The sequence below is a fragment of the Stenotrophomonas sp. FR010 genome, assembly GCF_047520755.2.
GTDB classification, from domain to species: Bacteria; Pseudomonadota; Gammaproteobacteria; order Xanthomonadales; family Xanthomonadaceae; genus Stenotrophomonas; species Stenotrophomonas sepilia.
The window spans coordinates 1-41,183 of record NZ_JAXBQT020000032.1; the positions used below are offsets into that span (position 1 = coordinate 1).

A 41,183-nucleotide genomic window follows, 5' to 3' on the forward strand; every position below is an offset into this window, starting at 1 on the left:
CACGCCTTCCGCATCGACACGGTGGGCGATCTGCTGCCCTCGCAGATTTCCGGCGGGCAGCGCCAGCGCACCGCACTGGCGCGGGCGCTGGTGACGCAACCGCAGGCGCTGCTGCTGGATGAACCGTTCTCCGCGCTGGATCATGACCTGCGCCAGCACCTGCGTCATGAACTGCGGGCAGTGCTGGCCCGGACGGGCATCCCGCTGCTCTTGATCAGTCACGACCCTCAGGACATCCGCTTCTTCGGGCAGCAGGTAGTGCATATGGATTCGGGCCGGGTGGTACACGGAAAAGAACTCAGTACACATACGGACAGTAATGTCCAGATAGTCCAGCCGGCAGCCCAGGCTTACCCACCCTTGCCACCTCGCAATCTCTCGGTAGAGGTCTTTATATCCAACGCGTCGACGTGCCTCCCCTGTCCGTCAATGCTCATGCAGGGTTTGGGGAGGGGTGTCGAGACGAACAGTGAATCCGGCTCCCCCAAGTGCACCTTACTCCTGCAACAGGTGCTTCCCAAGTGGCTCAACTGACATGATCATTCCGTCAACAAGCGAAAGCTCTCCCCAGGCTACGGGCCTGCACACCTGTCTGGACATCGTAGGAAGGGTGCAGCCATGTCGCTGACCACAAGCCCCTTCAGTGGCGCGGGGCGTTACGGCAGTCCCATTGACGAGCATGAGGTCGACATGAGGAACGTACGCCAGGACGTCGAAATGAGGATGCGGCGCCAACCGACGATGTGGGACATTGCCTTTGCGGTCAAAGGCACGATTCTTCCGAGGATCGCGAGGCATCTGATGCTGATCGCGTTGATCAGCATCATCGCCATTCTTGCGTCGCTTGAGCACCCGGGTATCTTCGCCCGGTTCGGCTCCGTTCCGTTCACGCTGATTGGCATCGCGCTGTCGGTGTTCATGAGCTTCCGCAACAATGCCTGCTATTCCCGATGGTGGGAAGCAAGGCATCTATGGGGAGAACTGATCATCGCCTGTAGATCGCTGGCACGGCAGACGGCGGCCCTAGCCCCTGAGGATCGAACGCAGATCATTCATGGCCTCTGTGGATTCACGGCAGGCCTGACGGCCAGGCTGCGGAGAAACAGCGAGGCCGACGCAATCAGCCTTTGGTGCAATATCGGAGCCGCCGCAAAGGGTCCCAATCCAACAAATGCGGTCCTTGAAAGTATCGGAAATCGATGCCTGCAACTCGTCATGAGCGGCAAGATCGACTCGATCCAGTACTCTGTCCTTGACGGCCAACTCAGCACGCTAGCTCGTATCCAAGGGGGCTGCGAGCGCATCCTCAATACCCCGGTGCCGTTCTCATACTCATTGCTCCTGCACCGCACCGCCATCGTGTTCTGCACCATGCTGCCGTTCGCACTGGCTGGGTCACTCGGCTGGTGGACGCTATTGCCAGTGTTGATAGTGGCCTACACGTTTTTTGGTCTTGATGCACTCGGGCACCAGCTGGAAGAACCCTTCAGTCTTGCACCCAACGCGCTCCCACTGTATTCGCTGCGGCAGATAGTTGAGCGCGAGATGATGTCGATCCTGGAGCTCGCCAACACCGACGCCGGCAGCGGAAGCGGTGGCGAGGAACTTGCCAGCGAGCGGGCAGAACGGTCACTGAGATGAGGCGACGAAAGTGGCAGGCCCCGGGGCACGTCTCCGATTGAAATCACACAGCGTTTAACGCAGCACATACAGAACCGAGGGAAATATGACGCCCAAGAGCGCCATTCATGCAGCCGAAGAGCACGCCGGTGGCGATGTCGCTTGGCCGGATCTTTCAGATTCGTCAATCCTGATCGTTGACGACGAGCCGGGTATGCGCAGTTTTCTGGTGCGCGCCCTGCGGCCAAGATGCAAGGCTGTGGAAGCGGCTGCAGACACTGAAGAAGCAGAGAAGCATCTGGCCGAGCGCCACTTCGACATAGTCGTTGTCGACAACGTGATGCCTGGGAAGAGTGGCATCGTCTGGCTGGAGGAGCAGCGTCGGGAGGGTACGTCGGCTGACTTCATTCTGATCACCGCCTACGCGGACCTGGACTCGGCCATCGGTGCGATCCGCGCAGGCGCCGCTGACTTCCTACTCAAGCCATTCCGAACCAGCCAGCTGCTGGCGGCCTTGTCCCGCTGTCTGGAGCGCGGTCGGCTGCAGCGCGAAAATGCTGTTCTACGCCACGAACTGCATGGATCGGGCGCGCCTTCACCACTGCGCGACAAGCTCACCGGCAGCTCGCGAGTGATCCAAGCCACTCGCGACCTGATCGCAAAAGTGGCGCCCTTGCCCAGCAGTGTTTTGTTCACTGGAGAGTCCGGCGTGGGCAAGGAGGTGGCGGCACGATCGTTGCATTCGCTCTCCACGCGCGCCTCCAACCCCTTTATTCCTATCAACTGCGCAGCGATCCCGGCCGAGCTGATCGACAGTGAACTGTTCGGCCATCTGAAGGGGGCGTTCAACTGGGCGCAAGCATCACGCCAAGGCTTGGTGTCATATGCTCAAGGCGGGACGCTGTTCTTCGATGAGGTCGCCGACCTGCCACTGGCGTTCCAAGGCAAGCTTCTGCGCATGCTCGAGGATAGGCGGATACGCCCGGTCGGCGCAGAGCGCGAGACTCCCATCGACGTCCGTTTCGTCTTCGCGACCAATAAGAATCTGGTCGCGGCAGTGAAGGACGGCACCTTCCGGTCCGATCTCTTCTATCGGATCAATGTCCTGGAGGTGCAGATACCGCGCCTGCACGACCGGGGGACGGACGTACTGGAACTGGCGGCTGGATTCATGCGCGAACTGGGGCTGCAGCTTGGTTTACATCCCATTCCGTTCGATGAACGAACCCGTGCCTATCTCCAGCACTACTCTTGGCCGGGCAATGTCCGCGAACTGCACAACTACGTGGAGCGCAGCCTGATCCTGGGCCATTTCCCGTCGCATCTTGAACGGCTCGAATCTCTGTCTGATCCGCGCAGTCGACTTCTGTCCGAGGTCGAGCGTCGGCACATCCTGGCGGTACTACGCGAAACGGGTGGAGATCGCGAACAGGCAGCCGGCATTCTGGGGATCTCGCGGAAGACCATCGACCGCAAATGTTCCAGCTGGAACGTATCAGCTTAGGGAACCGCAATGAAACGAGTGCGCTCCGTCCGCCATCGCCTGCTGCTGATCGCGATCCTTCCGATGGTCGTGATCCTGCCAATGATCGTTGGCGTGCTCATCTATAAGTGGGACAAGCGTTTCGATGAACTGCTGTCCTCCAAGGTCGGCAGTGATCTGAAAATTGCTGGGCAGTACATGAACCAGTTGCTGATCAACGACCGTGCATCACTTGCTGCCATCGCTGACTCGGAGAGCTTTCATAGCGCAGTTGGTGGTGACAGGGACGCTCTCAGTACATTGCTTGCATCGAAAGCCCGTCCAGGTGCATTGGACTTCATCGCGCTGCTTGATCGAGATGGCCATCTCCTGGCCAGCAGCGAACCGTCATCGCAGAAGGCCGTGTTGCTCAAGTGGCCAGTGATTGAGAAGGCCTTCAACGGCGTCTCCGACGTGCAGGTAGGCGTAGTGCAAGAGGATGACCTGCGAGCACTCTCGCCCCAGTTGGCGGCGCGTGCGGAGATCGTCCGTCTGCCAGAGCCAGGAGAGCAGGCGCCGCCGAGCACATATGAACGGCGCGCACTGATGATCCAGGCTGCCACTCCAGTGAACTTGCCCGGCCAGCAGCCAGGAGTGCTGGTCGCGGGCACGCTGCTGAACCACAACACGCACTTCATCGACCAGATCACGGACTTGATCTATCGCGACATCGGCATGCGCACCGGAAGTGCCGGTATCGCGTCCCTTTTCCTTGGCGATACCCGCATCAGCACGAATGCCAAGCTGCCCGGCGGGCGCCCAGCGTCCGGCACAAGAGCGTCAGCGGAAGTAGCCGCAGCGGTTCTTGGTCAAGGCAGGACGTGGTTGGCAAAGGCCTTCGTGGTCAATGACTGGTATGTCTCAGGCTATATGCCGATTCGGGACGGTGAGGGTGTGCCGGTCGGCATGCTCTTCGTTGGGTTTTCGGACGAGCCATTCGCTACCGCGCGACGGAACGCCATCGGAATGATCGTCCTCGGTTGCCTGCTGGTTGCGGCAATTACCGTCCCTCTGTTTCTGTATATCGCTCGTGGCGTGTTTCGTCCGCTGGAAAAGATGGACGCAGCCATTGCGCGGGTCAACGCCGGCGATCGCAACGCCCGCGCAGGCGCGCGTGGTTCCAACGACGAGATCGGGCGACTGGCATCGCAGCTGGACCAGATGCTCAACCAGCTGCAGGACAACGAGCGGCAGCTGGTGGCCTGGAACGAGGAGCTCAACACGCGGGTAGAGGAGCGGACGGCGGGACTGCTGCTTGCCAACCGTCAGTTGGAGGAAGCAACGCAGCACCTGATAGTGAAAGAGAAGTTGGCAACTATTGGCGAGATCGCCGCAGGTGTCGCACATGAGATCAACAATCCGCTCGCAGTGATGCAGGGAAATCTGGAGCTCCTGCGTGAAGCCGTGCTCCAGGATTTCGGACCAGGCGGCAAGGAGGAGTTTGACCTCATCGAGGATCAGATCCAGCGTATCAGTACGATCGTGTCCAAGCTGCTTCAGTTCTCAAAACCTAGCGAGCACGCAGCGGAATACGAGCTGTTGGAACCTTCATCCCTGCTGCTGGAAACGCTACCGCTGGTACAGCACCTGACCAAACGCCAGCCCGTCATGATCGAGAAGAGGTTTCATTCCACCCGACTCATCAGGGCCAACAGAGGGGAAATCCAGCAGATCCTGGTGAACATCATGATCAATGCACTCCATGCCATGCCGGGCGGGGGTGTCCTGGGACTAGCCACCGAGGACACGGATGACATCCACGGTGCACCTGGAGTGGCGCTGCGGATCTCCGACACCGGCGGCGGCATCCCGCAGGACATCCTGGAGCGGGTCTTCGAGCCCTTCTTCACGACCAAGCACCATCAGGGCACCGGGCTCGGCCTTCCGATCAGCCAAATGTTGGCGTCGCGGCATAGAGGAAACCTCTCTGTGGCGAGTACGGGGCCAGCCGGGACCGTCGTTGAACTGTGGATGCCAGAGGCGGCCGAGGACCGTCCCAGCGCGTTGAATTCCTCAAATGACATGAACGAATGGAGGTTGGAGTGAGCAGTCCATACGAAACACTTGGTGTTGCCAGTGACGCCACGACGGATCAGATCAAGAAGGCGTACCGGAGGCTGGCCAGGAAGCTGCATCCCGACCTGAACCCAGGCGACAAGGCCGCGGAAGAAAAGTTCAAGGATGTCGCCAATGCTTACAGGCTGCTCATCGATCCGGAGAAGCGGGCGCTGTTTGACCAGGGGGCGATCGACGAAACCGGAGCGGAGCGACCGCGCCGCGAGTACTACCGCGACTATGCCCAGGCCGATGCCGGCTATGGCGACGGCGGCTTTGGTGGCTACGCGGACTTTGCCGAAGCCGGTGATCCCTTCGCCGAGTTCTTCCGCCGCACGTCGAATGCCCGTGCAAACCGCCGTGGCCAGGACCTCCGCTATCACCTCGAAATCAGCCTGGCGCGCGCCATCGAGGGAGGCGCTGAGCGCGTGGTCCTGGGTGATGGCGGCACCTTGGATGTGAACATTCCACCGGGCGTCACCCAGGGGCAAACACTCCGCCTTCGAGGCAAGGGCGCAAAGGGTGCTGGTACGGGGGGAGACGGCGATGCCTTCATAGAGCTGGAGATTGCACCAGACCCACGCTTCCTTGCCGAGGGCGACTCGCTCACGATTGATGTGCCCATTTCCTTGAAGGAAGCCGTGTTGGGCGCACGCATTACCGTGCCGACGCCAACCGGTCACGCCGAGGTGGGCGTGCCGGCTGGCTCAGATGGCAACACCCGGCTTCGACTGAAAGGGCAGGGCATGCCGCTGCGTTCCGGTGGCCGAGGCGATGAGTTCGTCCGATTGAAGATTGTTCTACAGAAGCCTATGGACGCGGAGCTGGCCCAGTTCGTGAAGACCTGGGAGTCGGGCGCGTCCTTCAATCCGCGGGAAGGAGGTGCAGCATGAGCGCATTGAATGAGGTTGTTAGTGTTCAGGATATCCTCGACCAGGCCGGCGTCGAGGAGGCTGTGCTGAGCCATTGGGTCCAGCTGGAGTGGATCTCTCCACAGCAGGGTGAGGATGGGCTGGTCTACACGCGTGTAGATCTCAGTAGAGCACTTTTGGTTCGCGACCTTGTATTTGAAATGGAGGTCAATGAGGCAGGGGTGGACGTTGCGCTTCAACTGATCGAGCAGGTGCATGGATTGCGGCGGGTGCTGCTGGCCATGCGTGATCGGTGACCCACTCCAGGAGCGTTCAATGAGCTACGCGACGCCGCAATCCCCCGAACCGCAACCGATCGACGCACCACTGTCGATCGCTGCATCCTTCCTTGTTCTTACCATTGAGCGGGACGCCTCGTCCCTATCTGCCGTTCGAGCGGTCCTGGGCAGCCTGGACGATCTGATCAAGAACGTGCTCGTCAGAGATGTGACCGGCACCTTTACCTGCAACGTCGGGATTGGCGCGAACGTATGGGGCCCGCTCCTCGGCACGGCGCCACCTGCTGAGCTACGTCCGTTCAAGGAGATCCGAGGCGCAGCGCATGCGGCAGTCTCCACGCCAGGCGATCTCCTGTTTCATATCCGCGCCAAGTCAATGGATCTGATTGTCGCGTTCCAGGAGATGCTCTTCGAGGGCTTGGAAGGGGCAGTTGCAGGGCAGGACGAAGTCAGTGGATTCAGATACTTCGACGGTCGCGATCTGCTGGAGTTTGTCGATGGCACTGCCAATCCAGTTGGTTTGGCGCTCCCCGAGGCGACCATCGTCGGAAGCGAAGATCCCGCGCACGCGGGGGGAAGCTACGTTGTCACACAGAAGTACCTTCACGATCTCAAGGCCTGGAAGGGACTTAGTACTGAAGTCCAAGAGCAGATCATCGGTCGCAGAAAATTTACGAACACCGAGCTTCCAGACGCACCAGAGGCAGATCAGAAGTCGCACAAGACGCTGTGTACCATTACAAGGGATGGGATCGAACACGACATTCTGCGGGACAATATGCCTTTTGCAAGGTCGTCACATGCCGAGTACGGGACCTACTTCATTGGCTATTCAAGACATCTCTGGGTAGTCGAGCAGATGCTTGAGCGAATGTTCATCGGCAACCCGCCGCCGCTTCACGACCGAATTCTTGATTTCTCAAGAGCCGTGACTGGCAACGTCTTCTTTGTTCCGTCCAGAAGCGCACTCGCGGAAATGGCAGGTTGATATGCAGACTACTGTCGACGCTTTAGTGGATCCGTCATCTGTCGTAGGCGCAGTGGCGATTGGGGCGCTCATCGCACTTCTCGCCGTGATCAGTGCCGCACTTCTCAGGAGATCAGCTCGTCGTATCGGCGCACGGCTTACGGATGGGACCACGCTCCAGTTTGCAAGCGTACTGGGACAGTGGTTGATCTACCTGCTGGCCGTCGGTCTCTATGCGCACCTAATCCCTGAGCTCAGGACCCTCGGGTCGACGATGCTTGCGGGGGCGGGCATCCTTTCAGTTGTAGTTGGTCTGGCGGCGCAGGACACCCTCGGTAACCTGATTGCAGGATTCTCGCTTCTCATATCAAAGGCGATGCGCGTGGGTGATACCGTCCGCGTGTATGCTCCCAATGGGGTCATCGAAGCCCGGGTGGAGGGCATCTCTCTGGGTTTCACAACCCTTCGGGATGCGCAAGGGAACGAGGTCGTAATTCCAAATGGTGTCGCCATGGCCAGCGCCATTGTTCGAGTTGCGCATCCAGACTCTACGAAACAAAGTGAATGAATGAGGCGCCAGCTGATGGACTATCACAGCAATCGCGGTGCAATGACGCTGGAAAATGACCAGCAGGCCTCGCCGAATCTCCGCCAGGTCGCTGGCTGGACATCAAATGGAGCCAGAATGTGATCAAGCTTTCACATGCCAGGGCAAGTTTCTATCTGGCCGCCGGAGCAGGGGTTCTCGCCTGGGGCTGGGCAGTTCACTCTGCGCCGTATCTGGCCCTGGTGGTAGGCGTGGATGTTTTCTTTGTTGCCTATCTGGCAAGGACACTGGCTTCCGTCCCCACCTACGACGCAGAACGGCTCCGGCTGAACGCAGGCCACCGGGATGAGCCCCTGTGGATGGTGTTCATCATTACATTGGCAGCGGCAGCTCTGGCGGTGGGGCTGGTCATCTCCGTAAGCGGGAAGCAACACAAGCCTCTGGAACTGGGGCTGACCCTGGCGTCACTGCCTCTCGCCTGGGCCACCATCCACGCAATGATGGCTTGGCACTACGCGCACATGTATTGGAGAAAAGCAGATAAGAACTGCGTGGATGAAGGTGAGCGGGATGGCTACCACGCGGGATTGCTTTTCCCCGGGAACAAGCCGCCTGGGGCACGCGATTTTCTGTATTTCGCGTTCATCATCGGAGTCGCTGCACAGACGGCTGATGTCTCCATCTCTTCGTCGAAGATTCGCGCCGTAAGCCTGCTGCATTCGCTCGTGGCCTTCGCCTTCAATACCGTGCTACTTGCTGCAGTCGTGAATGTTGTGGTGACGCTGGCGTAACTTGATCGTCCGGCACCTCTAGAGAACGGGCGACATCATGCCGATGGCATTCTGAAGAAGCCGCGTATGGAAAGGCCAAGCCTCCACCGTCTCCAGAGCGATCTGCTCAGACACACGTACGTAGCCTTCCTGTCGATTCCTGATAGCCGACGTTGCCAGTGGATCCATGATGAGGAGGTTGTTTTCGAAGTTGAGTTGCAGGCTACGACGATCCAGATTGGCGGATCCAACCAATGAGAATTGCCCATCTGCTGTCAGTGATTTGGTGTGAAGTAGCCCAAGCGGATACTCGAAGATGGATACTCCTGCCTGAAGCAAGTCACGGTAGGTACTGCGGCATGCGTAAGCCACCAACAGTGAGTTGTTGCGTTTCGGAAACACCATCGTGGTTCTTACGCCCCTGCGCGGCGCAGCGCATAGTGCCCGTAGGAGGGCCTCGTCTGGAACGAAGTAGGGGGTGGTGATCAGCAGTTCGCGCCGTGCGGCGTACACCGCGCCGACAAATGAATTCGACATGGCATCGCCAACCGTTGACGGACCGCAGCCATACATCTGGGCCACCGCACCTTGGGCAAAGAGGGCCGGCAAAGGGCGCTGAGACGGTAGCGACTCCAACTCCTCGCCGGTCTCAGCCATCCAGGTGCTCAGAAACAGCCACTGTGCCTGTCTCACCACAGGGCCTTCGCATCGAAGGAAGATATCCACCCAGGGAGCGTACTTTGCAAGCACCCTGAACTCAGGGTCCGCGCAGTTCTGGCTGCCACAGAAGGCAATGGCATTGTCGATGACGACCAGCTTACGGTGATTGCGCAGGTCAAGTCGCCCCAGCGCCAGATGTCCTATACGAGGGATGTCGTCCAGCGTTGCAAGCAGGCGAACTCCGGCCTCCCGCAACTGTTGCCAGCGTGGGCTGTGGATGAATGACCGTGATCCCAAAGAATCGACCATTACCCGGCATGCCACGCCTCGGAGAGCTGCTGCGGCAACGGCATCGGCAACTCTGCCGCCATTGCCATCGTCCAACCAGATGTAGAAGCTGATATGTACGTGATCACGCGACCCGGCAATATCGGAGATCAGTCTTTCGATGGCTGCATCGGAGTCGAGCATCGGCTCGTTCGGTGAGGCGAAAGACGAGCCCAGCAAGTCGATCCTGTTGCCGCCGACCGGCCCCAGTCCATTGGTGGCCGTGCAGAGATTGGACAGTAACTGAGCGTCAGGAGGCAGCAGTGGAGCCTGGGGTATCGGGATGGTTCCAAGCATGCGTTCGGCCCGATGAAGGCGTGATATCCGACCGCGGCCAATGCTGGTTTCGCCCAGTAGGAGGTAGGCGATTGTACCCAGTGCAGGAAGGGAAAGAACGACCGCCACCCAAGCGATCCTTGAAGCCGGAGTACGGTCACGCCGGGTGATCGCGCGTGCCAGAACCGCGACCTGGACGATCAGCAAGAACCAGAAGATCGTGACTCCAAGTGGCTGCTGAAGCCATCGCAGGGACTCTGGCATGGAGGTTCCTCAGGATTCTGACGCACTGAGTCTAAGAGCAATGCCTATCGCCCGTCACGCAGTGGCAGGACATGCTTTTGCCCCTCTCCGAGACACTTTGAGCGGTCTACGGCCAAGGGTACATCAGGGTGTCGCCGTCTACCTCGGACTGATGATTGACATGGATATCGATTAGTGATCGTTATCGAGGGTAGGGCCGGTTGTTTCCGGCCCGAGGGGTTCACTTTCACTTGCTGGACGACGTCGAAGCAACCGCTCGGCTATTTCTCGGATAGACTCTCGCCCCAATGATTGGCTGCAAGATCCACGATCACGCCGGGAACACTCGTATCCCTTCCCGGGCGTCCTGCCATCGCGATGACGCGTGTCTGGAATGACGTGGATAGGGGGCAAGTGACGTAATAAGCAGTGTCGCCGCCCGGATCGGCCCCCACGAGCCGATGGTAGGTCGAAACAAGTAGCTGTGGTTCGTCGCCATTCTGGGAGGCCTGCCAGACCCGGCTCGGATTGTCCGTCTGCCCCCATGCATGAACCTGCAAATTTGCGAGGGACATCTCCGCACGGTTTGAAACAAGCGCGCTTAAGAGCCTCTTCGTTGACACTCCTGAGTCGGTCACTACGATGCCCTTGAGAAGAATGCCGGAACTAACCCGAGCGGCGAAATCTTCAAGTATCTGCCGTGCGTACGTCGCCATCATGGCATCACTGGCATCCACGAGGCGGACACGATCCGCACCGGCCCCGTCTCGTAGCTTGATGGCGACGGAGCGCATGTGGCCGTCGGATGTCGCCTGCTGGATGCTGTACTCGGCGATCAATGGCATCCATGCCGTATCAGTCCGGCGCTCATAGTGACTGCCAAAGGCGATGAAGATGCCGTTTGGAAATGTGCGCGACCAGACCTGTGCGGCAGATTCAATGGAAGCCAACGATAGACCGACAACCAGACACGTATGCCGTATCGTCGTTTCCAGCATGGAAATCGACCGTAGTGTGGTCACAACTAACCTCGGACGGTTATCTAGCAGCAGCTTGTGCAATTCCTCTCTGGAGTCGGCACGCACAACGTCCAATGCTTCACCATCGTTTGGCGCCTGCCGGACCGACTGGATCAATTGCTCTGCCAAGACTAGCCTGTCCACAATTACGATCTGCGGGATTGAACCGAGCTCGCTCGATTCACGGCAACGCGCCAAGTATCCAATCATGGACGATATGACGCCGGATCCCATGGGCTGCTGAATCAATCCGGCGATGCCACCCGTAGTTCGCTTACGCAGTGTGGCGTCGAAGGCAGCTTCGATCAGGTCAAGTTGGTAGGCGCGCAAGCGATCGCGGTAGTATGAGGACAGAGAGCCGAGTTGCTCTGTAAGAGATTGCAGCTCAGTGTCGCTGATGCCGGTGGGCTTGCCTTCGACTAGGCGCTGCTTGATCTGCTCTGCCTCCGCGGTCACCCGTGACGCCGTCATTTGCAGCTGGGCTTCAGGGGGGGCGACACGCAGACGTTCGTCGAGGCTGCTATCAGCAGCGACTGTTGCATGGAGGACGGTGAGGACTTCGTCGAGCGTCTTCTTGATGTCGAGAAACTGCCCTAGGAATTCAGTTTCAGGCGAGACCGATTGTAGGTGCGTGAGTGCCTGGTCTACATCCTCGCTTAGCAAGGGCTCCGCATCCACGTCAAAGAGCAACGTGACGACCCAGAATGCAGCGCTCCGTGCACCTTCAATGGCATGTAGTGCCGGTACGGTGCCATTTCCACCGTGGTACAAATCATTGCGCAGGCTATGGTAGTAGATCATCTCGTCGCGCTGGACCATCATCGGGGAGCCCTTCGTATTGGCGAAGCGCTCGATGAACTCAAGCTTGGTGTGGAAGTTTCGCTTCCAGTGGGTCACTTCATCTTGACGATAGATAAGTCCGCCTCGCTGGGCGGGATTTAGATCCAGAAATGTCACCACAGCCATCTCGATGGCATTGTCGAAGCTGATAAGCGCTATACGCCGATCGAAGTCACGCGAGCCTTGGCGATGCTCCTCCCCGTGGCGGAGCAGATCAACGGGGCCGTGGACCCAAGGTTTGATTGACAATGTGAGCATCCTTCCGGCGAACTTCTTAGCTCCATGGTATGAAGGCAAAGCATGGTTGACAATGTGTCGCGACGGGATGTGACGAATCCCCACGCTGGGACCCCGTCCTAACTGCATTCCAATTCGTTTTTGGCGTCATGGCCGAGGGTGCCGACATCTGGCGATGCTTGCTGTTTATCGGGGGTAGGGGGGGGGGCTCATCTTCCGGCCGGTATTGAACAGATGCTTTGAGACCGATGCCCTGCTCTACATCGCCCCCGAAAATCACACATCCACCTTCGACGACGCGACCAGTTTGGTGACTAGGGCTACGGCGGCTGGTAAATGGTGCAGTAGTGGCGTAGCCGGGAAGGGGATATGCCAATTGTCAGGCACAGCCACGATCCTGCCCTCCGCGATGTGCTCAGCTGCCACCGGCCCGCCACTTGGATCGAGTCTTTCGCAAGCATGGATTGGGCGGTCGAGGCGACACTGGATCTGCATGCTGCGGTGTCAAGGGGGGTGGGGGGCAGCGGGCTTCCTGAGCTCTAGATGCCTTTGGAGGTGGCCATGCAGAGTGCGGCTTTTGCCTCGCCGAACTGGTGCAGTCGAAGCCCCGCAACATTTGGGCAGTAGCTGGCGAACTGATCACAACCAACGCCAGTAGATTCTCCCCCATTGCCGATCACGTAGTCCGCATGCAAACATGCGCCGGGGAGACAAGGATGGCCACGGTGGAGAAACGGGAAGGCCTTGATTTCGGTCGACATCACCGGTATGCAATGTGCTGGTTTCGCTCGCTTTGGCTCCGGTTCGCGTCATGTGCCCGGCCCAGAATTCCACTTTGCGACCAGCGCACGCGCAGCCGCCTCGCGCCATTCTCACAAGAGCCCGTATCTATGATCATCACTTCATAGCCGGCAATGGCTGCATTCCGTTTCAATCGGTCCGATCGCATTTCCATCTCGACTCCAAGGAAAGAAAATGACGTACACGGCAGTGCAGATGCAGTCACTCTTGGTTGGCCTGTCCCGTCAGTTGGCGGCATTGTACGGACGGGAGTTGAAACAGGCCGGAATAGAGATTTCGGCTCTCGGCAACAGTTCGCCCGATGAAGAGGTCGCTCTGCGCATCAATGAAGCCTATGCACGGGCAAGTGCACAGGCCATCGAGCTGGTCCGCATGTTCGGGCAGATCCCCGATCTCGCCGGCGATCCGGCCTGGCAATCGCTGCAAGCGACCTATCTTGATAGCTTCGAGAACATCGTGGAGCGCATCCACGATGATGGACGCCTGCACGTCGACAAGCTTAGTGATGTGCTTGGCATTCTTGAGCAGGCGACGGCAATCAAACTCCCTGGAACAGCCGGCACCATTGGCGAGATGGTCGGTATTACAGGAGGGGCAATCCAGACCGCGTTGGACGTCGGCGACCTCATCATTGCTGCGCGCGATGGCGACTACAGCACGATGGCGACCGTGCTCACCATGGGAGTCGTCGGTACCTTGATCGATGCGACCTTGGACCGCTTTCCGTATCTCGGCCCACTTTTGACTGCGACAGGCATAGTCGGGCTGGTGGAGGACGCATTCGAGGAATCTGCATCGGCCGGCTTCCAGCGGATATTCGGCGACAGTGAAATGCGCTATATGGTCGAGCGCTGCTATGAACTCTATGGGCAGGGCTTCCAGCAGTTCGACGGAACTGAGCTTGCAGCGCTGATCGGCACCGCTGGGAACGACCAGGTGTTTGGGATCTCCGGGAGATCAAATATCGTCGGCGGCGGCGGTGGTAACGACGGACTGTATGGCGACGCCCTCGCAGACGTCCTGGGTGGTGGTGCCGGCAATGACATACTGGATGGGCACGGGGGCGACGATGTGCTGGAGGGCGGGGACCACAACGATGAACTGTGGGGTGGCACCGGCAATGACCGACTGTACGGCGGCAATGGGATGGACACCTATGAGTTCAAGGATGAGGATTTTGCCGAAGGCGCCACCCGCGACATCATCGTAGATGACGATGGGCAGGGCGTCATCCTGTTCAATGGCGCGGCGTTCGGTACCGATCTCGGCAGTGGCGCGGTGCACAGATATGGTGCGCAGGGCTTCTATTGGAGAACCGCAGATGACAAGTTCAACCTGCTGCTTGGTGCGCTCAACCAAGATGGAACGCGATCGCTGATTATCGTGCACCGTGCAACCAACAGCCGCATAGTGGTGGAAAAGTGGGTCGACGGACATCTAGGGATCACTCTGCCCACCTACAATCAGCCCGGAACTCCAGAGAACCCGATCGCGGAAACCAATGGCGATGACCTTGTAGGCCGCGATGGCGATTCAAATAGCGTCGCCAGCGGTGATGACAATATCCGGAGCCTGGAGGGAAATGACGGTATCGATGGCGGCTACGGCGATGACTACATCGACGGGGGCGGTGGTGACGATCTGCTGCTAGGCGGGCCGGGCGAGAATCACATTACCGCCGGCAGTGGAAACGACATCATCCTGAACGGCTCGTTCGTAATGAACTGGCGCACCGCCGAAGAGATGGGGATGTCACTAGAGTACTTCCAAAGCCAGTATGCCGGGCAACCTGTCCATGCGTACGGCAATGGATGGGTGGCTAAGTACAAAAACGGCCAGGCCCTCGACCCGAGTGACAGACTTGGCCGGCTGGGGGGCCTGGAAATCTACGCTTGGGGATTTAGCGGCACAGGCATCTGGGGATGGCTTGACGCGAACCAGCATCGCAATGGTAGAGATGTCATTGATGCTGGCGCGGGTGCCGACACCGTGGCCTCAGGCGAAGGAGACGACGTAATCGATGGTGGATCGGGGAGTGATGTACTGATTGGTGGTCATGATGCGGATCTCATCAACGGTGGCGATGATGACGACCTCATCCTTGGCGATGTCCTAACCGCCATAAATCCCAGTTTGATGTACGTGCTGGGCGACGTCTCGAACCTCGCGAATATCGCGGGGGCCGACATCATCGATGGTGGTGCAGGCAACGACCTCATCTATGGGCAGGGTGGTGCCGACATCTTGAGTGGCGGCGACGGCAATGACGAGTTGTGGGGAGATCGACTCAACGACAATCTGGACGATCCAGTGTATTCGCCTGGACCTACCGGCAATGATGAACTCGACGGCGGAGCGGGCCAGGACCTCCTGATAGGCAACGAGGGGAACGACACGCTGTCTGGTGGGGCCGGAAACGACGATCTGTTCGGGGATGATTGGTTCACGCCTGAAGCCCTCCATGGAAACGACTTTCTGGATGGCGGGGAGGGCGATGATCGCCTCCAGGGCAATGGTGGCAATGACCAACTCCACGGCGGCGAGGGCGACGACGCCTTGTTCGGTGGAAGTGGCAATGACGACCTCAACGGCGGAAGGGGTGTCGACCAGTTGCGCGGCGATACTGGCGACGACAGGCTGTCCGGCGGCGAAGATGATGACCGGCTATTCGGCGATGACGGGAACGACACCTTGTCGGGCGACGCTGGCAACGACGAACTGTCTGGCGGCATGGGCAATGATCTGCTCAACGGTGGCGACGGCAGCGATGTGATGAGCGGTGACGCCGGTGATGACGTACTCAACGGCGGAAGGGGAGATGACCGCCTCAAGGGTGGGGAAGGCAATGATCGACTCTACGGAGACGACGGCTGGGACTATCTCGACGGGGGTAGCGGTAATGACACACTGGATGGAGGTGCCGGCGGTGATACGCTGCAGGGCGGCGAGGGCAATGACACGCTGATCGGCGGGGACGGTGGCGACGGATTGATCGGTGATGATGGCGCGGACATCCTGCTGGGCGGTTACGGATGGGATTATCTCGACGGCGGCACGGGCGATGATGTCCTTCGCGGTGATGCGGGAGGCGATCAGTTGGTGGGTGGAGAGGGTGACGATACCCTCGAGGGTGGTGCAGGCGACGATACTCTTCAGGGCGGCACTGGACTGGATACGTATCGGTTCGAAGTTGGCGCGGGCCATGACGTCATCGATGACCGTGATGCGGACAGCGTCATCCACCTGGCTTCGGATATCGACTTCGATCAGGTAGCTGTAAGGCGCAGTGGTGATGACCTGGTCATCAGCATGCTTGCCAATACCGAGTGGTCCCTGACGTTGCGTAGCTACATGCAGGCGGAAGAGGGCAGTGCGCCCTCCATCTACTTCCACGACGGCCGCGTGTTGACTCAGCAATGGATCCGCGAAGCCCTGATCCAACCCACTTCTGGCGATGACGTCCTTATTGGGTACGAAACTCCGGATTCGCTGGCGGGAGGCGAGGGCGACGATTCACTGTCCGGCCAAGATGGGGCTGACGTTCTCGATGGTGGGGCGGGCAACGATTGGCTCAGCGGCGGGAGAGATGACGACATCCTACGCGGCGGAGACGGCGATGACTTCCTCTTCGGTGATGAAGGTAGCAACGCACTGTACGGCGGCGACGGCAATGACACACTAGACGCACGTAACGGCGTTGCGCTGATGGATGGTGGTGCAGGCGAGGACAACTTGAGTGGCAGCGATGGAGACGATATCTACCTGTTCCAGCGTGGCAACCAGGTGGATTGGGTGCGCTATGCCTCCCAAGACGGTACGGACACCCTGCGGCTCGGCCCTGATATCGCATTGTCCGATCTGGAGTTTGCCCTTCGTACCAACATGTTTAACGGGCTGTCCCTCAGCATCCGCATAAAGGGTACCGAGGATGTCTTCATTATCTATACGGCGCTCGGCAATACCGAGGCGTCCGTAACTAGCTCGGGCGAGATAGATCGGGTCGAATTTGCCGATGGCAGCGTCATGCTTGCCGATGAATTCTACGCCCATGTAATCGCAAACGCCGTCCTGACCGGCGAGCCTGATCAGTCGCGCGTGGGAACCGCTGCCGCCGAGGTGATGATCGGTGGCGACAACGGTGAGTTTATCTATGGCATGGGGGGGGATGACACCATTACTGGTGGTTCTGCCGGGGATAACATTCGTGGAGGCCTGGGGGACGACGTCGTACATGGCGGGGCGGGTAACGACATGCTGCGCGGTGGGGAAGGCGCTGACCGGCTGCATGGCGGAATTGGTGACGACACGCTCATAGGCGGCTTCGGTGACGATAGTTTCCACTTCAATGCAGGCGATGGTCACGATTCGATCATGGATGCATTGCCCTATGATTCATCTTATGACCAATTCGGAAGCGGATTCGACCGCCTATTTCTGGGCGAAGGCTTGAACCCGGCCGACGTAGTCGTCACCCGCAGGGACGAAACTGGACTGACCATGCATTTCGCAGGTCGCCCTGATGACCTCGTCACCTTGGATAATCAGCTTTCTTTCGGAGAGCTTAGTGGCGGCGCAGTCGATGAAGTTGTTTTCGCCGATGGGACCACTTGGACGACACAGGATTTGCTTGCAAGAGTAGACGCAGCACCTGCCGTCAATCGCACGCTTGCGCCGGCCGCGGCAGTGGCGGGCCGCATTTTCAGCTACACATTCCCCGCCGATCTGTTCAGTGATAATGGATCGCTAACTTGGGAGACCCGTAATCAGCCGGAATGGATGCAGTTCGACGCGGCGACGCGCACGTTGAGCGGCCAAGCGCCAAGCGACTGGAGTTCTACTTACGGGGTCTACATCGTCGCCACGGACGCATTCGGGCAGCAGGCCGTCGCGAGCATCACGATTGTGGGGGCTGCATCGCTGATCAATGGCACATCCTCTAGCGAAGATCTCACCGGAACCTGGAACTCCGATGTGATCTACGGCTACGAAGGAAATGATCGCATCGATGCCGGAGGCGGGGCCGATTTTATGTACGGCGGCAAGGGTAACGACAGCTACAGTGTCGACCACGCCAGCGATCAGGTTATCGAGCTTGCCGGAGAGGGTGTCGACAGCGTGTTCTCCACTGTGACCTTCACGCTGGGTGACAACGTTGAGAATCTGACATTGAGCGGCACCAATGCGATCGACGCGACCGGCACTTCGGCTGCAAACATCCTTCGTGGTAACGAGAAGGGCAATCATATTTGGGGGTTGGGCGGCGGGGATGTGCTTGAGGGCGGTTCAGGGGACGATTTCCTATATGGTGGCGAAGGCAACGACGAGCTCACTGGAGGTGCCGGTCGCGATCACCTCGAAGGCGGCTCAGGCGATGATGTGTACAACCTCGGCGCAGACGATGACGTTATCGTTGAGCTGGCCGGAGAGGGTATTGACCTGGTGCGAACCTCTGTCTCCGGGTACACATTGGGCGCACACCTGGAGAATCTGCAGGTGAGCGGTTGGGGGGACGGAAGCGGTAATGCGCTGGACAACGTGATAACCGGAGATTACGGCAACAACCTTCTGTGGGGTATGGATGGTGATGACGTGCTGGATGGCCAGGGAGGCCGGGACGGCCTAACAGGGGGGCGAGGCAACGACACGTACGTGGTAGACGATCCCGGCGATTGGATCGTTGAACTGGCCGGCGAGGGTATCGACACCGTAAAGGCTTCTACGGACTATACGTTGAGCGAGGGCCTGGAGAACCTCAGCTTCCTCTACTCCCATGGATTTACCGGCAACGGTAATGCGGCAGACAACGTAATGACCGGTAACTCTGGCGGGAATACGCTCAATGGCCTCGGGGGCAACGACACCCTGGACGGTGGCGGGGGCTGGGACCGGCTGGTCGGTGGCGATGGCAGCGACACCTATCTCATGGGATCGGGCTATGGCACCGACACCATCGTGGAAACTCAAAGTCAGGCTGGCGACCATGACGTCGCGCGCTTCAGCGGGATATCGCATGATCGATTGTGGCTCACGCGTGCGAACGGATCCAACGATCTGTCGATCAAGGTTTTGGGCGGACAGGAATCCCTCATCATCGAGAACTGGTTCTTGGGCGACCAATATCGAGTCGAAACGATCGAAGCTGATGGCATGCTTCTGCATTCCTCTGAGGTGCAGGCGTTGTTCTCGGCCATGCAGCAGTTGGGCAAGTCTAACGGGGACATCCTCACCGCAGCCGAGCGTCAGGTGCTGCAGCCGGCGCTCGAGGCGGCGTGGCAGTCCAGCGCCGGCACGACAGCGGTACTTGGGGTGGAGCATGGGGAGCTGAACAGCCTGGTCTCCGCAATGAGCAGCTTTGGCATGGAGGCCTCGGCCCTTCCTCTCCTCGATGGAGTCTCCAGTGTGCCCTTGCTGATACAGGGAGGCGCCATCGGTCGGTCAACTGCACCTGCCATGGAGATCCTGTAGTCGTACATCACGTTGTTCGATCGCACGCGGCGGTGCAAATCGAGAGGGGGCACCAATTTCTTCTTTTGGCACGTGCCGAAGCTTCCGGCCAAGGGGCGCGTCTCACAGATTGCCCCCTCTTGACAGAGGACTTTGGTGACCCCAATCTCCGCGTCGGGGTTGCGCACAATGGAAGCTGCGCAGGGGATTCTATGTCAGAGGGAGACGCGGCACTTTCGGTGTCGGAGGTAGTGCGTGCGCAGGATCGACAGGATCTGGCGTTGCGTGGTCTGGTACTGCTTGCTCAATTTCATGGCATTGCGGCCGACGCCAGTCAGCTGGCACACGACGCTGGGCTGGGCAATGCCCCCATGGACGAAACTACCCTGGTCCTGGCGGCCCGCAAGCTGGGCTTCAAGGCGCGGATGGTGTCAACGCCCTGCGCGCGCCTGGCGCTGGCCAACCTGCCTGCGCTTGCACTAGGTGAGGACGGTGATGCGTTCATCATTGCCCGCATCAATGGCGATCAGGTGCTGATCCACGATCTGGCCCAGAAGCGCCCGCAGAGCATTGACATGGCAGCGCTCCGGCAACGCTACCGCGGACGCCTGCTGCAGGTCGCATCGCGGGCTTCTGTTCTCGGCGAGCTGGCCCGGTTTGATTTCAGCTGGTTCATTCCGGCGGTGATCAAATATCGGAAAATGCTGCTGGAAGTCTTCATCGTCTCGTTCTTCATCCAGTTATTTGCACTGGTCACGCCTCTGTTCTACCAAGTGGTGATGGACAAGGTCCTGGTGCATCGCGGCCTGACAACGCTGGATGTGATCGCGATCGGGCTGGTGTCGATCGCGATTTTCGACGTCGTACTCAGCGGGCTGCGTACCTATGTGTTCGCCCATACCACCAGCAAGATCGACGTCGAGCTCGGTGCCCGGCTGTTCCGGCATGTACTGGCGTTGCCGCTCGCGTACTTCGAATCCCGACGTGTGGGCGACACCATTGCCCGCGTGCGCGAACTGGAGAACATCCGTAACTTCCTGACCGGGCAGGCGTTGACGTCGGTCCTCGACCTGTTGTTCACCGTGGTGTTCCTGGCCGTGATGTTCTACTACAGCGGCTGGCTGACCCTTATCGTCCTGGTCTCGCTACCGCTCTATGCGCTTGTTTCGGCGGGCATCACCCCCGTGCTGCGCAAGCGCTTGGATGAGAAGTTCGCACGCGGCGCGGACAACCAGTCCTTCCTGGTCGAAACCATCAGTGGCATCGGCACGGTCAAGGCCAATGCGGTCGATCCCCGGGTGACACGCACCTGGGACAGCCAGCTGGCGGGATATGTGAATGCCGGATTCGGCGTCACCAAGATCGCGACCGTCGGCCAGCAGAGCGTGCAGCTCGTGCAGAAGCTGGTCAGTGTTGCCATCCTGTTCTGGGGGGCAAAGCTGGTCATTGATGGCCAGCTGTCACTGGGCCAGCTGATCGCCTTCAACATGTTGTCTGGACAGGTCGCCGCGCCGATCATCCGCCTGGCCCAGCTGTGGCAGGACTTCCAGCAGGTGGGCATTTCTGTCCAGCGTCTCGGCGATATCCTCAACACCCGCACGGAACTGCCCGGCAGCCGGATGGCACTACCGTCCATCCGTGGCGACATCACCTTCGAGCAGGTCGGATTCCGCTATCGCCCGGATACCCCGGAGGTTCTTGCCGGCATCGATTTGCACGTGCCGGCCGGGCAGGTCATTGGCATCGTCGGGCGTTCGGGGTCCGGCAAGAGCACGCTGACCAAGCTGGTGCAGCGCCTGTACACGCCAGAGCGCGGACGGGTGCTGGTGGATGGGCATGATCTGGCCCTGGCCGATCCTGCCTGGCTGCGGAGGCAGCTGGGCGTGGTACTTCAGGAGAACTTCCTGTTCAACCGCAGCGTGCGTGAGAACATCGCACTCAGTGATCCGGGCATGCCGCTTGAACAGGTGATCAAGGCGGCGACCCTTGCCGGCGCCCACGAGTTCATCTCGGCACTGCCCGAGGGTTATGACACCAAAGTGGGGGAGCATGGCGCGGGCCTGTCGGGTGGCCAGCGGCAGCGCGTAGCGATCGCCCGTGCGCTGATCACCGATCCCCGAATCCTGATCCTGGATGAGGCCACCAGTGCTCTGGACTACGAGTCGGAGCACGCGGTGATGTCCAACATGCGCGAGATCTGCAGGGGCCGAACGGTCATCATCATCGCGCATCGCCTTTCCACCGTGCGCAGGGCCAACCGCATCGTCGTCGTGGACCGCGGTCGCATCGTCGAGAGCGGAACGCACGATGAGCTGCTGGCCCTGCCAGATGGGCACTATGCGCAGCTGCATCGCCTGCAGCAGGGGGCGGCATGAAGCACATCCGTGATGCGGTGGGCGTCTTTGCGGCGCGTTACCTTGCCGTGTTCCGTAGCGCTTGGCGGGCCCGCCACGAGATGGATCCGCCTGCGCGCGAGGCAGACGAGCGCGCCTTCCTGCCTGCGCATCTGGAGCTGATTGAGACCCCGGCGTCGCCTACGGCACGGTGGACGCTGCGCATCATCATCGCGTTGTTCTGCGTGGCGGTGCTGTGGGCCAGTTTCGGCAAGCTCGATATCGTTGCTGTGGCGCCCGGGAAAACCGTCGTGGACTCAAGGACCAAGGTGGTGCAGCCGGCAGAAACCAGCGTGGTGCGCCGGATTCTGGTGCGTGACGGGCAGGCGGTGAAAGCAGGGCAGGTGCTGATTGAACTCGATGCCACCGCCACCTCCGCCGACGTAGCCAAGGCGGACGATGCATTGTTGAACGCGCGCATGGCCTCCCTACGTCTGCGCGCCCTCGCCGAGGCCTTGGAAGATGGCACAGCGCCGGTATTCCATGTTGATCCGGACCTGCCGGCAGGCCGGGTGCAGGCCGAGCAGGCGCTGGCGCGAAGCCAGTACGAGGCGCTGCAGGCCAAGCGCCACAACCTGCAGGCCTTGATCGCACAGCGCCGCGCGGAACTGGAAACCACGCAGGCCTCGGTGAAGCCGCTGGAGGAGTCGGCACGAATCTCCCGCCTGCGCGCAGACGATTACCGTAGCCTGCTGGAAGGCAACTATGTGGGGCGCCACGACTACCTGCTACGGGAGCAGGAGCGCATCGCGGGTGAGCGTGATCTCGCCGCGCAGCGCAATCGCGTGGAGGAGATCCGGTCGGCCCAGCGAGCCGCCGAAGAAGAACTGAGGGTGCTGGTGGCCGACTTCCGCCAACAGACCCTGGACGGACTGCGTGAGGCCCAGGAGCAGATCGGGCAGATGGCGCCTGAAGTATCGCGAACAGGGCAGCGCGACCACCAGATGACCCTGCGTGCGCCTGTCGATGGAACTGTACAGCAGCTGGTGGTGCACACAGTGGGTGGTGTGGTTACTCCGGCGCAGCCCCTGTTGGCCGTCGTCCCCAGCGAGGAATCACTGGAGGTCGAAGCTACCATCCTCAACAAGGATATCGGCTTTGTGCGCACCGGCCAGGCGGTAACCGTGAAGGTGGAAAGCTTCCCGTATACCCGCTACGGCTACCTCACAGGGAAAGTAGTGAGCGTCTCTCACGATGCCATGCAGGACGAGAACCTCGGCCTGGTCTTCCCGGTACGGGTGAAACTCGACAAGGCCACCCTGCAGATCGACGGGGTGCGCGTGCGCATGACCGCAGGCATGAGCCTGAGTGCCGAGATCAAGACCGGGAAACGGCGGGTCATCGACTACCTGTTGAGTCCGTTGCGCCAGCATGCAGGTGAGGCGATGCGCGAGCGTTGAGCTCCCTATCATCTGTGGCGGGTGTCGGTACCACTCTACAAACGAGGTCATTCGTGCGAATGCTGCGCTTCCTCCTGCTTCCGCTTCTGGCAGTACTGGCTGCATGTCAGGGTCCTCCCCCTCAGCGTCCCGTGCACGTGATGCTCCGCCCCTACCTGCTGCGACCCGGTGTCGACCCGGCGGGTGACAACGCAGTGGTCGTGAATCTGTATCGCGACAACGGCCGCGTCAAAGAAGGGCCGGGCAGAGCGGCGGGAACGCCATGGACGTCCATCCGCCTGCTGGTACGCGTCGGTACCACGTTGCCCGCGTCAATGTCGCTTGGCGACGATGACCGCGTCATGGATGAAGGCGACGGTTTCGAGCGTCTGGTTCCGCAGAGCTGGCCCCCTGAACGCGGCATTCTTCGCTTCGAAGGCCCGTGCGCGCATCAGGTGCTGGCGACGCAACGGTCCGGTGACAGCACGGACAAGGGCACCTACCTGGCTGAAATGCAGATGGATGGCATGTATCTCCAGTATCTCTACGGCGCGCAATCCCACGCTGACCATCTTCGCTTCGCCGCCTGGGCCTACAACTGGTATTCCGGGCATACCTGCCCATCCTCGGAACCTGCCGCTGGGAGCCCGTCCGAACCCGGCAGGCACTGATCCAAGACGCCATCCTCTCCACGCGCTGCAGGTGCGGCGCCTGCTCCTCGCCTGATCCATCACGCCTTCAGTCCATCCACCCTTCACTGCCGCTGTATCAAGGAAGAACATGTCCGGTATTCTCAATCTCGATTCGTCCCAGCGCACCACGCTTCAGAACTACAGCAACTCAGGCCAGCATGCCGATGCATATCGCTACCTGAGAGACCTTGCCCAGACCCAGGCACGGGGGTCGGATGCAGCTACCGCTGCAGAACTCAACAAGATGGCGAACTGGTTCGATGCCGCAGGGAAGATCAACGCCAACGATGGCAGTCTGGTGAGCGATCTGGTCCGCGGCGCCACCATGTGGCAGGGTACGGTCAATGGGCTCAACGCGAACGAGGCGTGGTTCCAGAACGGCTCTGACATCCTGGCCCGTTCCGTGGTCACTGATGTGCTTGCAGGCGAAGTGGGCTCGCTGAGGGACATCATTGGTACCGACGTGATGACGGCTGTGAAGGACATGCAGCTGGGCGAGGCTGACCGATGGGCAGGCACGCTGGGCGACCAGTTCGATCCGCCACTTGGCCTGGGCGAGGATTTCGTCCAAGTACAGAGCGAGGACGGATCGGTTACCGGCTACGTGCAGGATCTTGCAGCCGCCATCCTGTCGAACATCAACGGCGTGCTGCGCGCGGCCGGCGTTGAAGCTCCACTGAGCGAAGCGATGGGCTGGGTCATGGACCATGGGTTCGGCCGATTCCTTGACCTTCTCGGCGAGGGAATGGGCTGGGCCATGGACAATGGACTGGGCCGCTTCATTGATCGGTTCGAGGACCTCGCGCGGCGCATCCGCGGCGACAACACCTACCACATCGAGCGTTACGATCCACTGGCACTGGATCTGGATGGAGACGGCCAAGTGCGCACGGTGGCCGAACGCGGCTGGGCTGGCACCCTGTTCGACCACGATGGCGATGGTATCCGTACCGCCAGTGGCTGGGTGGATGCGCGCGATGGCCTGCTGGTCCGTGACCTGGATGGCAACGGGCGGATCGATTCGGGCCGCGAATTGTTCGGTGACCAGACACGGCTGGCGAACGGCCAGCGGGCCGCCAACGGCTTCCAGGCGCTGGCGGCGCTGGATGACAACGGCGATGGCCGGGTGGATGTGAACGATGCGTCTTTCGCGTCGCTGTCGGTGTGGCGCGACGCCAACGGCAACGGCATCACCGATGCAGGAGAACTGCTGACCCTGCAGGAGCTGGGTATCACCTTCCTCGGTACCACCATGGGCGGCGCCAGCGGCGACGTGGAGGGTGGTGCACTCCTGGGCTCTTCAACATTTGGCCGGCGCGATGCGAACGGCGTGGAGCAGACCCATCTGCTTCAGGATTTCAACTTCGACAACGACAGTCTGCGCTCGGACTATGCCGAGGATATTGCGGTACCGGAGGCTATCCGCGGGCTGGTCAACAGTCGCGGCATCGGCAACCTACGCTCTCTGCACCAGGCAGCCGCACTGTCTCCCGCATTGCAGGCCCTGCTGGTCAGCTTCTCTGCAGGAGAGACCCGCCAGGTACAGCGTGACTTGCTGGACGATTTGATCCTGGAATGGGCGCGTACTAGTCCCTACTTCTCTTCGCAGGCCATCCGCATCAACGACGGCGGTGGCGTGGAAGATCCCAATTCCACCAACGTGGTGCGCCTGCGTCCCAATGAAGTTCTGGTATGGCCGGAACCGACCTGGCTGGATGAAGTGCAGACCATGAAGATGCGCGTGGTCGAAGCGATCATGGGCTACGCGCCGATTACCGATGTCTGGTGGGGAACGCAGACCGTGCAGCAATACGTGCAGGTCTACGATGCGATTTTCGAGGCATTCTATGCAACGCTCAGCAGCAAGTCGCGCCTGAAGGGCTACACCGACCTAATCCAGCCCACTTGGGATGTGCAGGCAGGACAGGTCAGCTTTGCTTTTGCCGCACTGGAAGCCAAGCTCAACACGCGTTTCGCCAACAGCCAGGCCGATGCCATCATCGACCTGGCGGAGTTGCTGCGAGCGCAGGGGCGCTTCCTGTTGGGCAACGGGTGGGCCGTGGGCGAGACCATGCTGCGCAACTGGCTTCTGCAGGCGGAGTCTCAGCCTGATCTCGCTGCGGCACTTGCTGCCGCCGGCCTGCAATTGAGCAGTGTGGCGACGGACGGCTCGGTGTCGGGCAGCCTCGGCAGCAACGATGGAATCCTCGTCGGCCGCGACCAGGCCGCCGATGTGCGCGAGCAGCTGCGCGGTGGTGCAGGCGATGACCTCATCCTCGGAGGTGCCGGTGGCGATATGCTGGACGGCGGCCAAGGCAGCGACACCCTGTTCGGCGGTGCTGGCGACGACGCCCTTTACGGCGGTGCCGGAGCCGACCTTCTGTCCGGAGGCGAAGGCGAGGACAATCTCGATGGCGGGGAGGGCGATGATCTGCTGTACGGCGACGCGGGCAATGACGGCCTAAGCGGTGGTGCCGGCGCGGACCGCCTGGAAGGCGGGCTGGGCACGGATGCACTCTACGGCGGTGCTGGCAACGATGTGCTTGACGGTGGCGCCGGCGATGACTACCTGCAGGGCGGCGACGGCAGCGACCGCTATCTGTTCGGCCGTGGCAGCGGTCATGACCGCATCAACAACTACGACTCCTCCAGCGGTCGCGTCGACACGCTCGAGATCGGCGCGGGGATTCTTCCTTCAGACCTGAAGGTATGGCGCAGCGGCGACTATCTGTGCATCCAGATCATCAGCACCGGCGACCGCGTCGATATCCAGGACTATTTCCGTGCGGACGGCCAGAGCGACTATCGCCTGGACCGCATTCGCTTCTCCAACGGGGTGCAGTGGAGCATTGCCGATGTCAAAGCGCTGGTCCTCATTCCCGTGCCGGGTGTGGATGATCTCTACGGCTATGACAGCGACGACATCATCCATGGCGGAGACGGCAACGAATGGCTCAGTGGCCGCGGAGGCAACGACACCCTTACCGGTGCTGGTGGCGCGGACACGCTGAACGGCGACGATGGCAATGACCAGCTTGACGGCGGAGAAGGTGACGACCGCCTCAATGGTGGTGACGGGCAGGACCTGCTGGTGGGCGGCAGCGGCAATGACACACTGGATGGCGGGGCCGGCGATGACCAGCTGTGGGGTGGCGTCGGCAACGATCAGCTGCGCGGCGGCCAGGGCAATGACCTATACGGGTTCGCCGCTGGATTCGGCCAGGACGTCATCGACAACTATGACGACAGGGCTGGACGCCTTGACGTGATTTCGTTCGCCGCGGGCATCGCGCCGGCGGACATCATCGCCAGCCGGGTCGGAGACGACCTGCTGCTGGTGCGTGCGGGCAGCACCGATCGCCTGACGGTGTCGCGCTACTTCCAGAACGACGGCAACGGTCCCTCGCGCGTGGATGAGATCCGCTTTGCCGATGGCACCGTCTGGACCGTGGCGGCCGTGCGCCAGCGGGTGCAGGTGGCCACCGCTGGCGATGATCACCTGCAGGGCTATGAGGGTGATGACGTTCTTTCCGGTGAGGGCGGCCACGACATTCTGTCCGGCGGGCAGGGCAATGACCAGCTGTTCGGCGGCGAAGGCGATGACACGCTGCAGGGCGGCGAGGGCAGCGACCTGCTGGATGGCGGCCAGGGTAGCGATACGCTGGATGGCGGCGAGGGCGATGACCTGCTGTCCGGTGGCGCGGATATGGACGCGCTCTACGGCGGTGCCGGCAACGACGTACTGGATGGCGGCGATGGGCGCGACTGGCTGGCCGGCGAGCAGGGCAACGATGAGCTGCGCGGCGGTGCTGGTGACGACGAGCTGATGGGCGGGCAGGGCAATGACATGCTGCAGGGCGATGCGGGCAATGATCGTCTAGCCGGTGGCAGTGGGGATGACCAGTACTTGTTTACCAGCGGTGACGGCCAGGACATGATCCTGGATACCGAAGGGGCGACCACCCTGCAACTTGTCGATCGGGCGCTGGCCTCGGCCGTGCTGCGGCGGGACAACGCCGATCTGGTCCTGACCTTCCTCGACGGTAGTGGCGACCAGGTTCGCCTTGAGCGCTATTTCGACCCGACCACGGGGCTGGCGGTCCTGGGGCTTTCGTTGGTGGCCGGCGGCCTCACCCGCATGCTCGATCCGACAGCCCTGGATCTGGCGGTGCTCGAAGCCACCTCGCTGGCCGACATCATCCACGGCAACGCCAGCCAGAACCTCGTGCACGCCGGAGAGGGCGACGACACGGTCCATGGCCATGGTGGCGATGACACGCTGTACGGCGAGGCCGGCGACGATCGCCTGTTCGGCGGGCAGGGGGCCGACGTGCTGGAGGGCGGTGCTGGCAACGACTGGCTCGACGGTGGCGAGGGGGTGGACGAGGCGCGCGGCGGTGCGGGTGACGACACCTATGTCGTGGACAACAGCAATGATCGCATCGTCGAGCTCGCCGGCGGCGGTCGAGACCATGTACTGAGCAGTGCCAGTTATGCACTGTCCGCGCAACTGGAGACCCTGACGCTGACCGGTGCTGCGGACAGCGACGGTACCGGCAACGAACTTGCCAACATCCTGACCGGCAACGAGGGTGCCAACCTGCTGGACGGTGGTGCCGGTGATGACCAATTGTTCGGCGGTCAAGGTAATGACCGCCTGCTGGGTGGCAGTGGCAACGATGTGCTGGATGGCCAGTCCGGGGACGATCACATGGAGGGCGGTGCCGGTGATGACATCTACCATGTCGACAGCCAGCTGGACAGCATCGTCGAGCTCGCGGGCGAGGGACTCGATGTCGTACATGCCACCAGCGACTACGCTCTGTCGAGCAACGTCGAGCGGTTGGTGCTGGTAGAGGGGAGCGGTGCCATCACCGGCACCGGCAGCGCTGACAACAACGAACTGACAGGCAACAGCAACAGCAATCGCCTAGACGGCGGGGCAGGGGCCGACCGCATGCTGGGTGGCTTGGGCGATGACACCTACGTGGTGGATCAAACCGGTGATGCGGTGGTTGAGCTTGCCGGCGAAGGCCACGACACCGTGGAATCCAGCATCGATTATATTCTGGGCGATACCCTGGAAGATCTCGTGCTGACCGGCACCGGCAACATCAATGCCACCGGCAATAGCGGCAACAACCAGCTGACTGGCAATGCAGGCAACAATCGCCTGGATGGCGGCGCCGGTAGCGACTGGATGCAGGGTGGCGAAGGAGACGATTACTACATCAACGACAGCAGTGGTGACTGGATCGTCGAGCACGCCGGCGAGGGCGTCGATACCGTCGAGCGGCGCTATGAAACGAACCTGGTGCTCGCCGATGAGGTCGAGAATCTGATCCTGGCCGTCGGCATCCAGACCGGCAATGGCAATGGGCTGGACAACGTGATCACCGGCAATGCCGGAGCCAATACCTTGGCGGGCTGGGATGGCGATGACCTGCTGTACGGCCTGGATGGCAATGACTCGCTGTTTGGTGGCAGTGGCAGCGACACTCTGTACGGAGGCAATGGCAACGACTATCACGATGGCGGCGAGGGTATCGACCGCATGGAGGGCGGTGCCGGCGACGACGTCTATATTGTCGATGACAGTGCCGACGTAGTGGTCGAGGCCGTTGGTGCCGGCAAAGACCAGGTCCAGGCGAGCGCTTCGTACGTACTGTCGGACAACATCGAGAACCTGTTCCTGACCGGCGCTGGCGCCATCAATGGCAGTGGCAATGCGCTGGACAATTACCTTGCCGGCAATTCGGAAGCCAACACCATTCACGGGCTGGGTGGCCACGATACGATTGTCGGCGGCGGTGGCAACGACACGCTGGTTGGCGGTAGCGGCGATGACAAGTATGTGTTTGACGCCAGCAGCGGCACCGATACGGTGGACAACACAGGTGGAGGCTTCGATGGTGTGTTCTTCACCGGAGGCATCAGCCGCGAGCGGATTTCGTTCAGTCGCGACGGCAACGATCTGCTGATCACCCTGGACAACGCCGCCACGCCGGCCGTCCGTGTCACCAACCACTTCCTCGGCGGCGACGCCGCGATCGACTACGTACAGCCAGACGGTGGTTCGTACCTGACCACCGCTCAGATCAACCAGATCGTCGCCGGCGGCAGTACGGGCGGCCAGTTTGACCAGGTCATCCAGGGAACCGCAGCCGGCGAGCAGCTGGCAGGCAGTGCCGGCAAGGATCTCATCGAGGGTCTGGGGGGCGCCGACACACTGTTCGGCATGGGCGGAAATGACACCCTGCGCGGAGGCGACGGAAACGACTATCTGTCCGGTGGCAATGGAAGTGGCACCGGCTCGGGCGATGATCGCCTCGAGGGTGGGCTGGGCAATGACACCTTGCGTGGCGAAGATGGGAGCAACGTGCTCATCGGCGGCGCAGGCGATGACCAGTACGCCTACGGCGGCGGCATCGATGTCATCGACAACACGGGAGGCGGTACGGACTGGTTGATCTTCCAGAACGACATTTCGTTGGCCAAGCTCACCTTCGCCCGTGATGGCGACAACCTGGTGATCACCGTCAACGGCAATGCAAGCCAGAAGGTCACCGTCACCAATCACTTCCTTGGCGGTGACATGGCGCTGGACTACCTGCAGCCGGCAGGGGGCTCGGCGCTGAACACGGCGGCCATCAATGCCTTGGTGCCGGGTACCGGTGGCGGAAATCCGGGAGGTGGCAACGACGGCGACTATCCCTCACAGATCTCCGGCACGGGGGCCGGCGAGCAGCTGGTGGGTACCAGTGGCCGTGATCGCATCCAAGGTCTCGGCGGCGACGACACACTGTTCGGCATGGGCGGGGATGACAAGCTCGAGGGCGGCGACGGCAACGACTATCTGTCCGGTGGCAATGGCAGCTTCAGCGGTTCGGGCAACGACATCCTGATTGGCGGCGCGGGCGACGATCAGCTGGTGGGCGAAGACGGTAACGATCTGCTGTTCGGTGGCGTCGGCAACGACACCTACTTCTATCGCGCTGGCGGTGGCGTGGATACCGTGGACAACACCGGTGGTGGTACCGACTGGCTGTACTTCGACGGAGTCGCGCGCAGCCGCCTGAGCTACTACCGCGACGGCGATGATCTGCTCGTACGGCTTGATGGTGACGCTGCTCAGCAGATGCGAGTGCTCAAGCACTTCCAAGGAGGGCAGTACGCTATCGCGTTCGTCCAGCCTGGAGACGGAGGCAACGCCATCTCGGCATCTGCGATCGCCGGCCAGCTCAAGCCGCTGCCGGCCGCAGCCTCGCCTACTTCGGCCCGCACGATGGACACGTCGGCCGGCGCTGAAGTGCGGCAGCTGGTCGAAGCCATCGGTGGCTTCAGCGGCGACGCTAGCGCAGGCTGGAGTGAAGCGCAGGGCGTCGTGGCAGAGCCGTTAATGGGCCACGCTGGCTACGAACTGGGACATGCCTCTGGTGCCTCCATGCACTACCGCAGGTGAGAAAATGGCCGCTGAGGCGCGATGAGGGCGCCTCGGCAGCCAGCTAACGGCGAGTAGCTTTAGGTCCCTGGCTAAGTGACGATAGATGTTCGCCTCTGGCGGCAAAGCAGAGATTGCCGGGGTAGACGGTTAGGGTGATTTATCGGGGGTAGGGGAGGATAGCTTTCGACCCAATGCAGACGTCGGGATCAGCCCTGCTAGGCTGAAGAGCGCTACCTAACGATGGATCCATCTAACGTGCAAGCGACGCCTCGGTACGGCACAGCGAGTAGCGTGCATGGATGATCGGCGAAGAATTCTTACCGCCAACGTTCTCGTGGCCTCCAGCGAGGCTAAGCTCAGATGGACGGCATTTGCTGCCGATCAAATTGACCGAGATTGAACTATATGAATGATCCAACACAACCGCGCAACCTCCGCGATGCTGTGCACGGCATGCTTTTGGCTGCCGCACCCGAGCGCACCGCCGAATTGCAAAGCTATTGGGACGAGTACTCGCCGCAATTCCAGATACTTGAAGACGATGGGCCCGACGGCCCTATCGTTCTTGACGCCGGTGGATTCGTCCATACCTCAACAAGGCGACATGGGAATGGATCAGACAGCACCTTGACTGACACCGCCGAAGTCCAAGGGGTTCTGACGTGGTTGGGACTCGGGGACCGCGACACCGGAGCCAGCAAGTGAATTGTTCGCTTGGACTCTTCAAATTTGGAGGGTCCAAGCCGCCGAGCTAGCTCAGAAATGAAGCTAACGGTCATAGCCGTCTCCCAAATTAGATGCTCTCGAAAGCGCGCGGCTGCAGCGCCTTGGCAACATCATTGGAGATGCAACAGATTCGCGACGCACCATTGGTGATGCACCAAGATCACAGCGAGTCATTGGGACTGCACGTAGCTCAGCGCATCAACTGCTACAAGTTGCCGCACAAGCTGCCCCAAATTCGCAGCGCTCAACACTGAAGTGGATGGTTGTCAACGGACTGGTTCGGCCTGGCCTCGCGGTAACATAATATACAGAATGCGGCTGATCGGAGCCGGAAAAGCCTTGCGAATCAACGGCTTTAGCGCGGGCGGCGCCTGGCATTGCGACCACTGCGAGCACCAGCACTGCCGCCGCCGCGCTTAGCCTGTCCAACACTGAGCGCCAGACCCTGCGTTGAGCTGGTGTCTCTGCTTGTTCCTCCATCACTCGAACTACCAGCTCGCCGTCCGTCTGTGCCAATGCGGCCAGTGCTTCCAGATGGTGGGGCTTGATGGCACCCCCCTTCCGCCACAAGGAAACCGCCGAGCGGGTGACGCCTACGCGGGCGGCCAAGGCCATGTCCGTCTGCGGGCTGCACATCTCGCGCGCCTTATCCAAGAGCAAATCTTTCGCGGTCATGTCGAGTTTCGCTTGACAGGAAGTTGAGTCCTACTTTACAACGTCCCCTGTCGAGTTGGACTCGACACCCGCCACCGGCACCCCAAGGCCGCTGGCGGGTCCTCTTGGGGCTTGGGGTAGGGGACAGGGATGATTGATCCACTCGTTACCTTCGTGCTGCTAGCGGCCATTGCGGCTATCTCCATCGGAGCCGCTCGCATCGTGTCGTGGGTTCTGGACCGGCGTGATCGTGCCGCCGTCCAGCGTGCCAAGGAAGCGGCCTTCGTAGCCCAGGCACGCGCCGAACTGGATGCAACCGGCTGGACCGAAGACGACGAGTCTGCATACCAGCGCAACCCTTCCGCCTACGACCGTGAACTGCCGGGCATGTGGGAGGCGTCCGATTTCATGGGCGGTCGTGATTACGACCTGGACCCGGTCACCCGCTCCGAAGCGCTCTATCAGGCCGAGATTGCCGCCACCAAGCGTGGCGATCTGTTGGCCGCAGCAGAATTGGCTTGCATGCGCGGGCAGGGCGATGAGCCATGATGACTCACTACCCCAACAGTCCGTGCTACCTGTGCGGGGGCAGCCTACAGACCCTCCGAGCAGCGGATGCGACGCTGAATTGCTGCACCAGCTGCGGCACGTTGATCACCAAGCGCAAGGATACGCCGAGCTACTCCAGCGCGTTCCTTGGCAACAGTTCTGGACGCTCACGTTCAAGCTCAGCAAGACCAGTCGAACAGGCGGCATGCACGAGGAAGCGGCTGATAAAGCGTTCCGCTACTTCGTCAGCTGCCTCAATCGCAGCATCTACGGTCCCAAGTGGGCATCACGCTGGCACGGCGGCATTCAGTGGGCGCGAGGGCAGGAATTCCACCGCGACGGCCGGCTGCACTTTCACGCCGTCGCAGCTGCACCTACCGATGACCTTAACCGCCTCGCCAGCCGGTACGAGTGGCACGAATGGTGGTACCGGGAGTTCGGTCGCAATCGCATCGAAGCGCCACGCAGCCAGGCGGATATCACCGGTTACGTAAGCAAGTACGTCACGAAAGGCGGTGTGGTCGATTTCTCGCGGAACTTTGGGGCATGGAGCCCGCCGCCTATCGACTACACGCGCCGCCCAGAGCAAGACGCCTTGATCGCAGGCGACAGCAACACGCGATCCGACAGATCAGGGCGACACCTGGTCACCGGGCGGACTGATGCAAGCATCGCGCAACGGGGCAACAAGCGGTCCACCACGTCTCCCTGCGGGGGGGTAGGGGGGGACTTAGCTTGACCCCACAGTACCGCCCGAAATTTGCCAACGACGAAACGACAAAGCCAATCAAACAGACCAAGGAATCGAACCGATGAACGCTCCGAAGATCACGATCAATACCGCCGTCGAAATCCGCTACGTCACCACCAAGAGCGGCATGCAGAAGCAGGTTCATTTCCAGCGCGCAACGCTAGAAACCGAAGCGATGCGCATCCAGGTGGAAGTGGAAGTTGACGGCCCCGAGAAGGGCTATCCGGTTGGTGCGGTTAAGGAATGGGATCTTGTTGCCGACCTCGTGCCCGGCCGCTTCGGTATCGAGCTGGCACGTCGCATGACGCTTGTTGATCCGCAGGGCGCAAAGCCCGGCACCCCGGCTAAGCAGGCTGCATAAGTCATGGCCGTGCTGATCCCCGCGTGCCGCGAAGCCGACTTGGACACGGCCACGGGGACCTGCACGGCTGTGATCTGGATTCCTCAACCGGCGCTGCTGCCGGAACTGCCGATTGAGGATGCTCAGGCCATTGGGGCAAAGATCGCGCTCTTGTGGGCCTTGGCGTACGTGTTCCGGCTCATCCGCAAGAAAATCGAACAGTCCTAGGAGGACACATGCACAAGATCTTCAACGCCCTGAAGGGCAAGGGTGCCGCTCTGGCAGTTGCTGGTACCGCCGCGCTGGCCTCGGCGCCGGCATTCGCCTCGGGCGGCAGTGGTGGCGTCGACGTGGGCAACGTGGTGACCGCGATTCAGGGTGCCGCCGCTCCCATCGCCGCCATCGGCGGTGCCGTGCTGACCGTGTTGGTGGGCATCAAGGTCTACAAGTGGGTGCGCCGCGCGATGTAACGGCAACCGGGGGGCAGGGCCGACTCCCTCCCCCCGGTCTTCTAACGCCCTGGACAGGGCAGGGGGCTTGGGATGGAAGGGTGGATCTGGCTCGGCGCATGGCTGGTGGCCTGCGCGATCATCTTCGTGGACTTCAGCTGATGCTGTTGCCATTCAAATGCAGCCGCGCTCTGAGCGCATTTTTGCTCGCGCTGGCAGCGACGTTGTTTCTATACGCCGAACCGGCTCGCGCAACGGTCTGGTATCCCGATGAAGGCGCGGCCTACGCTGGCTGCATGGCATTGGCGGCCAGCACACCTACCGATACTTCGTATGGCGCTGGTACATGCACGAGGCTCGGTACAAACATGTTCAACTGTCAACAGCCATTTATCGGCTCTGGCTCAACGGGGCCACGGGGCTGTGGCTTGGCGTTTGACCCGTATAAGGATTCAAACCACGGCTTTCCGGAAGGCAAGGATTGCGCGAGCCGTCCCGACTGGAACGGCCCATATCCGTACCTCAACGGGGGCAAGCCCAAGAACGGCTCGGTGACGTGTAACGCCGGCTGTAAGCAGGCGTGGTACTCGACTGGGGATGGCTACTTCAACGGCAAGTACACGTCCGATCCTGGCATTTGCTCCAACTACGATGAAGATAAGTGCAATGCTCAGTTTCCGGGCTATCACTGGAATGCGGGCATGTCTGCTTGTGAGCCGGATGACGGAAAGTGCAAGGACGGCGGCAAGCAAAACTCGCTCGGGCAGTGCGCGCCCGAGCCGTGCCCTGATGGCATGGCGCAGCAGTCGGACGGCACGTGCAAGAAGAAGGACAATGAATGCCCGGCTGGTCAGGTTCGGTCTCCTGATGGCAAGTGCTTGCCAGGTGATGGACAGTGCGCAAGTGGCGAGGTTCGTGGCCCCGATGGCACGTGTAAGAAGGATGGCGACGGCGACGGCAAGCCTGATGAGCCGGGCGATAAGGATTCCTTCTCCGGAGGCGATGACTGCAACTCGCCTCCATCATGCAGCGGCTCGCCGATCATGTGCGGACAGGCACGTATCCAATGGCGGATTGAGTGCAACACGCGCAGGAATCGAAATATAGCCGGTGGCCTGTGCAGCACGATGCCTGTTTGTACGGGCGAGAAGTGTGACGCGATGGAGTACGCCGGACTCCTCATGCAGTGGCGCTCGGCGTGTGCGCTGGAAAAGATGGCGAGCAATACCGGTTCTGGCGGTGGTGACGCTGATGTAAAGGCGATTCGTGACGCCCTGACCGGCACAGGTGGATCTGTAACTACGCCTGCCGACCGACCAGCCTCCGACGTGTGGTCCCCGAGCAGCGGACAGCCAACGCGGCCCGACGCTTCGGGTTACGGCTGGGGTAGGGGATGCCCGCAACCGCCTGCAATTGAGGTCATGGGCCAGACCATCGCGTTCGATATCACACCACTGTGCCGGTGGCTGGGCCTCGGCAGTTACTTCGTTGTGGGCCTCGCCGCACTGTTCTGCCTCCGAATCATCGCCAGTAGGGATGCCTAAACATGCCAATGCTCATCAGTACGTTGCTGACCGCGCTCGCCGCCTTGTTCCGCTCGAAGTGGGGTCCATGGGTTGCTGAGGCCATGGTGTGGCTCGGCATCTCCTGGGCGACGAATGAGTTCCTTGTAGATCCGTGGATCAGTCAGATGGAAGACGCAATGCGTGCCGGCGCGCCGGGTGGCGAGTGGGGTGCATTGGTGGTGTCTTATGCGGGCATCATGAAGTTCGATGTGGCTTGCACCATGATCGCTTCCGCTGTGACGGCAAAGTTCGCGGTTGGCGCCGCGAAGACATTTCTGACGAAGCGAACCTAACATGCCCATCGAACTGTTTACCGGGCAGCCCGGCAACGGCAAAACTGCGCTCATGATGGAGCGCCTTGTCGCTGAGGCGAAGGCCGCGAATCGTCCGATTTTCGCTGTCGGCATTGATGGCCTTGATCCCGGCCTCGCCACTGTGCTCGATGATGCGCGGCACTGGAACGACAAGGACGCCGAGGGGAATTACATCGTCCCGAATGGCTCGCTGATCTTCGTGGACGAAGCGTGGAAGTGGTTCGGACACCTGCATGACGCCACGCGGCAGCAGACGCCCAGGCACGTACTGGAACTGGCCGAGCACCGGCACCGTGGCTTGGACTTCGTGTGGACGACGCAGCAGCCGAATCAGCTGTATCCGTTCGTGCGCGGTCTGATTGGTGCGCACTCGCACGTGGTGCGGCGTTTCGGCACGAAGATGCTTGACGTCTATCGCTGGGGCGAACTCAACGAGGAAATCAAGTCGCTCGCCAAGCGCGATATGGCCCAGCGCACCACGCGGCTGTTGCCTTCGCAGGTCTTCGGACAGTACAAGTCAGCTGAGGTCCACACGATCAAGGCGCGCATTCCGTTTAAGGTGCTGGCGCTGCCGCTGATGGCCCTCGTTGGTCTCGGCCTCGCCTATTGGGCGTACACGTTGTTGCGTCCTTCCGCCGTTACGGGTGTTGCGGACACAAAGGGGACGCAATCGGCGTTAGCCGATGCGGCCCCTGCGCACGCTGGTACCAGCTCGCGCAAGGAAGATGCGCCGCGCTGGCCCTCAGCCGCTGCCTATGCAAAGGACCATCTGCCGCGCATCAGCACCATGCCCTGGACTGCGCCGGTATTCGATGATCGACAGGCGCGATCCGATCCGCAGTTGGTGTGCATGTCGTCCATGGAGGGACTGGACGCGCAAGGCGTGCGCCAAGAGGCGAGCTGCCGTTGCCTCACTGAGCAAGGCACGGCGTACGAGCTGAGTCAGCCCGAGTGCCGCACGCTGGCGCGCAATGGACCGGTCTACAACCCATATCGGGAGCGGTCAGAAGATCGGCGGGACCAGCGTTCTGAGGCGGCAAGCCAGCCTCGCCCAGTTGAATCGGTGGGTCTGGCGGGAAGCGTGGTGCAGCACGTTGAACGCACCATGGGGAGCTTCCCCGAGTCGGCACCGTTCCCAACGGAAAGCTACATGACCACGGCGCCGGGACCGAACAAGCTATGACCAGTAGCGCCCGCGAAGTGCTGAAGTGGCTGGCCGTCGTTCTCATGACGTGCGACCACGTCGCCAAGGTGATCCACGGCGGCTATGTGCCAGGTCTCAGCGAGGCGGGCAGGGTAGCGTTCCCCCTGTTCGCACTGGTGATGGCCTACAACCTCGCCCAGCCCGGCGCTGACGTGGTCAAGTCGGTGCGCAGGCTCGGGGTGTGGGGGCTGATCGCGCAGCCGGTGCATGCGCTGGCTTTCGGGTACTGGCTTCCGTTGAACATACTGCTCACGTTTGCGCTGTGTGCCGCCGCCATCTACGCAGCCGGTCAGCGCAAGTGGATTGTCCTGGCATTCGCCGTGGCTGTGCTGCCAGCATTCGTGGACTATCAATGGGCCGGCGTAGGGTTCGTGTTGCTGGCGTGGTGCGCCTTCAGGTGGCGCCAGTTCTTGCCGCTGGTACCGGCGTTCGCTGTGGTCTGCTGGTTCAATGGCAACCTGTGGGCGGTGGCGGCGATTCCGGTAGCGTTGAGCCTGTCCCGGGTGGAGTGGCGGGTCCCGCGTGGCCGCTGGGCCTTCTATGGCTACTACGTCGCGCACCTTGTGTGCATTGGGCTGCTGGCGCCTATACTGCGGCCATGAACCTGCGCCGCTACTTCGATGTGCACTACTGGGTTGCCCGATGGATGGATCGGGCGTTCGCGCGTCAGCAGGCGCGCAGGAAAGGCTAATCGTTCACGGGCAGGTTTCGCCCGGTACGTTCTCCCAGCCCCCAGGAATACGGCGGAACGCAACGCCACTGATGCAGCGTAGTTCCTCGCGTTGCCTTTTCGCCTCGGCATCCCTTTCGGCAGCTGCTCGACGCAGTCGAATTTCCGCGATTTTTGCCTGCTTTTCAGCTTCGCCAATCATGCCGGGCGGAGGGATCGCGGCATTGCTTGGCATTACCGGTGGCGTTGCTTCGGTGTGCCGCGCGAATCGTGCATTCCATGCGTCACCTGTCTTCAGGTGCAGCCAGATTCCAGCACCGGCCATGCCCAGTAGCAGCACTGCCCACAGGCCGAGCCACGGGAACTCCCAGCGTGCGCGCGGGATGGGTTGTAGGTACTCCGGTCGTTCGCGTTCCATACGGCCCCCAAGGCGTCCTGCGCGCATTCTAGCCGGGGTGTAGGGGCAGCGCCCCTACGGAAGCGCCTCACACGCGCTGGCGAGGCTTCGGCCCCGGTACCGGCAGGACTGCCGCCGGCGGTTCGGCGTTGGGGCCAGCCATCGCCACCGATGACCGCTTTTCCCGGCGATGTGCCAAGGCATCGGAGAGGTTCACTACGCTGGCGGCGTTGAAGGACAAAGGTTTCCGGGGCTTGCCGATCGCGCGGCCGGACTCCATCATCCGGCGCCATTCCTGCGCCTGGGCAGCAGTGAGCGACAGCCACGCCAGATCCTGCGGTTCCAGTTCGCGGCCTTCCGGGGTGACCAGTCGGCCAGCCTTAAACGAAAAACCGGCCCAAGGGCCGGTCAGTTTCCGATCACGCACGATCAGGCTCCATGCCAGAGTAGGAGCCGTGGAGACGGCAAGAGCCGTGCCAGCCACGCCAAGATGATCTGAACATAATATACATTATGCGAAATCGCGTATCCGCCGGATCTGGGCCTTTGTTGGGTCCGCGTGGCAATGGCTGGGCCTCTGGTGACTGCCACAACGGAAACGCCCCAGATCCCACAGCTGTCCGCCCGTATTTCCCCACAAGGACGCCCGCGATTTCCAGATCTCCCCCAAAGATGCCCTTGATTCCTGGATCCGCACCTAAGACGCCCTCGATTTCTGGCTCCACATCCAGCTCGCCCTTGAGTTCCCAACTGCGCACCTGATCGGTCAGAGCTTGTCGCCTGCACTTCCCAGTTCCGCCAGTCGCGACATTGGTCGCAAGAACAATTAGACGAGATCTCGGGCCTGAACGTGCGAACAGTTCAGCGGGTTGAGCAGGACTACAACACCGCGACTTCCCTGGGTGACGCGCCACGCCCCGCTCCACCTGCTCAAGCGCGTCGCTCGCCCCCTGACCAAGCTTTGACCTTAACTGGGCGTCGGTGACTCCCTCCCGTTCTGGTCGGCATCTGGGCCTTGTAGCGGCTCAAGCGCTGAGCTATAACGCCTTAGCCAGTCGCTATAAAGCGCCGGTGTTGTGCCCGCATAGCCAATAGGCTCCGGGTGCCCGAGGTCCACCCAATGGGGGCACGGGAATCCTTCGATTCCGGAGCCATCCATGACCGCCAAACGCCGCAGATCCCTTCGCACTTCTGCCTTCTACGCCCAATCGGGCCGTTGCTTCTATTGCGGCCTGCCGATGTGGCTCACTGCACCCTCAGAGCTCGGGCTGAAGGCCAGTAAGGCCCGAGCCTTTCAATGCACCGCCGAGCACCTGGTGGCCCAACAGGACGGGGGCAGAGACGTGTCCGGGAACGTGGTGGCCGCGCATAGCCGGTGCAACCAGGGCAGGCACCAGCGGAAGGGACCAGCCCCTTCCGCTGAAGCGTTCCGGGCGCTGGTTCAGACGCGGCTGGCAATGGGGAGATGGTGGTCCCGACTGCCATCAGGGATTGCACGTGCTTCCGTATGGCCAATTGAATTGAATCTTTGCAAGGAATCGGCAGCTGCTTGCCTGATTCGCTAGTCCACACTAGTGGCGCCCGGTTGCGGTGCTAGAACGGCGAGTCTGCTGCGAAATGGTCGCGCATTGGGCCTAACAAGGTCTGCGACCCTGTCAACACGTCCGAGAATTCCACCTGTCGCCACCTTCTCGTTCCAATATCGTTCCATCCACTCGGCTTTATCCAGGATCTTACCCGGAGCGCCTAGCAGCCTCTTGGCGATGAAATGCCGGATGAGAGCGGCCTGGCTATCGAGAATCACGACGCCCGCCCTTGGATTAGAGTCATAAGCGCTGTACGAGATCAGATAGTGGACATAGTGGCGGTCTGGCTCTTCGTCATCCCACGTCAACAGGTTGCTTAACCCCGCAGCGCGAGCATCCGATCGCACCTCTTCGCTCACGAGCACCATGGGATTGCGTGCTTCCTTACATTCCATGCGATAGGCGTCCAGCATCGCCGGTCCGAAGATCATCTGAGAATCATGATGAATGCTTCCAACTGTGAGCCCTCCACGTATCAATATATCAACCACTAGCAGGTGGACCGACCAGCCTTTCGTAGACATCCGGACGCCATAATTCATGGCAATGACCGAGGTGTTTATGGGCAACAGCAAGCAGTACACGGATGAGT

At 61.0% G+C, this 41,183-nt stretch carries 31 protein-coding genes and 2 pseudogenes; 26 read left to right on the forward strand and 7 right to left on the reverse strand.

Annotated features, from left to right (window positions below; translation table 11 throughout):
- From ACM0PK_RS20165 to ACM0PK_RS20205, 9 genes and pseudogenes are all read left to right on the forward strand, one after another.
- Positions 1-285 (forward strand): annotated as a pseudogene (locus ACM0PK_RS20165) (ATP-binding cassette domain-containing protein); the annotation flags it as partial.
- Positions 286-618: 333 nt separating this feature from the next.
- Positions 619-1,641, forward strand: coding sequence for a bestrophin family protein (locus ACM0PK_RS20170; protein WP_414607834.1), 1,023 nt, complete (start codon positions 619-621; stop codon positions 1,639-1,641).
- A gap of 85 nt (positions 1,642-1,726) precedes the next feature.
- Complete coding sequence (locus ACM0PK_RS20175; RefSeq protein ID WP_134970267.1) at positions 1,727-3,124, forward strand: sigma-54-dependent transcriptional regulator; 1,398 nt, start codon at positions 1,727-1,729, stop codon at positions 3,122-3,124.
- A gap of 9 nt (positions 3,125-3,133) precedes the next feature.
- Positions 3,134-5,188 carry a sensor histidine kinase gene (locus tag ACM0PK_RS20180; RefSeq protein WP_414607835.1) on the forward strand — a complete coding sequence of 685 codons (2,055 nt, stop codon included), beginning with the start codon at positions 3,134-3,136 and terminating at the stop codon, positions 5,186-5,188.
- A complete protein-coding gene (locus ACM0PK_RS20185; RefSeq protein ID WP_134967712.1) occupies positions 5,185-6,090 on the forward strand; it encodes a DnaJ C-terminal domain-containing protein in 906 nt (301 codons plus the stop codon). Before ACM0PK_RS20180 ends, ACM0PK_RS20185 begins: the two co-directional genes overlap by 4 nt.
- A complete protein-coding gene (locus tag ACM0PK_RS20190) occupies positions 6,087-6,365 on the forward strand; it encodes a chaperone modulator CbpM (protein ID WP_414607836.1) in 279 nt (92 codons plus the stop codon). The genes ACM0PK_RS20185 and ACM0PK_RS20190 overlap by 4 nt, the downstream gene beginning before the upstream one ends.
- Positions 6,366-6,384: 19 nt before the next feature.
- Positions 6,385-7,335 (forward strand): Dyp-type peroxidase, encoded by a 951-nt coding sequence (locus ACM0PK_RS20195; protein ID WP_414607837.1) that lies wholly within the window; start codon positions 6,385-6,387, stop codon positions 7,333-7,335.
- A gap of 1 nt (position 7,336) precedes the next feature.
- Entirely contained in the window at positions 7,337-7,882 is a 546-nt protein-coding gene (locus tag ACM0PK_RS20200) for a mechanosensitive ion channel family protein (protein WP_414607838.1), read from the forward strand.
- Between the two features lie 119 nt (positions 7,883-8,001).
- Complete coding sequence (locus tag ACM0PK_RS20205) at positions 8,002-8,652, forward strand: DUF1345 domain-containing protein (RefSeq protein WP_414607839.1); 651 nt, start codon at positions 8,002-8,004, stop codon at positions 8,650-8,652.
- A gap of 18 nt (positions 8,653-8,670) precedes the next feature.
- Here the strand turns inward: ACM0PK_RS20205 and cls are convergent, their stop codons facing one another.
- The 3 genes from cls to ACM0PK_RS20220 form a co-directional block, all read right to left on the reverse strand.
- Positions 8,671-10,158 (reverse strand): cardiolipin synthase, encoded by a 1,488-nt coding sequence (gene cls / locus ACM0PK_RS20210; protein ID WP_414607840.1) that lies wholly within the window; start codon positions 10,156-10,158, stop codon positions 8,671-8,673.
- Positions 10,159-10,418: 260 nt separating this feature from the next.
- The gene (locus ACM0PK_RS20215) at positions 10,419-12,245 is read right to left on the reverse strand and encodes an HsdR family type I site-specific deoxyribonuclease (protein WP_414607841.1); all 1,827 of its coding nucleotides are present in this window, start codon (positions 12,243-12,245) and stop codon (positions 10,419-10,421) included.
- Positions 12,246-12,772: 527 nt separating this feature from the next.
- The gene (locus ACM0PK_RS20220; protein ID WP_146257815.1) at positions 12,773-12,994 is read right to left on the reverse strand and encodes a hypothetical protein; all 222 of its coding nucleotides are present in this window, start codon (positions 12,992-12,994) and stop codon (positions 12,773-12,775) included.
- A gap of 214 nt (positions 12,995-13,208) precedes the next feature.
- On the opposite strand from ACM0PK_RS20220, the gene ACM0PK_RS20225 reads away from it, so the two are divergent.
- The 6 genes from ACM0PK_RS20225 (at position 13,209) to ACM0PK_RS20250 (ending at position 32,091) form a co-directional block, all read left to right on the forward strand.
- Complete coding sequence (locus tag ACM0PK_RS20225) at positions 13,209-19,499, forward strand: calcium-binding protein (protein WP_414607842.1); 6,291 nt, start codon at positions 13,209-13,211, stop codon at positions 19,497-19,499.
- 191 nt (positions 19,500-19,690) lie between these two features.
- Entirely contained in the window at positions 19,691-21,853 is a 2,163-nt protein-coding gene (locus ACM0PK_RS20230; protein ID WP_180885804.1) for a type I secretion system permease/ATPase, read from the forward strand.
- Complete coding sequence (locus ACM0PK_RS20235) at positions 21,850-23,271, forward strand: HlyD family type I secretion periplasmic adaptor subunit (protein WP_134970249.1); 1,422 nt, start codon at positions 21,850-21,852, stop codon at positions 23,269-23,271. Before ACM0PK_RS20230 ends, ACM0PK_RS20235 begins: the two co-directional genes overlap by 4 nt.
- A 140-nt stretch (positions 23,272-23,411) precedes the next feature.
- Positions 23,412-23,921 carry a hypothetical protein gene (locus ACM0PK_RS20240; RefSeq protein ID WP_146257816.1) on the forward strand — a complete coding sequence of 170 codons (510 nt, stop codon included), beginning with the start codon at positions 23,412-23,414 and terminating at the stop codon, positions 23,919-23,921.
- Between the two features lie 109 nt (positions 23,922-24,030).
- Entirely contained in the window at positions 24,031-31,404 is a 7,374-nt protein-coding gene (locus tag ACM0PK_RS20245; protein WP_414607843.1) for a calcium-binding protein, read from the forward strand.
- A 378-nt stretch (positions 31,405-31,782) separates the two neighbouring features.
- Positions 31,783-32,091, forward strand: coding sequence for a hypothetical protein (locus ACM0PK_RS20250; RefSeq protein ID WP_146257817.1), 309 nt, complete (start codon positions 31,783-31,785; stop codon positions 32,089-32,091).
- Positions 32,092-32,310: 219 nt separating this feature from the next.
- Here the strand turns inward: ACM0PK_RS20250 and ACM0PK_RS20255 are convergent, their stop codons facing one another.
- The gene (locus ACM0PK_RS20255; protein ID WP_414607844.1) at positions 32,311-32,787 is read right to left on the reverse strand and encodes a DUF3693 domain-containing protein; all 477 of its coding nucleotides are present in this window, start codon (positions 32,785-32,787) and stop codon (positions 32,311-32,313) included.
- A 129-nt stretch (positions 32,788-32,916) separates the two neighbouring features.
- On the opposite strand from ACM0PK_RS20255, the gene ACM0PK_RS20260 reads away from it, so the two are divergent.
- The 9 genes from ACM0PK_RS20260 to ACM0PK_RS20300 all read left to right on the forward strand — a co-directional run bounded on the left by ACM0PK_RS20260 (position 32,917) and on the right by ACM0PK_RS20300 (position 38,540).
- Positions 32,917-33,315, forward strand: a complete 399-nt coding sequence (locus ACM0PK_RS20260) for a hypothetical protein (protein WP_495498540.1) — start codon at positions 32,917-32,919, stop codon at positions 33,313-33,315.
- Positions 33,305-34,054, forward strand: coding sequence for a rolling circle replication-associated protein (locus ACM0PK_RS20265; RefSeq protein WP_414607846.1), 750 nt, complete (start codon positions 33,305-33,307; stop codon positions 34,052-34,054). The genes ACM0PK_RS20260 and ACM0PK_RS20265 overlap by 11 nt, the downstream gene beginning before the upstream one ends.
- A 73-nt stretch (positions 34,055-34,127) precedes the next feature.
- Positions 34,128-34,427, forward strand: a complete 300-nt coding sequence (locus ACM0PK_RS20270) for a hypothetical protein (RefSeq protein ID WP_164093712.1) — start codon at positions 34,128-34,130, stop codon at positions 34,425-34,427.
- A 3-nt stretch (positions 34,428-34,430) separates the two neighbouring features.
- Positions 34,431-34,634: a hypothetical protein gene (locus ACM0PK_RS20275; protein WP_049405305.1), complete on the forward strand. Its 204-nt coding sequence runs from the start codon at positions 34,431-34,433 to the stop codon at positions 34,632-34,634.
- Between the two features lie 8 nt (positions 34,635-34,642).
- Positions 34,643-34,876: a major capsid protein gene (locus ACM0PK_RS20280; RefSeq protein WP_414607847.1), complete on the forward strand. Its 234-nt coding sequence runs from the start codon at positions 34,643-34,645 to the stop codon at positions 34,874-34,876.
- A gap of 98 nt (positions 34,877-34,974) precedes the next feature.
- Positions 34,975-36,399, forward strand: coding sequence for a virulence factor TspB C-terminal domain-related protein (locus ACM0PK_RS20285; RefSeq protein WP_414607848.1), 1,425 nt, complete (start codon positions 34,975-34,977; stop codon positions 36,397-36,399).
- 2 nt (positions 36,400-36,401) lie between these two features.
- Complete coding sequence (locus ACM0PK_RS20290) at positions 36,402-36,713, forward strand: DUF2523 family protein (RefSeq protein WP_049405310.1); 312 nt, start codon at positions 36,402-36,404, stop codon at positions 36,711-36,713.
- A gap of 1 nt (position 36,714) precedes the next feature.
- Positions 36,715-37,917, forward strand: coding sequence for a zonular occludens toxin domain-containing protein (locus tag ACM0PK_RS20295; RefSeq protein WP_049405313.1), 1,203 nt, complete (start codon positions 36,715-36,717; stop codon positions 37,915-37,917).
- A complete protein-coding gene (locus ACM0PK_RS20300; RefSeq protein WP_049405315.1) occupies positions 37,914-38,540 on the forward strand; it encodes a TraX family protein in 627 nt (208 codons plus the stop codon). The genes ACM0PK_RS20295 and ACM0PK_RS20300 overlap by 4 nt, the downstream gene beginning before the upstream one ends.
- Positions 38,541-38,633: 93 nt before the next feature.
- Here ACM0PK_RS20300 and ACM0PK_RS20305 read toward each other — a convergent pair whose 3' ends face one another.
- Both ACM0PK_RS20305 and ACM0PK_RS20310 read right to left on the reverse strand, forming a co-directional pair.
- Positions 38,634-39,026: a hypothetical protein gene (locus tag ACM0PK_RS20305; RefSeq protein ID WP_152905354.1), complete on the reverse strand. Its 393-nt coding sequence runs from the start codon at positions 39,024-39,026 to the stop codon at positions 38,634-38,636.
- Between the two features lie 67 nt (positions 39,027-39,093).
- The gene (locus tag ACM0PK_RS20310) at positions 39,094-39,432 is read right to left on the reverse strand and encodes a DUF3653 domain-containing protein (RefSeq protein WP_049408699.1); all 339 of its coding nucleotides are present in this window, start codon (positions 39,430-39,432) and stop codon (positions 39,094-39,096) included.
- Positions 39,433-39,807: 375 nt separating this feature from the next.
- On the opposite strand from ACM0PK_RS20310, the pseudogene ACM0PK_RS20315 reads away from it, so the two are divergent.
- Both ACM0PK_RS20315 and ACM0PK_RS20320 read left to right on the forward strand, forming a co-directional pair.
- Positions 39,808-39,990, forward strand: a pseudogene (locus ACM0PK_RS20315) (hypothetical protein); the annotation flags it as partial.
- Positions 39,991-40,243: 253 nt separating this feature from the next.
- The gene (locus tag ACM0PK_RS20320; protein WP_323162603.1) at positions 40,244-40,570 is read left to right on the forward strand and encodes an HNH endonuclease; all 327 of its coding nucleotides are present in this window, start codon (positions 40,244-40,246) and stop codon (positions 40,568-40,570) included.
- Here the strand turns inward: ACM0PK_RS20320 and ACM0PK_RS20325 are convergent.
- The coding region (locus ACM0PK_RS20325; RefSeq protein ID WP_495498541.1) for a hypothetical protein at positions 40,567-41,183 on the reverse strand (617 nt) is incomplete at its 5' end. The genes ACM0PK_RS20320 and ACM0PK_RS20325 overlap by 4 nt on opposite strands.

What these genes read in the sequence shown, in the direction of transcription:
- ACM0PK_RS20170 (WP_414607834.1), top strand. Translation starts at nt 619, where the DNA reads ATGTCGCTGACCACAAGCCCCTTCAGTGGCGCGGGGCGTTACGGCAGT.
- ACM0PK_RS20175 (WP_134970267.1), top strand. Translation starts at nt 1,727, where the DNA reads ATGACGCCCAAGAGCGCCATTCATGCAGCCGAAGAGCACGCCGGTGGC.
- ACM0PK_RS20180 (WP_414607835.1), top strand. Translation starts at nt 3,134, where the DNA reads ATGAAACGAGTGCGCTCCGTCCGCCATCGCCTGCTGCTGATCGCGATC.
- ACM0PK_RS20190 (WP_414607836.1), top strand. Translation starts at nt 6,087, where the DNA reads ATGAGCGCATTGAATGAGGTTGTTAGTGTTCAGGATATCCTCGACCAG.
- ACM0PK_RS20195 (WP_414607837.1), top strand. Translation starts at nt 6,385, where the DNA reads ATGAGCTACGCGACGCCGCAATCCCCCGAACCGCAACCGATCGACGCA.
- ACM0PK_RS20200 (WP_414607838.1), top strand. Translation starts at nt 7,337, where the DNA reads ATGCAGACTACTGTCGACGCTTTAGTGGATCCGTCATCTGTCGTAGGC.
- cls (WP_414607840.1), bottom strand. Translation starts at nt 10,158, where the DNA reads ATGCCAGAGTCCCTGCGATGGCTTCAGCAGCCACTTGGAGTCACGATC.
- ACM0PK_RS20220 (WP_146257815.1), bottom strand. Translation starts at nt 12,994, where the DNA reads ATGTCGACCGAAATCAAGGCCTTCCCGTTTCTCCACCGTGGCCATCCT.
- ACM0PK_RS20225 (WP_414607842.1), top strand. Translation starts at nt 13,209, where the DNA reads ATGACGTACACGGCAGTGCAGATGCAGTCACTCTTGGTTGGCCTGTCC.
- ACM0PK_RS20230 (WP_180885804.1), top strand. Translation starts at nt 19,691, where the DNA reads ATGTCAGAGGGAGACGCGGCACTTTCGGTGTCGGAGGTAGTGCGTGCG.
- ACM0PK_RS20235 (WP_134970249.1), top strand. Translation starts at nt 21,850, where the DNA reads ATGAAGCACATCCGTGATGCGGTGGGCGTCTTTGCGGCGCGTTACCTT.
- ACM0PK_RS20240 (WP_146257816.1), top strand. Translation starts at nt 23,412, where the DNA reads ATGCTCCGCCCCTACCTGCTGCGACCCGGTGTCGACCCGGCGGGTGAC.
- ACM0PK_RS20245 (WP_414607843.1), top strand. Translation starts at nt 24,031, where the DNA reads ATGTCCGGTATTCTCAATCTCGATTCGTCCCAGCGCACCACGCTTCAG.
- ACM0PK_RS20255 (WP_414607844.1), bottom strand. Translation starts at nt 32,787, where the DNA reads ATGACCGCGAAAGATTTGCTCTTGGATAAGGCGCGCGAGATGTGCAGC.
- ACM0PK_RS20260 (WP_495498540.1), top strand. Translation starts at nt 32,917, where the DNA reads ATGATTGATCCACTCGTTACCTTCGTGCTGCTAGCGGCCATTGCGGCT.
- ACM0PK_RS20265 (WP_414607846.1), top strand. Translation starts at nt 33,305, where the DNA reads ATGAGCCATGATGACTCACTACCCCAACAGTCCGTGCTACCTGTGCGG.
- ACM0PK_RS20270 (WP_164093712.1), top strand. Translation starts at nt 34,128, where the DNA reads ATGAACGCTCCGAAGATCACGATCAATACCGCCGTCGAAATCCGCTAC.
- ACM0PK_RS20275 (WP_049405305.1), top strand. Translation starts at nt 34,431, where the DNA reads ATGGCCGTGCTGATCCCCGCGTGCCGCGAAGCCGACTTGGACACGGCC.
- ACM0PK_RS20280 (WP_414607847.1), top strand. Translation starts at nt 34,643, where the DNA reads ATGCACAAGATCTTCAACGCCCTGAAGGGCAAGGGTGCCGCTCTGGCA.
- ACM0PK_RS20285 (WP_414607848.1), top strand. Translation starts at nt 34,975, where the DNA reads ATGGCTGGTGGCCTGCGCGATCATCTTCGTGGACTTCAGCTGATGCTG.
- ACM0PK_RS20290 (WP_049405310.1), top strand. Translation starts at nt 36,402, where the DNA reads ATGCCAATGCTCATCAGTACGTTGCTGACCGCGCTCGCCGCCTTGTTC.
- ACM0PK_RS20295 (WP_049405313.1), top strand. Translation starts at nt 36,715, where the DNA reads ATGCCCATCGAACTGTTTACCGGGCAGCCCGGCAACGGCAAAACTGCG.
- ACM0PK_RS20300 (WP_049405315.1), top strand. Translation starts at nt 37,914, where the DNA reads ATGACCAGTAGCGCCCGCGAAGTGCTGAAGTGGCTGGCCGTCGTTCTC.
- ACM0PK_RS20305 (WP_152905354.1), bottom strand. Translation starts at nt 39,026, where the DNA reads ATGGAACGCGAACGACCGGAGTACCTACAACCCATCCCGCGCGCACGC.
- ACM0PK_RS20320 (WP_323162603.1), top strand. Translation starts at nt 40,244, where the DNA reads ATGTGGCTCACTGCACCCTCAGAGCTCGGGCTGAAGGCCAGTAAGGCC.